Origin of the sequence: Rhizobium sp. RM (assembly GCF_013390595.1) — a bacterium.
Taxonomy (GTDB): domain Bacteria; phylum Pseudomonadota; class Alphaproteobacteria; order Rhizobiales; family Rhizobiaceae; genus Agrobacterium.
On record NZ_JACAWV010000022.1, the window covers coordinates 110916 to 164324 of the forward strand.

The following is a 53409-nucleotide window of genomic DNA, read 5'->3' on the forward strand; positions in this document are numbered from 1 at the left end:
GTCGCCCGCAACTGCTCGTCCCAGGTCACATCGGTACGGAACCGGTCGTTGGCCAGCCGTCCGCGATATTCGGACTTGAAGTTGCCGGGTGAGACCCAGAGTTCATGGCAGCCGATGGCGGCGCTTGCCTCGATCATGCGGGTAAAACCAAGCATGATGTCGCCATCGCCGATGGCACGGAACTCCGGGGCCTCGGCGCTGCAATAAGGATTGATCTTGCCAACCCCGCTCTCGAGGTACAGACCGAGTTCATCGGCCCTGGCGCGGATATCCCTGAGTTCGCCCTTGTCCAGTGTCGGGCTCATGTCGAGAACCGTGCTGAAGAAAATCCCTGAAAGGCCAAGCTCCTTGACATGTTCCAGGCTTTTGATCGGGCCGCGCTTTTTGACCTCGGGCAGTTTCTGTCCGTCAATGCCAAGTCTCATGATGTACTCCTTCTGATGTTTCCTGACCGGATGCGCTGCTATGGCGATCCTGCTTGCTTGGTGTGTGTGGCCCCGTGAGCAGTGGGCGTGCGTCAGCCGCCCTTGCCTTTCTGGGGTTCTGATCCCGCGCCACGGCCTTTCGGAGCGAGGTGTTTTTCGAGAAAATGCTGACCGATCGAAGCAACGGTGGTGATGGCGAGGTACCAGAGCGAGGCAACGCACAGGAGTTCAATCACCAGGAAGTTGCGGGCATAGATGGCCTGCGCCTGCGTCAACAGATCCTGCATGCCGATGACCGAAACGATGGCACTCGCCTTCAACATGCCGATGGCCTGGTTGCCGGTGGGCGGCACGATCAGGCGAATGGCCTGCGGCAGAACCACGGTTCGCAGGGTCTGCAACGGTCTCAACCCCAGCGATGAGGCGGCCTCGCGCTGGCCGCGATCAACAGCCGTCAGACCGCTGCGGATGATTTCGCTCATATTGGCCGCCTCATGCAGGCCGAGTGCAAGAAAGCCCGCCAGTGCCGGCGTGACGAGGTCGTTGACCGATATCGAATAGGCGCCGATGCCGATTTCAGGCACGAACAGCGCAATGTTGAACCAGAAGAAGATCTGCACGATCAGCGGCACCCCGCGAAACCACCAGACGAAACCGACCGCCATCGCCTTCAGCACGATGTTCTGGCTGGTTGCCATGATGGCGACGATGCAGCCGACGACGATGCCGGCGACCATCGCGCCAGCCGTCAGCTCCAGCGTCAGCACGACGCCATCGAGAATGACCGGGTCGACCATGTAGCGTGGAATTTCGCTCCACTGTACGCTCTGGTTCCTGCCGATGACGACGAGGACGAGGGCCAGCGCGAGGATCGCGCTGGCTGCGGATGCGACTTGCCCCCACCGTATCGGCTTGCCGACCGGAGGTGCGATGGCCATGCTGACGGGTTGAGCAAAAAGGGCCATGGCTCAGTTCACCGGCATGCTGGCTGCATCGTTGAACTTCACGGTCTTCACCGCCAGCGGGCCGAGGCCCCATTTCTCCATGATCGCGAGGTAGGCGCCGCTATCGACCATGTGCTGCAGCGAGGCGATGACCGTGTCGCGCAGTTGCGGGTTGTCCTTGGAGGTCAGCATGCCGAGGTAACCGACGGCGAGCCGAACATCGGGCAACGCTTGCAGACCAACGCCCTTTCCGGTCTGGTTTTCTGTGGTGTAGACGCTGGTGGCGTAACCGTTCACCGTCGCATCGGCACGGCCGGTGCGCACGGCCTGCAGCACGTCCGGCATCTTGGGAATGGACATGATGTTCATCGGCGTCGTGCATTTGGCCGAGGCTGCTTCCACCAGACGCGCCTGGAACGTGCCGACCGGCACGGCGACCTTCTTGCCGCACAGGTCTTCCATGCTCTTGATGCCGAGCGGGTTGCCCTTGATGGTCATGATGGTGGTCGCATCATACATGTAGTCGATGACATCGACCTGCTTTTCCAGCTCCACATCGTCGTTGATGCCGGAGATCGTCATGTCGAAACGCTTGGACAGAACGGCCGGAACGATTGCCGCACCGGCGCCGACATTGGTCATCTGCACATCGACACCGAGAATGACACCCAGCGCCGCAGCGATATCGGCATCGATCCCGATCAGCTTGCCGTCTTCGGCCTGAAAGCTGATCGGCGGCGTCAGATCGGTCGCAACCTTAATGGCCTTCCTGTCCTTGATCGCGGCCGGCAGGCTGTCGGCCAGCGTCTGGTTGAACGTGACGCCGGGAAGTTTGGCGACATCGGCATCCGGCACCATTTTCATCGCCGTTCCCTCGGCCGCCTGTGCAGAGGTGGCAAGCAGTACGAAGGCAAGGCCGGTCAGGCTGTCTTTGAGACGTTTGTTGAAGCTGCGCATGTTGATCCCCTTTTTATGGCGTGTGGTACGAAAACTGTAATGCAATCACCGTGCCAAGTTGGGGTGTGGAGAGATAATGGGTTGTTCTGTAATGATTATTTTTGCCACGCATTGCGCAAAATTAATTTCGAACAAAGTTTCGCACAAACATTCGAAACATCAATGATTAAAAAATGACCTGATGCATCTCGTTGGTATGGCGACCTCAAGGATAATCTGGCTAAGGCGCTGAAATAAAACAGGATTGTCGATATTGGCTCGCTTGCTGACAAACCCGTTTATGGCGGGAAAACCGTAAAAATCAGCCATTTGAGGCGTAAATTATTGCTTAACGAATAGGCGCAGGCACTGAGAAAGTGCCTATATTGTAAGTTCGGATGTTATTTCTGACAAACATAATTATATTCATGCGAAAGTATAAAAAGCAAAAATAACAACGCAAAATCATTGCGTTGATTGAAATACGGTCGATCTGAATCGCAAGTTGGCACACCGCTTGCAACGTCTTCGCCATGACCCAGACAAAACTCAAAATCGCCGATCGACCGCTCCAGCGCCTGATGCCAGGCCGCGGGAGCCTTGCGTCACATCAGGTGCAACCCGAGGGAAAGTTCATGGCAGAGGCCAGGAAGACAGCGGAAGGAAAACAGCTCAGCGTCAAAGGCTTGACCCATAGCTATGGCGGGCAGAACGCCATCAGCGACATCAGCTTCGATATCGATGCGGGCGAGATTGTCGCCCTGCTTGGACCGAGCGGCTGCGGCAAATCCACGGTGTTGCGTGCGATTGCCGGCCTGATCCAGCCCAGAAGCGGCAGCCTGCGGCTGGGAGATCAGGATCTCGCCAATGTCTCGGCGCGGTCGCGTGGCATCGGCATGGTGTTTCAGAACTACGCCCTGTTCCCGCATCTGACCGTGGCGGAGAACATCGCCTATCCCCTCGCCTGCCAGCAGATGCCACGCGCCGAGCGCAGGGCGCGTGTCGAGGAAATGCTCTCGCTGGTGCGCCTGAATGGGTATGGCAACCGCCTGCCGCGTGAACTGTCGGGCGGCCAGCAGCAGCGTGTCGCCGTTGCCCGCGCCATTGCCGGTCGCCCGTCGCTTCTCCTGCTCGATGAGCCCTTCGGTGCACTCGACCGGGCGCTGCGGTTCGATCTTCAGGTCGAACTTCTGCATCTGCAAAAGACACTCGGCATCACCACCCTCATCGTCACGCACGACCAGGAAGAGGCGCAAAGCCTCGCGGGCCGTCTTGTCCTGATGAACAAGGGGCATGTCGAGCAGATCGATACACCGATGGCGGTTTATGACCGGCCAAAAACGCTGTTCGTCAACACCTTCATCGGCCAGGCCAATATGCTGCATGGAACCGTGGAGCGGCTGGATGGCGAGGCAACCACGGTTGCACTCGCCAATGGCCGGGCGCTGGTGCTGCCGCGCCGGCTCAATTTCACCACCGGCTCCAAGGTCACGATCACCTTCCGCCCGGAGGATGTCCGCCTGCAGCAGAGCCCGAGCGGAACCGCGCTGCCGGCGGCTTTGACCGTCTCCGTGCCGCTTGGGCCGACGCTGGTTCACGATCTTGCCCTGGAGGATGGAACGGGGCTGCGCGCCTCGCAGGTCCGTGGCCCCGCCACATTCATTCCCGCGCCGGGAGCCCAGCTCTTTGCCGAGATCGACACCGCAAGGTGTCACGCCTTTCCGAGCGAACCGGAAGTATCCCCGTAAAGAAACAACAACGAAGAGGTGAACGCATGAACGACTTTAACATGACCCGCCGTCATTTCGGCTTTCTCGCCGCTGGTGCCGCCTTTGCAACGGCCCTGCCGTTTGCCGCCGCCCGTGCGGCCGGTGCTGCCGCCGTTGCGGCAACCTTCCCCGGCAACTGGGAAGACGGTTACCGCACCGTCCTGACCCCGCTGGTCAAGGAAGCCGGTTTCGATCTGACGGTTGCCCCGGCCATGGCGCAGGACCAGCTTGCCAAGGTCATGGCGAGCCCCGGCAATCCGCCTTACGACACGCTGCTGATGTCGCCCGGCCAGATGGCTGTCGCCATCGAAAAGGATCTGATCCAGAAGATCGATCCGTCGAAACTGAAGAACTGGAGCATGCTCGATCCGGCCTTCCAGGGCGAGTACGGTCCGACCGTCACGATCGAAGTCAACGGCATTGCCTATAATCCCGATCTCGTTCCGCGCCCGAAGGGCTACCGCGATCTCTTCGAAAACCCGGCCTTCAAGGGCAAGGTGTCCTGGACCGGTTTCGGCTCCAACACCGCCGTCATGGCCTATACCGAAATCGCCAGGATTTTCGGTTCCGGCCCCACGGACATGGACGCCGTCTTCAAGCTCTTCAAGGACAATCCGGAGCATCTGAAGGGTGTCGTCGACAGCACCAATCATCAGATGACGCTGTTCCAGCAGGGCGAAATCGCCGTCTTCATGTGCTCGACCGGCAATGTCGCCCGTCTGAAGTCAATGGGCCTCAAGGCAGAGTTCGTGCAGCCGGAGACCGGCTCGCCGGCAGCGCCCGTCAACATTCATCTGACCAAGGGCGCAAAGAACGTCGATGCGGCCTACGCCTATATGGACGCCGCCATTTCCAAGGCTGCACAGGATCAGTTGAAGCTGCCGCCGCGCGAAATGTTCCCGACCAACAAGGACGTGGCGCTGACGCCCGGCATCGAGGCTTATGTAACGCGTGAGCAGCTCGCCAGCCTCGTCTACCCGGACTGGGCCGCCATCAACAAGAACCGCGCCGACTGGATTCGCCAGTTCGACGCCCTCGTCGCGGGTTGAGGTAACACCATGAAGGCGAGCGGCTTTCCATACGTTGTCCCGATGCTGTTGCTGTCGGTGGCGTTTTTTGCAACGCCGCTCGCTGTTCTCGTCGGCTTCAGTTTCGTGGGTGCTGAGGGATTTTCCCTTGAGCACTACGGACGTTTTCTGGGGGACGCGTTCAATTTCCGCGTTCTCGTCAATACCGCCCGGCTGGGTCTGGAAACGGTTATCGGCACGACGCTGCTTGGCGTGCCGATAGCGCTGCTTTACTGGCACAGCGGCAAGACCGCACGCCAGATCATCATCTTCCTGACGCTGATCCCGATGCTGACGAGCAACGTCGTCAGAACCTTCGCCTGGATCGTCATTCTCGGGCGGCAAGGTCCGATCAGCGAGGCGCTGATGGCGCTTGGCCTGACCGGCAGCCCCATCAGCCTGATGTTCACCGAACTGGGTCTGGTCATGGCCATGTGCCAGATCGATCTTCCGCTGATCATTCTGCCGCTGGTCGCCATCCTGTCGCGTACGCCGGTGCAGTTTACCGAGGCGGCCGAGGTTTCCGGGGCTGGCCCCTGGCGCATCTTCCTGACCGTTCTGCTTCCGCTGATGCTGCCGGGTCTGCTGGCCGGCTGGATACTGGTTTTTGCCAGCACCAGCAGTTCCTTTGTCACCCAGGCCGTCATCGGCGGCGCGCGCAATGTCTATGTTCCGCAGCTCATCTATCGTGAGGTCGGCACGCTTTTCGACTGGCCCATGGCATCGGCAATCGCCGTGGTTCTTCTGCTTTCCACCGGCTGCCTGCTGGTCGCTCTCACCATGATTTCCCGTCACAGGAGGCTCGTCGGCCATGCGTAACCAACGCGAAAATCCTCTTCCGGCCTTTCTCTACAAATCGTTCGTTTTCGGCTTCGGCGGCCTGTGCGTGATCTATCTGATCGCCCCCATCGTCATTGCGCTGACCATGTCTTTCACGTCGGGGCAGACACTGAAATATCCGCCCGAGGGCTTTTCGCTGCGCTGGTACGAGGCCCTGCTTGATCCCGTGCGTTCGGCGACGGAGCATATCGCCGCTGCCAATTCGCTGAAGATTGCCGGTCTTGCCGTTTTAGGGTCGCTTCTGTTTGCCGTGCCCGCCACCATCGGCATGACACGGATGAAGCGAAGCGCTGTCGGCACGATCGAGCCGCTGCTTCTTGCCCCGCTCGTGCTGCCAAGCCTCGTTTATGGTCTGGCCGCACTGATCGTTGCGAATTTCGTCGGTTTCCAGCCGTCGCTCTGGCTCACCGTCGTCGGTCACGTCGTCGTCTTCGGCCCGCTGATGTACCGCGCCGCCTCGGTTGTTGCCCAGGGCATCAACCCATCACTGGCGGAAGCATCGACGGTGATGGGCGCCGGCTGGTTCACGACCCTGCGGCGGGTGACGCTGCCGCTGCTGATGCCGGGCATTCTGGCCGGCGCATTCCTTGTTTTCATCCAGTCGCTCGACAACGTCTCCGTCTCGCTTTTCCTCGCGGATGCACAGACGACGGTTCTGCCACTGCGCATGTTTGCTCTCATCGAAGAGTCGCTCGATGTCCGCGTCGCGGCGATCTCGGGACTTCTGATCGGCCTCACGCTCGTGGTGATGCTCGTTGCAAGACGGGTGCTGGCGCCACCGAGGCAGGCCTGACCCAATCTCATGACATTCTGGAAGGAACACCCATGAACATACGTGCCACAAAGTCTGGTTCTTACCGTGTCGGCTCGCTGCTGGCCGATTTCCAGCCGAATTTCGAATTCTCGGCGCCGCTGCCCCTGCCCGTAGAAGAGTTCGAGGATCGCCTGCGCCGCATCCGCCGGCAGGCGGTGGAAGCCGGTCACGACGCGCTTCTGGTTCACACCGGCGGCGTTGGCTGGTTCCACACCTCCAACCACTATCTGCGCTACATCTGCGACTGGATGCGCGAGGGTGTGCTGATTATCCCGACGGATGCCGACAAGCCGATGGTGCTCCTGTCCTTTTTCACCCAGTCGGTGCTGTTGCCGCCGGGCGGTGAACCGGTGCTGGTGGAAGACATCTGGCAGATCGGCCCTATCGGCCGTGAATATGCCGACCGGCCGGGTGACAGCGTTATCAAGACGGCGGAAAAATGCGCCGAACTGCTGACCGGAATGGGGCTGTCGAAAGCCCAGATCGGCCGCATCGGCGACCGCACCTCGCTGACCTTCTGGGCGGCGCTGGACGAGCTGATGCCGAAGAGCAGGTTCGTTGCCGACAATGCCATTCTCGACCGGATGCAGAAGGTGCGTTCGCCACGCGAGATCGAGATGTTCCGCGCCGCCGCGCAACTGGTCAGCGTCGCCACCCAGGCCGCCTACCATGTGGCGAAACCCGGCGTGACCGACCATGAAATCTACGCGGCCTTCACCCAGGCGCAGCTTTCCTTCGGCGGAGAGACCGGCGACGGATACCAGATCGGCATCAACGAATTCGGCACGCATTGCGGCAAGCCATACGGCCATGTCGTGCGTCCCGGCGATCTCATCAACCTCTATGTCTCCAATGTCACCTATCGCGGCTACACGGCCCAGACTGCCCGCATGATCGCCATTGGCGACGTCACCAAACGGCAGGAAGAGGTGCTGGCCGCCTGCACCGAAGGCGTGAAGCGCGCCGAGAAGCTGATCCGCCCGGGTGCCTTGATGCGCGACGTCAACAATGCGGCCTTCGAGCCGATGATCGAGCGCGGCATGCTGGCATCACCCGAGGCGCGCACCATGCCCTACAACTGGGCGCCGATGGACGATGGCAGCGCGCGTCTTATCCCGCGCCAATATGTCAAAAACATCGATTGGGAAGCACAGGGCCGTACCCTCATGCACGTCTATCCGGCGACGCACGGCCCGCATAACCCCAATCTCGGCCACTCCGTCGGCATGGCCGGTGGCCAGAACAGTTTTAACATCTCCTCGCACAATTACGACCGGATGGAGGAAGGCATGGTGTTCGTGCTGCACACGCAATGGCTGGAGCCACTCTCGGCCGGCTGCAATGTCGGCGACATGTATGTCGTGACCAAAGACGGCTTCGAAAACCTGAGCCGCCACACACCGCTTGAAACCCACCGCATCGCTACCGAGGCTTGATATGACCAGCACCCCCGGACACACCCATTTCGATTTCACCAGACTGAACGAGCGCGAGCGCTACAAGATCCTGATCGGTACTGTCATCCCGCGCCCGATCGCGCTGGTCACCACCGTCAACAAGGACGGCCAGCCGAATGCCGGTCCGTTCAGCTTCTTCAACGTGCTGACCCATGACCCGGCGATTGTCGCCATCGGCGTCGAGAATTACGCCGACATGCGCTTCAAGGATACGGCCCGCAACATCCGTGAAACCGGCGAATTCACGGTGCATATCTGCGACAACGCGCTCGTCGAGCAGATGGAGGTCTGCGCCATCAAGTTCGGTCCCGAGGTGGATGAAATGGAAGAGGCCGGCCTTGCCACGGTGCCCGGCCAGATGGTGTGCAGCCCCCGCATTCTCGCGGCCCCCGCAGCGCTGGAATGCCGCCGCCACACCACGCTGCAGGTTGGCCCTGCCCGCGAAATCATCCTTGGCGAAGTCGTCGGCGTCTTCGTGCGCAGCGATGCGGTCAATGCCGCAAACCTGCACATCGACCAGCAGCTGATGGACGCGGTCGGCCGTATGGGCGGCCACACCTATACCCGCACCCGCGACCAGTTCGACATCAAGACCATGTCACCGGACGAATGGGCGACGCGGAAGAAAATGGCGGCCGAGTAAGCCCTATCCGTCGCATCGCTCTCCCCGCAACATCAGGCCCGCATCCTCGGCGTCTTCGCAAAGACGCTCAGGCCCAGCCAGTCCTGCATGTTGCGGGCAAGGCCTCTGTCGCCTTCCAGTTTGAGGGTTGATGCGTCGATTTCCTGACGGATGGTGGAGATGCCCATCCAGATGGCGGTCATGGAGCGCAGGGCCCCTTCGACGAGGAGGTCGACGTCGTAGCCGGGGTCGAAATTGCAGAGGTCGACCTGGCCGTTTTCCACCACCAGCCACCAGCATCGCTGCGAGGCGGAAAGTTCGGGGTACAGAAACTGAATCGTGCAGCGGCGCGGCGGCAGCCTTCCGGCATCGAGGTTGCGGCGCATGTCCCACATCAAAAGAGACGGGTCGAGGTTCTTGAGCGACAGGCGTGACTCCATCCAGCGCTGCGACCAGTTGCCCAGCCCGACGATCAGCGGGCGCAGCTCCTCGCCAGCGGCGGTGAGCTGGTAATCGTTGATGCCGCCGGCATTGCGCGTGACCGTGATGATGCCGGAGTGTTCGAGTTCCTTCAGCCGCTTGGACAGCAGCGCCGGAGACATTTTGGGCAGGCCGCGGCGCAGCTCGTTAAAGCGTGTCGAGCCGCACAGGAGTTCGCGCACGACCAATGGCGTCCAGCGCGAACAGAGGACTTCCGCTGCCATAGAGACGGGGCAGAACTGCCCATAGCCGTGACGCTCTACCATGGGGACCTCCAGAGGTCTAATGGCCCCAAGAATATTGCAAAGCGGCCGTTCCGCCAATGCCCCATCCGGGTGTGCCCTGCCCTCAGCGACAAGGCGGTTCGACCGAGGTTTTGAGCAGTACAGTTCCTGAACTAGCGGCAGGTCTGAAACGGGCGCAAAATTTCAGTCCTGATCTCGAGGAGGAGGAGGACTTGAAATGCTCGGGCTTGTAGAACCAATGGAAAGACCGGTCGGCGGTCCCTCGATTGCCGAACGAACCCGTTCCGTGTTGCAGACGCTTGCGGAACGCGCCGCATCGATCGATGAAAACGATGACTTCGTGGGCCAGAATTACGGCCTGTTGAAAGAGGCCGGTCTGGTGCATGCGGGTGTGCCCGAAGAGCTGGGCGGGCTGGGTGCAGAGGTGCCGGAACTGGCAGAGATGCTGAAATCGCTGGCGCATGTCTGCGGCTCCACCGCGCTTGCCTTTTCCATGCATACCCATCAGGTCGCCATTCCCGCCTGGCGCTGGCGCCACCAGAAGGTGGCGGCGGTGGAACCGCTGCTGAAACGGGTGGCGGCCGACAGGATCATTCTGCTGTCAAGTGGAGGGTCGGACTGGATCGGCGGATCGGGCAAGGCAACGAAGGTGGATGGCGGCTACCGCATCGCGGCACGCAAACGCTTTACCTCCGGTGCGGCCGCAGGCAATGTTCTGATGACCGGCGCGATTTATGAAGGCGACGACGGCAGCCGCAGCGTCATTCACTTTGGCGCACCGATGGCCGCGCCCGAGGTTTCCATAGAAGAAACCTGGCGCACGATGGGCATGCGGGGCACCGGCTCCAACGATGTCATCATCGATGACCTGTTCATACCGGATGCGAACGTCGCCTTTTCCAGAACAGCAGGACAATGGCATCCGGTGTTCCAGGTGATCGCCACGGTGGCCTTCCCGCTGATCTATGCCGTCTATCTCGGTATCGCCGAAAACGCCCGCGACATTGCCATCAACATGGTGCGCGGCAAGACCAGCAGCGAGCACACGATTGGCCTGATCGGGCGCATGGACACGGCACTGAGAGCCGCACAGCTTGCCCACCGCTGGATGCTGGAGGTGGTGGCGAGAAACGCGCCTTCGGCCGAGACGGTCAACGAGGTGATGATCGGTCGCTCACTGGTGGCACGCCACGCCATCGAGGTCGCGGAACTGGCCATGGAAGTTGCCGGTGGCGCAGCCTTCTATCGCGACAACGGGCTGGAACGCTGCTTCCGCGATATTCAGGGCGCGCGTTACCACCCAATGCAGCCGGGCGCCCAGGCACATTATGCCGGGGCATGCGCACTGGGATTACCGACGGACACGATCTACTGACGAAAACGCTGGCCGGTCCTGTCCGGCCAGCCCCAACCGGTGCCCTAGCAAGCGGGCCGCAGATAGGTTCTGAAATAGTCACCCGATGTCCAGATGCCAGCCCTGAGCTTCGCATCCACCGCTTCGGGTGTGGCGGGAACCAGCAGCAGCATACGCTCGGCGATGGCATCACCGGGCCGCATGATATCGGCGATGCAGGCCAGTTCTTCATCGAGATCGATATCCTCCGGCAGCGCCGCCATGCGTCGCTCCGCCAGAATGGCGACCTCGTGCAAGGCGTTGCGCAGCCCCATAAGCTCAAGATCGTCAGGGCTGAGAGCTGCGGTATCAAGCGAAATGCCCGCTGCATCCCAGCCTGCGACATCAAGGATTTCGATCTGCTCCCGCACGAATTGTAAAATGGATTTTTCCAGCTTGTTGATAGAGTTAAACAGGTTTTCTCGATCATTGCATGAGAGTGCGGACGGAATGAATGTCGGGTCCAGGGTCAGCTTGAACATCAGGCCCCACCCCTGACTCTGGCAAGGCCGTCTAAGACGGCGATGTCGCTCCAAGAAAACATTCTGCAACTCTCTCCTGTAGATTATGCCGGGATGATAAGCGCGTCCGGGGCATGTGGGCAAGCGAAATATGAATTAATTCCTATATCGTTTACCTGTCGATACAGATGCCGTTCTAATTCATATGGTTAGGTGGCTAGGAAAAATTTCAACCGGAAATATGCTGTTGGGATCGGGGTGAAACACCGGCGATCGGTCTCGATCGATGCGATCAGCGGCCTATCCGTCTTGCCCTGAAACAGATTTGGGCACTTGCCGGACTGTCATTTAGAAAGCCGGGATTTTGTGTCTCGATGCTAAAACAACGCTTCTTTCTAGTGCGCAACAAACGCCAGCAATACATTGATATAAAACGAATTTACTCGCCATGTCAGGACGTTTTTCGAGGTGTTTATGTTTGACGTTTACGTCAAATCTGGTGGCGAGTGCGATGATAGCCGGAGACCGGAAAATGACGTGGTTTAACAAGGCCGTCACCTTCATCCGCCGCTTGGGCTGCTGCACATTTACATGGCCCATACACCCACCGCGATACCGCTGATGCCGGACGTCAATGCCGGCTCACTGCCCACCCCGTTTATGCGCATCGCCCGTCTGGAGGGGTGAGAACCAGCTCGCCAGCGATGTGCAGCACGGCCCGCCAAAACGCTGGTTGTGAAGCCAGAGCATCTATCGGTACAGCAGGCGCGGCGGTATCGAACCGGCCCGGAGATTTCACCGCCTTCGTTTCAGGCCACCTCGTTTCAGGCTACCTCGCTTCAGGCCACCTCCTTGTGCAGCGCCACCGCATCGGCCCACTCGGCGGCGGCATAGCGGCCGACACGCGTTCTGTCGTTCTGGATGATCAGGGCAATGCGCCTGAACAGTTCCGCCTCGAAGGGTGTCTCCAGCTCTGCCGCTTCCGACAGGCAGGTGCCGTCTTCCAGATAAAGTTCCGTCACGAGGAAACCCTCGTCATCGCCTTCCAGTTCGGCACGGCCGGAAATCATCACACCGCTGTCAAAACGACCATGCACGGCGATGCTGAGTTCATCGAATTCGAATGTGGCGCTGATGGGTGCCAAGGCGTCTCTCCTGATTGCTGCGGCTTCCGGGCAGAACAGGTCAGACTTGGTTGTCGTGTAAATCAGGCTGCAGACAGCGAGGCGAAGCGAGTGCCACTGACCATTTCCGGTGGCTTCCGGATGCTGCGGGAAAGCGCCTTTTTTTTCTCTATGCGTTTGAAAATGAATAAGTGATGCAGGTGTTTTCAAAAACCGCCATAGGGCTTGAAGAACAATGCTTCCAGCCTTCGGCCCGCCCGCTGTTTTTTGCATGATGTCTGCGGAGCTGTTTGAGGCCGATACGCGTCACTTAAACATTTTCAATGTCTTGCTGACGTTTTCTCACACAACCATTGAGCTGTTAGAGGATTTCGGAAACGGAGGCATGACGCGCTATGACATCACTGACGCCAAAACAGGCCCGCTTTGTGGATGAATATCTGCTGGATCTGAACGCCACGCAGGCCGCCATCCGGGCCGGTTACCGCAAACATGCGGCTGGTAGAATGGGCTCGCACCTGCTGAGAGACCCCCTCATTGCCGCAGAGATCGAGACGGCAAAAAAGGAGCGCGCCGCACGCACGCAGATCGATGCCGACTGGGTGCTGAAACGCATTGGCGAAGAGCTCTCGGCCGACATGGCCGATCTCTATGACGACCACGGCGATCTCTTGCCGATCGAAGACTGGCCGCTGATCTGGCGTCAGGGTCTGGTCTCGGGCGTGGATATTCTGGCGCTTTATGAAGGCGAAGGTGACGACCGCAGGCTGGTTGGGCAAGTGAAGAAACTGAAGCTGGTGGACCGCACGCGACGGCTGGAACTGGTTGGCAAACACATCAGGGTCAATGCCTTCCAGGAGGTGTTTGAGCACAAGGGGCTGAACGCGCTGGCCGACCGGCTGGAGCGGGCCGGCAAACGTCTGGAAAGCGATGCAGGACCCCTCGCCGCACCTTTGAGCGATGGCGCGGCCCACGCTGGGATCGACACCGGAATACAAGAACAGGACGCCGCAGACGATGCCACCAACCCCTGACAGCGACGACAACAGGCTGATCGAGCTTGCCGCCTCCTGCCGCTTCAGCCCGAGGCGCTGGAGCCGGCTGGCATGGGACTGGGGGGTAGGCGAACTGGCCGGTCACGATGGCCCGCGCGGCTGGCAGGATGACATCAACGACATCATCGGCCGGCATCTCGAAAACCCGGCAACGCGGTATCAGCCGCTGCAGATCTCGGTGGCATCCGGCCACGGCATCGGCAAGTCGGCGGAAATGGGCATGTTGTCCAACTGGGCCATGTCCTGTTTTGCCGATTGCCGCATCGTCACCACCGCCAACACCGAGGGCCAGCTTCGCACCAAGACCGCGCCGGAAATCGGCAAGTGGTTTCGCATGTCGATCACCGCCCACTGGTTCGACATTCAGACCATGTCGATCAAGAGCAGAGACCCCAGGCGCGGCGAAAGCTGGCGGCAGGATTTCATTCCCTGGAGCGAACACAACACCGAGGCCTTTGCCGGGCTGCACAACAAGGGCAAGATCATTCTGCTTCTGTTCGACGAGGCCTCGAAAATCCACGACAGGGTGTGGGAGGTTGCCGAAGGTGCGCTGACGGATGAAGACACCGTCATCATCTGGGTGGTGTTTGGCAACCCGACGCGCAACAGCGGCCGCTTTCGCGAATGTTTCCGCCGCTTCCGCCACCGCTGGATTGGCCGGCAGATCGACAGCCGCACCATTCCCGGCACCAACAAGCAGTTCCTGCAGCGCATGGTCTATGACCACGGCGAAGACAGCGATTATGTGAAGGTGCGAGTCCGGGGGCAGTTCCCGTCGCAATCCGCCATGCAGTTCATTTCCGCCGACGACGTGGACAAGGCGCGCGCCGTGCACCTGCGCAACGCGCAATATGGCTTCGCCCCCGTCATCATCGGCGTTGACCCCTCATGGACCGGCGACGACCCGACCGTGATCATGCTGCGGCAGGGGCTGTTTTCCAGACGCCTCGCCTCCATTCCCCGCAACGACAACGACATCGAGGTGGCAAACCTGATTGCCCGCTTTGAAGACGACTATCAGGCCGACGCCGTGTTCGTGGATGCGGGGTATGGCACCGGCATCGTCAGCGCCGGCACCACCATGGGCCGCTCCTGGCAACTGGTATGGTTCGGCTCCACCAGAACGCTCGACCCCGGCTTCTACAACATGCGCTCCTACATCTGGGGGCAGATGAAACGCTGGATCAAGGCAGGCGGCGCCATCGACCCACGGAACGAAACGCTCTATCAGGACCTCGTCGGCCCCGAAACCGTGGCCCGCATCGACGGCAAGATCCAGCTTGAAAGCAAGCAGGACATGAAAGAACGCGGCATCCCCTCCCCAAACGAAGGCGACGCCCTAGCCCTCACCTTCACCCAACCCGTCACCAGAAAACTGCGCACCCGCAAGGCCGTAACCCTGCCGGATGGCACCACGGTTTATGAACCGGGCGTGATGCGTGCGGATACGGAGTATGATCCGTTGGGTGGGTGAGTGTGTCGGGGTGGGCTAATCGCTGTTGTTTGCCAGCAGCAGGATGACCGGGTCAGAGCCATACTGGCCAGGGGGCGACAACCACCCGTGCAGCCATCATCCTATCGGCTTTGTCATCAGCGGGCTGTCTGGCGATGGGTCGATTACATGCCAGCCCAGTTTCTCGTAAAATGGCACGGCGTTTCGCGCAGCGTGGACATCCAGCCTCTGTACCCCTTTTGTGGCGGCGAAGGATTGCAGTCTTTGCATCATCGCCGAACCGACGCCACGCCTCTGGTACTCGGGCAGGACCGCGACCAGCCGAACAATGCCGACGCCAGCCTGCGCGTCTGCCATATCCAGACGAACGGTTCCGACCGGCGTGCCATCAAGGCTGAAAAGCAGGGGAAAGTGCCCTTCCCGGTGCTCGTCCGGATGGGTTGGATCATAATTCTCCTGACCGCGCAGTTCGAAGAGAACATGGCGGCGAATGGCGTGGTATGCCTTCCAGCCGTCGACGTCGTCAGCTTTCAACAGCCGCAATTCCATCCCGTCGCTCCCATCCCGTAAAGCAACAGACTGGAACGTTACGCCGGATAGGTCCAGAGCTCATCATCCGCCTTGATCGCGGCGACCGTTGCTCTCGAGCGAATTTCCGTATCGGGCTGCTGGTCCAGCGCCATATGATCCGTCTCTATCGTGACCAGAAACGCCACCACTTCCTCGTCAGGAGCACCCCGTCGCAGCATGCCGGCGGCCTGAACCAGATAGGCGTCATATTCATCGGCAAACGAAAGTGCCTCGCCCTCGTCCCACCGCTGGCCGGGACCGAGCAGTCCGATCGGGTCCCACAAAGACCAGCCGATGTCTCTCAATCGGGAGAGCCTGATTTTGGGCGGCGGCGTCAGAGGGGGCATTGGTTCTTCCGGATTGCTGTCTGGTGGTCGTGTCACACCACGATGACGCTGGCGTGTCTACCGCGCTGCGCAGAATTTGCAGCACGGCGTCTGACACCCACTACTCCGCCCAGCGCAGGTCGCTGGTGAAGGTAATGGTGATCCAGCGGTCCGGGCCTTTGCCGCCGATGGCGTCGCCGAGTTCGTCTCTCAGTGTGTCCCATTCCAGCAGCGAGCGGGTGGCGCGGTCTTCGGGTACGATGATGTAGACGCTGATTTCGCGTGAGCGGCCGGTTTTTGCGACATAGGCGCGGAAATCGCTGAAGCCGTGGCGTTCGACGAACTCTGTCGTGACGGAGCGGACGTGGCGCCGCAGATCGGCAGGCGTAATCATCAGAATATCCGCCAGCGCATCCCGCACTGTTCTGATGGGCAGCGGAATGATGACGAGGCAGACGAGCACCAGCGCGACAGGGTCGACATAGGGAATGAGCCAGGCAAAGCTGGTCCCTTCCAGCAGCAAGGCCGTGCCGAATGCCACCAGCAGGGCGCCGGAAATGCCGCCGCCGACCAGCCAGCCCTTCACATCGAGCCCGATCAGCGCCGAGCCGATCTTGCGGTTGGCGACGCTGGCGATGCGCGCCATGACGAGGCTGATGACGAGGGTAACTGCGGCGTAGGCCACGGCCGCATCCATGCTGAGTTCCGTGCCGCCATTGAGAATGGTGCCGAGCGCATTGACCAGCGCGTAAGCTGCCACGGTGAAAAGCAGCGTGCCGTTGAGGCCGAGGACGATGGGTTCCAGATGCCAGAAGCCCATGGAAAAGCGCTTGCGAAACCGCTCCGAAAGATTGCCGACGATCTGCGTGTCGGCCAGGATCAGCTTTGCCACCCACAGCGACAGAAGGCTCATGATCGTATCTAGGAACGAGTAGATACCGTCGAAGATGATCGAGGCCGAACCGGACAGGATACCGGTGACGATGCCGAACGTCGCAACGAGGATGGTCATGGAAATGGACAGGCGAAAGACGCCCTGCTCATCTCGAAGATGATAAAAATCTCTAAGGGGGGTGGAAAACATTCTTCTTACTCAAACAGTTTTGTCGGTCCGGCGAAAGCGCATCATGCCACAGAGGCGTTGCCTTCGCATGTCTGCGGCAGATCAGCGCCGCGCGGCTTCGATACCTGCGCGCAACATGTCGACCGCGCGGTCGAAAACCTCTGTTGCATGCAGGTGGCGGTAACGGGGTTGCAGCCGCCTTGTGAGCGGGTATTCCGCAGGCGGCAGTGTGTTCAGTTCCAGATCGTCCTCCGCCGATGTGGGGCGGATCAGCCCGGAGATTTCCCCCATGCACAGGCCGATGATGCCGGCATACCAGGCAAGGCTGACGGCGGGCATGTCCTCATCCCGCAAACCGGCCTCCACCAGCGCGCCATGCACCATTTCGATATGGGCAAAATCCGCCCTGCCCGTGCTGAGATAACGCTGAAACAGTGCAAAGGTGGCCGGGTAGGAAAGCGCAATCTGTCGGTACTGCCCGGCCAGTTGCCGCAGCCTGTCGGCCCACGGCTGGTCGCCTGAAACAAGCGCGAGCCTCGCGGTCAGCCCGTCTGCCATGGCGCGCAGGAGCCCGTCCTTGTTCCTGAAATGATAAAGCACGGCCATCGGATCGCAGCCGAGCCGCTCCGCCAGCTTTCTCACGCTGAATTTGTCCGCGCCGATCTCTTCCATCAGCGCGATGGCGGTGGCTGTCATCAGGGATTTGTCGAGCCCACGGGCGGACATCTGGGTTTCGGTTCTGGTCATCATCAACTCCGTGGCATCAGCCAATAGCATGCTTGCAAAGTTATTTCTACAGTGTAGAGATTGCCGCCGTTTGATGAGACGTATCGGGAAATCGTGATGTCCTGGAATAATCGCTGGTTGGTGCTCGCCGTGGTGTCGAGCGCATTGCTGCTCATCGTCATCGACATGACGGTGCTCTACACGGCCTTGCCGCGCCTGACGCAGGAGCTGCAGGCAAGCCCCTCTGAAAAACTCTGGATCGTCAATGCCTATGCGCTGACGGTGGCCGGACTGCTGCCCGCGTCCGGTGCGCTGGGTGATCGTTACGGCGCAAAGCCGCTGTTTCTCGGCGGGCTTCTGGTGTTTGGTCTCGCCTCCCTGCTTGCCGCCTTCGCACCCTCGCCCGACGTGCTGATTGGCGGGCGTGTCGCGCTGGCGATCGGGGCGGCCATGATGATGCCGGCCACGCTATCCATCATTCGCCACACCTTTGAGGATGAGCGCGAGCGCAGCCTTGCCATCGGCATATGGGCTGCCATTGCCTCCGGCGGTGCGGCCTTCGGGCCGATCCTCGGCGGTTTTCTGCTGGAGTTCTTCTGGTGGGGGTCGGTGTTCCTGATCAACGTGCCGATCGTGGCGCTGGCGCTGGTGCTGGGCAGCCTGTTCGTGCCGGATAAGAAAGGCAGCGCGCATCACCCCTTCAGCCTCATGGCCTCGGTGCAGATCATGGTCGGTCTGGTTGCCTCCACGCTCGCCATCAAGGAATTCGGCAAGCCGGAACCGTCACTTGCCATCGCCGCGATTGCCGGTGTGACCGGCATTGTTTTCGTCTCTGCCTTCATTCGCGGCCAGCGCCGTGCGGCCCGGCCGATGCTCGATCTGCGGCTGTTTGCCAATGCCAGTTTCAGCGGCGGTGTCATCGCCGCGCTCATTGCCGCATCTGCCCTGATCGGCCTGGAACTGGCAATGACGCAGCGTTTCCAGCTTGTGCTGGGGCTTTCGCCGCTGGAAGCGGGTATCAGGCTCCTGCCCCTGCCGCTCGCGGCATTTCTGGCCGGTCCGATTGCCGGCCGGCTTCTGCCACGCTTCGGCATGCGCATGTTGCCGGTGTCGATGGCGCTGATGGCCGTCGGCGGGCTCATTCACCTCTTCGGCATGCAATCGCTCGTCGTTGAAATCGTCTCGATGGTGGTGATCGGCATTGGCGTCGGCGCGACGATGACCTCCGCCTCCGCCTCGATCCTGCACAATGCGCCGGCGGAAAGCGCCGGCACGGCTGCCTCCGTGGAAGAAGTCTCGTTCGAACTCGGCGGCGCCATGGGTGTGACCATCTTCGGCAGTGCGCTTGCGGCAATCTACAGCCATGCATTCGAGGGTGACGGCGTGGCCGCCGAAGGCATTGATCAGGCCATGCGGCAGGCACAAAGCCTGACGGGACCGGCCAGCGATGCGCTGCAGCGCGCCGCCGCGGCCGCATTCAACCTGTCCTTCATGTCAGTTCTGGCGGCGGCAACCGCCGTCGTGCTGGCGGGTGCCGCGCTGGTGGCATGGATGGCAACCCGGACTGAAGGAGCAAACTCATGAACACGCTGGCTGGAAAGATCGCCGTCATCACCGGGGCCGGCCGTGGCCTGGGCGCCGCCTTTGCCCTGTCGCTTGCCGATGCGGGCTGCGAACTGGTGCTGTGCGGCCGCAGGACCGAGGATCTGCAGAACATCGCAACGCTTGTTGCGGAACGCAGCGGCAAGAAGCCCGAGATCATTGCGCTGGACCTTGCCGGAGCCCAGAGTATCAACGACGCCGTCAACCGGATCGCCGCGAGAAAAGACCGTGTCGATATCCTCATCAACAACGGCGCCATGTGGCTGGAAGCCAGCGACGAGCCCTATCGGCAGGAAGACGTGCTTGCCGTTATCAACGCCGCCATCACCGGCACATTCCTCTTCGTGCAAGGGCTTCGCCCGCTGATGCTGGCATCCGAAACACCCGATGTGGTGACAATCGGCTCGATCAGCGGTCTGCCGAATGCCGCCCTGCAATCCGTTTCCGTGCCGTTTTACGCCGCCAAACGCGGACAGGTCGCCCTTGCCGAAGGGCTCAGACAGGCGTTTTCAGGCAGCAGGTTCCGTTCGATCCTGGTCAACCCGCCCTATCTCGACGACGCCCGCCCCGACCAGCAGGACTGGATGGACGCTGCAACACGACAGAAGGGCGAACGCGGCACCAGCCGCGACGTGGTGGAAGCCGCCCTCTACGCCCTGACACGCCCCCGCCATATCTCGCTGACCATCGACATCGACGCCGACGACGGCGGGCTTTATCCTTCGGTATGATGCTGGCGAAAGAGGGCTGAATGACATAACCGGGCAACACGCTGGCGTCGCCCGGTCATATCGTTGACAGGCGTCTAAGCTCCCGCAACAAACCGGTAAATCCAGACGTCATCAAGCTCGATCCGCTCGATTGCCTTCACATCCGCCGTTGCGATGGTCTGGCGCCAGAACTTTTCTGCGGCGTGGTTGTCCTTGAGAACGCTGAGTTCCCATATGCCGGGGTGGCGTTCCAGGAGACTGGTGAAGGCACCCTTGCCGACGCCGGCGCTGCGAAATTCCGGTTTGATATAAAACTCGGCGACCGCGAAATCCGTGCCCTTCAGCGATGTCGACCAGGTGTTGATGAGGGAAAAACCGGCCACAGCGCCGCCATGGTCGAGGAAATACGGCCAGCGGTCCTGATCGGTCCAATAGCTGTCAAAATAAACATAATCGGCATCGACAGCACCATACTGGCTGAGTTCCTGCAGATACGTCGAAAGCATGCCCCGAAGCTGCCCCTTCTCCGCCTCGCCCACCGTTCGCAATCTGACCGACATGATTGAACCTCTGCGCCACTTTCGAGCGCACTATAATGTCCTGCTCTGCTTTTAGTCGAACGAAATGCCGCCGTGCAGCGACGACGACGATGTGAAGGAAGGCCGGCTTGAGATTGTCCTGCCGGAATTGTCCAGGGCAAACATTCCGATTTCGCTGATCTATCCTACCCGCAAACACATCGCGCCGAAGGTCCGGCTGTTCATCCAGCATCTGGAGCGCAGTGTGAACAAGACGTCTCTTTGATGTGATTTTCTGGCCAGTTCAGTGGAGAAACATGAAAAGAATATCGGGCCTGCTGAGAAAACCACCGATAATCAGGCCGGCTATACCAAGGCCGATAGCACCGCCGATGCCGTGATTTTCCAGACCGATCAGGACACCGACCGTGGTGCATAGGAGTATCACCGATGCGGTCCAGACGATCTTGAAGATCGTGACCATGCGTTGCCACCGGGTCGGTGCTTGACCTGTCATGACACATTCTGTGCGCGCGACTGCTTTTCTCATGCTGATGTAATGGCGATTTTTCGGTTCGCCAAAGGCTGGTTTCAGGCACCTCGCGACCTTGCAAGGCGCGACCGTTCCGCCTGCAATTCAGGCTGACAACCATTCATCGCGCACCTTCGCTGCAGATGGCCGGGTGGCCGTGTGGAGCAGCTTATGGATGACACCTTCGACATGGATCTGCGCGTCTTCGCCACCGGCCTGCCGGTGATGCGTGCGGGCGTGGTTCTGCGCCGCGTGCCAGCCACCGCTGTTTTCCCTGTTCCTGATAACCTCGGATGATTGCCATGTGCATGTTTTCTTCTCCCAAGACCACCGCCGCGGCCCCCGTTGCCCCGCCTGAATATGCGCAGCAGAAAACGCCTGACTATGCGGCCGCACAGGCCACCACGGCGCGGCGTGCCACCGACCGGATCAAGGGTGCGAGCAGCACCATCCTGACCTCGGCCACCGGCGTCGGCTCGCTGGCACAGACCTCCTCGCCCACGCTGACCGGCACGGACGGCAAGAAAACCCTGCTGGGAGCCTGAGCCATGGCCGATTTTCCCCGTTCGCACGAAACGCAGATCACCTATCACCGCCGCCGTCTGGAAGAGCTGAAACAGGTCCGCCAGCCCTGGGAAGCGGAATGGCGGGCGCTGGCCGATTACATCGAGCCAACCCGGCTTCGCCTGTCCGGCAACCGCGAAGGTCCGCGCTCACGCGCCAGGATCATCGACAGCACCGGCACCCATGCCTATGACACCCTGAAATCCGGCATGCATTCCGGCCTCACCTCGCCCGCCCGGCCGTGGTTTCGCCTGACGACCTTCGATCCCGGCCTGAAGAAGGCGGATTCCGTCAAGGCCTATCTGGCCGCCGTGCAGGACAAGATGCGCGAAGTCTTTGCCGCATCGAACCTCTACCGCGCCTTTCATGTGGGCTATGGCGATCTTGGCCAGTTCGGCCAGTCGGTCGCCATTCTGGTGGAGGATGAGGACACCGTCATCCGCGTGCAGCAGCTTGTGCACGGCCGCTTCTGGCTTGCGCGCAACCACAAGGGCCGCGCCACCACGCTTTACCGGGTGTTTCGCTGGAGCGTGCAGCGCATTGTCGAGCGCTTCGGTTACACGCAGGTGCCGCAGCGCATTCGCGACCTCTACGACACGGCCAGATATGCCGAATGTTTCGATGTCTACCACGCCATAGAGCCGCGTTACGACCACGATCCGGCCATGCGCGACAAGCGCAACAAGCCGTTTCTCTCCAACTATTGGGTGGATGACATCGGCACGGAGCTGCTGGAAGAAAGCGGTTTCGACAGCAACCCCATCATCGCGCCCGCCTGGGAGCTGTCCGACGACGACCATTATTCGCTGTCGCCGGGACAGAAGGCTCTGGGCGATATCAGGATGCTGCAGCTTGAACAGACCCGCAAGCTGGAGGGCATAGACAAGAAGGTGCGCCCGCCCATGAACGCGCCGACCTCCATGCAGAACAGCCCGACCTCGCTTCTGCCGGGTGCGGTGAACTATGTGGACGATCCGGCCGGCAAGGGCTTTCGCCCGGCCATGGAGGTCAATCTCAGCCTTTCGGAGCTGCGCGAAGACATCCAGGAAACCCAGCGCCGCATCGACCGCACGTTTTTCGCCGATCTGTTCTTCGCCATCACCAACATGGAAGGCGTGCAGCCGCGCAATCAGTTCGAACTGACGCAGCGCAAGGAAGAGCAGCTGCTGCAACTGGGCCCGGTGCTGGAAAATGTCTTCGGAGACCAGCTCGGACCGACCATCGACCGCACCTTCGACATTCTGGCCGCCCGCGATGAGCTGCCGCCGCCGCCGCGCGAATTGCAGGGCGAGCAGCTCAAGGTGGAATATACCTCCACGCTGGCGCAGGCGCAGATGGCGGTTTCCACCGGGCCGATCGAGCGCGGTGTCGCCTTCATCGGCCAGCTTGCCGGGGCAAGACCGGATGCGCTGGACAAGCTCGATACCGACGAGGCGATCGACCTCTATGTCGAAGCGATCGGCGCGCCGCCCTCGCTGATCCTGGCGGACGACAAGGTACAGGCCATCCGCGACCGGCGAGCCGAGGAAGCACAGGCAAGACGGTCTGCCGAAATGGCCTCCACCATGGCACCGGCGCTGAACCAGGGCGCCAAGGCCGCCGAACTGCTGGCCAGCGCCAATGAGAACCCGAATGGCAGCGCGCTGCTGCGCCAGCTGGGGCTCGGCGCATGACGGATTTCACCCATTTGAGCCAACAACCTTCTGCCCTTCACACCTTGGAGCGTGACGAAATCACGATGGCGTTTCGTGATGTCTTTGCTCTCGATGCCGGCAAGCGCGTGCTGTTCTGGATGCTGGAACAATGCGCCATCTACCAGGATGCCTATTCGGGGGAACTGACCAACGCAACGAACTACACGCTTGGCAGGCAGGGTGCCGGTCGCAAGCTTATCGCACAGCTCGATAGCATCGACCCAACCTTCTACCCGAAGCTGTTGCTGGCCATCGCGGATTTCAGGGCCATGGATGAGGCGGCGGCAAAACGCCGTGCCTCAAGCGAGGAAGGTGAAGACCATGACGTTGATGCCTAACAGGTGGCTTGGCCTGACGGCGTTCCTGTTTGCTGCCGAAGGCAGCGGTTCCGGCAGCCCCGGAGGCGATGGCGTATCGCCCTCTCCCGAGGCTGTGCTGTTTCCCGATGACAGGGCGCAGACCGGCGATGAGGCTGAAAACGGCCAAACCCTGACCATTGCCGATGCAAAAGCCGACGATGACGCGGTTGATGACCCCGCCAGTGACGAGGCTGGCGAACTGGCTGACACGGTGCCCGAAGACGGCAGATACAGCCTGACCATGCCGGAAGGCGTGGAGGTCGATCAGGAGCTTCTCGATGCGCTGGGCACCGATTTCAGGGACATGGGCCTGACCAGCCGGCAGGCACAGAAACTGGCCGATACCTTCATCGAGACACAGACGAAACGCGGTGCTGCCGCAGCCGAAGGCTGGGCCAACCGTGTGCAGGGCTGGGCCGATGACGCCCGCAGGGACCGGGATATCGGCGGCCACAAATGGCAGGGCACGGTGTCCAATGCGCAGCGCGCCCTTTCCACCCTCGGGACACCTGCCCTGAAGGAATATCTGAACGCCAGCGGCGGAGGCAACCACCCAGAACTCATCCGGATATTTGCGAAAGTCGGATCGATGATCCGCGAGGACAACCCACCAACCGGAGGCGCAGACGGCGACGGCAGGAAGGCCGAAACCGCTCACCTTCTTTTTCCTAACGACGCACCGAAGGGCAAATAAGCTATGGCTATCATTGGTAGCACCGTTCCCACCCTCGTCGACGCCCACAAGGCATCCGGTGAGGGCATCGTTCTTGAACTGCTGGCGCAGAACAACCCCATTCTGAAGGATGCGATTGCCACCCAGTGCAATCTCAAAGGCATTCACCGCCACTCCATCCGCACCGGCCTGCCATCGGCCGGCTGGGGCAAACTTTACAAGGGTGTGCAGAAGTCGAAGAGCACGCTGCAGCAGGTGGACGACACGACAGGTTTTCTCGAAGCGCGCTCGGAAATCGATACGCGCCTGCTGAAACTGGCGCCAGACCCGGCCAAGCAGCGTCTGGTCGACAGCGCACCGTTTCTGGAAGCCATGAACCAGGAAATGGCAACCGGCCTTTTCTACCACGACACGGACAAGACCCCGGAAAAGTTCAAGGGTTTTGCGCCGCGTTTCAGCGCCTATAACAGCAACATTCCCGACCCGACGCGGCCAAACGCCGCCAACCAGGTGATCAATGCCGGTGGCACCGGCGGCGACAACACCTCCATCTGGTTCGTGACCTGGGCCGACCATGCCGCATCCCTGCTCTACCCCGAAGGCACCAAGGCCGGCGTGGAAGTGATGGACAAGGGCGAAGAGCCGGTGAAGGACGACGACGGCAACACCTATTACGCCAAGGTCACCGCCTTCGAGTGGCACATGGGCGCTTTCGTCAAGGATTACCGCTACATGGCGCGTATCGCCAATATCGATGTGTCGGAGATGATGGCCGGCAATGTCGACCTCTGGAAGCTTCTGCGCCAGGCTTATTACCGCCTCTACATGACCTACGGCATCAACGCCAAGGGCGGCCGCACGGTGTGCTACATGAACCGCCAGGTCATGGAAATTCTTGACGAACAGTCCACCGACCGTGGCCTGACGACGGGACGCGCCAACTCCGTGCCGCTGAAATCCGCCAACCTCGAAGGCGAGGAAGTGACGACTTATCGCAACATCCCGATCCGCATCGCGGACTCGCTTCTAAGCACCGAGGCGCCGGTTCCGCCCGTCGCACTCTGACAATTGCCCAAAGCGTCTGCCGCCAGTTTCAGGGCGGCAGGCCCTCTCCCCGCTTGTCTCGTTGCCGCAGCGGATACCCCCGAAACCGCATTCGGTCGACGTTTGAGAAAGGAATACGTCGTGATTTTCGACACTCAAAGCATGCTTTCCAACGCCCAGGCCGTGACAGCCACGGCGCCTTCCGCCAACACGCTCGACCTCGGCCCTGTTGCCTCCGGCATCGCCCGCGATATCGGCAAGGGCAAAGCGGTCCCGTTCCGCCTGCAGGTGGTGGAGGATTTCAACAACCTCACCTCGCTGACGCTCGACCTGCAGAGCGACGACAACACCGGCTTTTCATCGCCGAAAAGCCTCTGGTCGCAGACGGTTCCGCTGGCGGAGCTGAAAACCGGCAAGGTTCTGCTGCCGGAGTATCTGCCGCGTGGCACGGCCGAACGTTATCTGCGGCTGAACTACACGGTCACCGGCACAGCGCCGACGGCGGGCAGGATCACCGCTGGCGTGACACTCGGAAACCATTCCAATGGTTAAGGTCATCGCCAGTACCCGTGGGTACATCGACGGTGAAATCCGCGAGGCGGGCGACAGCTTCGAGATTGACGATGCGCTGTGGAAGGACGAAACGCGCCGGCCGAAATGGGTGGCGCCCTACACGCCCGAACGCGCCGCAGCCGTGCGGCAGGACAGCACCCGCAAACCGGTGAAAAACGTCGCCAGACCGGCTGCCGGATCAACCGGGCCGAAAGGCGATGGCGTGCAGCGGGAACCGGGCGGCCCGCCGCCCGACTGGTTGCCGCAACAGCAGCCGGACCCGGACAGCCCGGCCGACTGAGCCACAGCGCCAGCGGCTGCGGACCGGCAAACGCGCAAACATCGGGGCGGCTTCAGGCCGCCCTCTCCTCCGCTCTATCCTCTTTTCCAGACGGTGACCCATGGCAGAACTTTACAACGAGCAGCGCGTTCTCGGCGTGCGCTTTGTCGATGACAGCACGAAGATGTTCAACGACCAGCGCGTTCTGGGTGTGGTGCCGCTGACCCGCGCCACGAAATCCACCAATCTGGTGGCGCTCTATGGCGACAGCCTGGTGGCGCAGACCTTCATGGACCCCGGCACGCGGGTACGCCGCACCGTCTATAACAGCATCAACATTGCCAATGCGCTGAGCGGCCAGAGAATGCAGTTCGTGGTCAAGCGCGCTGCATCCGGCGAGCGCAGCGACCAGATCCTGCAGCGTTTTCTGGCCGATCTCGGCAATGGCTCGCTGGTTGCCAGCGGTGCGGGCACGCTGATCTTCACCATGGGCACCAATGACATCGCCCAGAGCAGCTACACCGACCTTTTGAGCGGCGCGGCGGTTACGCTGACCAATGTGGCCGACAACATCGTCGCCAATGCCGCACGGCTTCTGAACGCCTGCAGCGCACTTGGCATTCAGTGCATTTTCCGCACCCTGCATGGCGCATCCAACTACAATGCGACGATGATTGCCGCGACCGCCGATGCCAACCGCAAGATCCAGGCGCTCTGCAAGGGACGGCGCGACGTGCACCTTCTGGAAGTGCGCGATGCGCTGCGGAACCCGCTGACCACCACCAGCAGCGCAATTACCTTCCGCACCGGCGCGATGATGAACGATTCCGGTGTTCTCGTGCATGAGGCGGTTCCCGGCGCCTATGCGGTGGGCAAGAAGCTTGCCGACATCATAAGGGAAGCTATTCCACCCCTTCCCGTTTCCTATTCTGATGCCTCGGAACGCTATTCCGCGAACTACCCGACCCAGCTTCTGACCAACCCGGAATTTTCAGGCACCAGCGGCACCCTGAACGCCGGCGGAACGCTTGGCACCAATGCCACAGGCGGCGCACTGGCCGGTGTGCCGACAAGCTGGATTGCGCGGCGCCGCGCCAACGACACCACCACGGCCTTTACCGTGAATGTGGGAGAAGACGCGGCCGGGCGTTACGTGGAATTCGTCATCACCGCAACGGCAGCCAATGGTGGCATTCTGTTCCAGAACGAAGTGACCAGCCCCGCCACCAAGGTCACCGCCGGCGAGGTTCTGCAGGGCTTCTCCACCGTCGAGGTCATGTCGGGCGCAACAAATCTGGGTGCCGCCTCGCCCTCCATGGATTTCAACTACACCCGAGATGGCGTCAACACCTCGATCTATGCCCACGGCTGCAACCAGCCAGGCACCGGCGTCGGCAATTACGGCGTCTTCCCTTCGACCGAAGGTTTCACCTTCGAAGACGCCACCGAACCGGCAACCCTGCCCGCCTTCGACAGCGTCCAATGGATCGTCAGCCGCGCCCTCGACATCATCTTCATGGCCCCCGGCTCCGCCACAATCCGCGTGCGCCGACCGAGGCTGGAGAAGCTGGCGGTGGTTTGAGCGTGCCGTCGCTTGTACCGATGATCCGTCATCAGGATGCATAGATTGAACGGCATTGTCCCCATCGAAGGAGGGCCGAGTGCCGTTCCCGGAGAGACGCGCGGACCGCGAAAAGACGTTGAACGCTGCGTGAGCCGGACGCAGACGGAGGGAATTTGTCGATGTAAAGCAGCGGTTGGAAAGCGCCAAATGCGGCCGTCCTCCGGCCGAGGCAGAGATTGAAAAGAGATCTATTCTGGCTCGGTCGGAGAGGGCCGATCGCGTAGACTCCTACATCCGCAGCTATATGCTGCTCCTCGGAGAAACCTGCCTGAAACGCCGGAAAACAGTTTGTTTCCGCTCCGTCAGGGGGACCGACAGTGCAGCTTCTCACCCGTTTAAATCTACCAGCGATAAGCGATCCTTGTTGGGTGTGTATACCGCCCGCTAAAGACTCTTTGGTTTATGGGAGGCGTGTCTTTCTATTTCGTCGGAAGCTAACCCGTACCGATAAATCGCTATAAAGTTAAAGTATGCAAGAACAGAAAGCATGATTGACACGAGAAAGATTGGCATCCCTAGGTGTACAACATTATAAAGGTCCACGAAGCTCCACAGTAAATCAACCAATATGAAACCAATTAAAACAAAACAGGTCTTCTTTTTGCTCAGAAAGCCCCTCCAACGCACATCAAATGCATAACAATATACTAGAAAGAACGCAAAAGAAGCGCAAACAGTCCGCGCCGCAGCTATGGGTCCGAAATCCTCCGGGGGCCAGAGCAAAAGCCCCACCGCCAATACGAGATTCGATACTGAATAAATTTTCCAGATCAATTTGGTCATAATTGCTTTTTCTCGCGTCGTGCATGGAGCATATTCTTGAATATACGGTGGATTCTGTCCCGCTACAGGTTACGTAAATCCTAAGCCGTCACGACAAGCGCACATTATGCAGCACCGTTCACATTCTTTGTGCAAAAGTAGCGCGTTCGGCGCCGGCGAGATCAGAAATGAAGAGCGCAAGATGCCGCAACGTCGAGACGTCTTTGTCAAGAAAGTTGCCGCGAAATCGCCGGTGTCGGGCAGCTTGATTAAGCGGAATCAATTCCCTTGGAACCGCACAGTTTATTACCAGCCAGGATCACTGGAATCTTCCGGATTGGCTGGGATGCGCCAAGACCGGTCATTGCGGCCGCCGCGAAACTCCTTATTGTGTGGCATCGAGCTCTCTGTTTTCGGCGACTATAGCGCGATTTAAATAATACAAACAACTTTAAGTTATATCAGGAGCGTGCAAATAAATCGGCTGCTTTTCTTGCTACGATGTCGTGGATAGCAGTTCTTGAAAGTCCTTTCGGATCAGCGAAAAGTTCTGGGGCAGCGGTCCGCCCGGTTTCAGAACCTTCGGGCAAGAACGTGTAGTGGCCAACGCCGCCGCTCAGAACCTCGGACCTGCAAAGCGGTATGTGCTCGGACAGCCATTGGCAGCATTGCATGGGTGGAGCGATCGCGTCGTCGTCCCCACCTATTAAGTAAACCGGTATCCTGATGTGCTGAAGACTGTCTTGTGAGAAGCCTAAGACAGAGCGTCCCGGTGCAATGCCGAGCGCCGAACGGACTCGAGCCTCCGAGAAATCTGCGCGGCGTCGATCCCAGGAAGCCCGGAAAACCGGATTTTCATAAAGGTTTGGGAGTTCATCGGCGAGATTCGGAAACTCTCGTGGCCCTCTGACAGGGCTTCTTAGTGGGTTGTCCGGTTCGAACTGTGAGAATGCAACGCGCGCACCGGCCAACAATAGAGCGGTGTAGGCTCCGGCGGAAAAGCCTGCCGCAAATATCTGACTATTGATCTCAACTCCTAATTCGCTCCGCCAGCTAGACTGGTCAAGAATGGCCTTGAAGTCAGCGGCTCGCTCCCACATGCAGAGAAACCCTTCGGCGCGGTACGGTTCTGACCCTGTGTTGCCGTGGTGATTAATCGCCAATGCGATATAGCCCTGCTGAGCTAGGCGGAAGCCAAGCCACTCTAGAGCGGCCGCTGTGGCTCCTGTCCCGTGCGAAAGGAGGACGAGCGGAAAAGAAACATAGGCGCGGGATGCTGGCGCATTGACGATGACGGCTTCTCTCCTGAACCACGACGTTTCCAAAGGGCCATCCGCGACTGATCCGACATCAACGGGATACCACGCAGTCCATACCAAAGGACGAGCAGCTATCCCGTCCCAACTTCGACGTAGAGGATCGACTGCAAAGCCTGACTTTAAACCAACCAGCATGCGATCCTCCGGAGTTCCCGTTGCCCTAGCCATAGTATTAGCTCGATGCGGTCCGACTAACTAGAGACCTACGTCAGATGTCTCCTTTGGGCCGACTGCGGACTTCCCCTGCGCACCAGAAGCGGACAGCAGGCGACCACCAGAGGCGGCGCAATCGTAAAAATTGCGCCAAGGTATCAGTTCTGCCGGAAGCTTCTGACGTCACGCGCTGGAGGAATTCGAACATCCTGTTGCATTTGAGCGTGTGGCCACGTGGTGGCTGATGCCGTGGCGCTCAATGCCCCACCACGCATTCGCGGTCGGAAACGGACAGGGAATTCAAAATTTAGCGGGTCTTTTTACACCAGCGAAAGCGGCAGATGCTCTACTCACGCAAAAGGGGATGGCATGAGCTGGCAAGCAAGGGTTGCGGAGCGTCTCAAGAAGACAGAGGCACGGACGGAGCGGCAACGAAACGCAATTGACGAGAAAATGGCTCGGGAAAGACCTGTGCGCGTGCTGAGGCGCGTGTGGCGGGACTTTCGCGAGTGTTATCATATCATAACAAACAGCCGACGTTACCAGGCACGCATACGCCAACTTTATATCGCTTTCGGCGCAATGACTGGCTTGTTAATTTCGGCACCAACCCACACACCGCCGCTATTATGGGCAGCCGGCGGCGGTCTGCTCGGCTTCCTGATCTACCGCATAAGGCGTCGCGCGAAACTTGAACGCGACAGGCAAAATCGCCGGTATTAAGTGCGCGAGCACGGTTAAAGGCTGCAACCGGGATGCTTGTAAAGATCGGCCTGGGACAGATCAGGAGGGCATTCGGAGGTTTTTCCACCGGATTGGCCGCAGGCCGATGCCTTGATTTGCGATATGGCCGAATAGCGCCCCTGCGATACATGCACCCGGACGCAGACCTTTGTATCGGCATTCCACCAGGTATTGTTGCCGCCGACATCCACATAACCGCGCGATTGCATCTCGCTTTCCGCCCCCGGTGCCCGCGCTCCAACAAGATCGGCAACATCATCAGGAGATTTCGCATGAACTGCAGAGGCTGAAAACAGCGACGCGGCGAGAAGCAAAATTGGATTCAAACGCATGAATTGTGTCCCTCCCGGTAACGGCCCACGTGAATCTAGCCGTATCTACGAACTGTGACGAGCAGATATTTGACGAAGAACGATGGCCTCAAGCATCCCGCCAGTCGATGGGTGCGTGCTGTCTGTATCCTTCTCTCAGTCGACCGCCAAAATCTCGCAGAACGTCGTCGATGAGGTCATTGACCTGCCGGATTTCCGGTCCCGCAAACAGCGCCTGGAATGATCTTTCAAATTGCAGGGCAAGACCGTCTGACATGGTCGCAAGAGCCCGAGGCAATGCCTTGCCCGCTGCACTCCATTGCCCATTGGCCCGCAATGCAAAATCCGCCAGCTCGATATAGAGCGTCGCGCCTGTTGCAAGACGCTCGTGTTCTGATGTGGTGGCATCGAGCGCCAAAGCCAGATCCGAAATAACATGGCGGCGGCGATCGATCTCAGGGTTGGTCAGCGGCAGAGGTCCTGCGTCAATCACCTGCTTTGCGATGACACGCGCACGCTCCAGCGTCGGCGTGGGCGGCAAGACGGAGATTCCTTCCGTCACCAGCGCAGGCAGAACCGGTTTTCCTGATGGGCGGTCAATCTCCCGGCAGAAATAGGAGAACGTGTTGAGGTCGTGACAAAAGACTTCAAGCACCTGCCCTTCGAACGCCACAACCTCGCGCCATGCGCCCGTGGGCAGCGAAGGGAAAAACAGAACGACGTCGTAATCCGAGTTCGCCCGTGCTGTGCCCCTTGAGCGCGAGCCCGCCAGCAACGCCGCCTCGGCGTTCGCGTGAGATTGTTGCGCGAACCGCCTGATGCGTTCAATCGCGTTCACCACCTCCGCGCAATATTTGCTCTGGCCCTCGCCCATCGCACTATCCCCAGGACATATCGCTGTTGGAGAGTGACTAAGATCACAATACGCTCGGGAATCAAGCCACACGTCCAGATCGCACCTGAACGCGCCCTGCCACATGGCCGACATGCCCGCCTCGGGCTGGACTATATGAGACTGGCCGCTTAAACCGGGAGCTTGATGGCAGGGGGTGAAACGATGGCGTTGCAGTTTTCAGGTGTGTTGCTCGACCTTGATGGGCTTCTGCTCGATACCGAACGGCTACAGTTCGAGGTCGGGCCAGCGGTGCTCCGCAGTCTCGGATATGCGGTTTCGCAGGATTTCTTTCACACGCTGGTCGGTGTCGACCGGGTGGAAAGCGCGCGGCTGATCAACCTCGAAATCGGCGCCTCCATCGACAGCCAGGAGCTGAACCGTGCCTGGAACGAGGCGATGGACGCGAAAATGCGCGACGCCATTCCCCTGCGTCCCGGTGTGCATGATTTTCTGGACGCGCTGGATGAGCGCAAACTGCCCCGCGCCATCGCCACCAACAGCGTCACCGCCAGAGCCGAATGGAAGCTCGAACATGCCGGTCTTCTCGAGCGCGTCAACGCAGTCGTCGGCGTCGACAAGGTCAAGCGCGGCAAGCCTGCGCCGGATGTGTATATCGCCGCCGCAGCAGCGCTCGGTCTCGACCCATCGGAGTGCATCGCGCTTGACGACAGCGACCTTGGCGTGCGCGCTGCCGTGGAGGCCGGACTGGCGAAGGTCATCCAGATACCCGACATGGTGATGAGCCGAGATCTGCGCGCCCACCACCAGGCAGGTTCGCTCGCCGAAGCGCGGTCCATTCTCGGCATCTGAGCCAGACCGCGCCACTGCCCTGCCAGCCGATCCCACATTGCGGCCTTACCCCAATAGAAACAGCCTGTTGACTCATCGTTAGGCGCCATACTATATGCCGCCACATGACATTACTGGAACAAAAACACCTTGCCTTGCTCGACGAGGCCGAACGCCGGGGTCAGACTGACATTGGCAATATGCGCTTGTGTTTCGAGGTGCTGTCGCTGGCGGCCTCCATCGATCATGCCTGCGCCGGGCGGCTTGCGCCACACAACCTGTCGGAAGGCAAATTCGTTCTGCTGTTTCTGCTGCGCGATCTGCCCGAGGGGCTGGCGCCGCACGAACTGGCCGAACGCGCCGGTGTGACGCGTGCAACGGTAACAGGTCTTCTGGACGGGCTGGAACGCGATGGTTTTCTGGCCCGGCACAACGACAGGCAGGATCGCCGCAAGGTCTCCGTTCGCCTGACGGAAAAGGGACAGGCGACGGCCGCAGAGCTTTTCCATGAACACAGCCGCTGGATCGGCTCATTATTTACGGGCTTCGACGCCGCCGAGCGCGTGGTGCTGAGCAACATGCTGCAGCGTGTATGGCGCAACGTGACCCTGCCGCATGATGACCCCGCCGCGACAGAGGCCCCTCGCCCGTGAGCGGTCGTGCATCCGGAAAACGCATTGCGGATATCGCACCGTCACGTCTGGCGCTGCTGAATGCAGGCACTGTGGAGGCGACCACGCTGACGGAATGCCTGGCCGTCGATTTCGCTGCCCTTATGGCCGCCGCCCTGCCTGAAATTGGCGAAGAGGCAATCGGAACCATGCGGCAGACCTCGACAGATGGCATTTCCCGGCGCATGGCGCTGGCGGCGCACCTGATCCGGCAGGCGCTGGTGGACGAGCATCAGGGCGCGTCGATGCTGGACAGGCTGCGCCAGCACCCTTCCGATACGGTGCGCGGCTGGGCATGTTTTCTGGTGGGAGCGACGCCCGACCACACGCTTCATCAGCGCCTTCAGCTCATCAGGCCGCTGGCTGACGACATGCATTTCGGCGTGCGCGAATGGGCATGGATGGCGGTGCGCCCGCATATTGCCAGGGATCTAGAAAGCGCCATCCGCGAGCTTGCCGCCTGGACCCATGCGCCTTCGGAACGGCTGCGACGTTTCGCGTGCGAGGCGACCCGGCCGCGCGGCGTGTGGTGCGCGCATATCGCAACGCTGCGCCAGTGCCCTGAGCAGGCCTTGCCGATCCTCGAGCCCCTGCGTGCCGACCCTGCCCCCTACGTTCAGGATTCCCTCGGCAACTGGCTGAACGATGCCAGCAAGGACCGGCCAGACTGGGTGCAGGACCTTTGCGACCGCTGGTCCAGCCAGAGCCCGACGCCGCAAACACAGCGGATCTGCCGCCGCGCGCTGCGCTCACTCACCCGCAAGGCTTCATGAAACGAAAGGCCCATACCGATGACACACTATCTTGCCGAACTTTATTCCCCCAGGCAGCAATGGCTGTCTCTGGATGAAGCCGGCCGCGCCGGCTTTTTCGAAACCATCGGCGCCGGCATGGGCGCCTTGTCCGCCCTTGGCATCGAGGCAATCGCGCTGGGACGAACCGAGGCGACAACACTGAACGCCCCTACCCAGCAGTTCTTCGCAATCTGGCGCGCCCCTGACGCCACCGCCATGCAGGCCCTCATCAACGGCATCGCCGCCTCCGGCTGGCACGACTACTTCGACACGATCAACGCCACAGGCGCCGGTGGCGACCTGAACGCGCATCTTGCGGAACTGGCAGCGCTGTAAGGGGAGCCTTGAAGCCCTGCTTATCCACACATGAGATTGCCGGGCGGCAGATCATCCACCGCCCGGCAGACATCATAGGACCTGGCGGCGGTTTCGACGCAGCAGGTAAAGCGCAAACAGCACCAGCACCGCCATGACCGTGACATAGGCCACCAGCGGCCAGGCAGTGTCGCCATCAAATGTGAGGACCATCAGCGTTCCCACGATGCCGACGAACAGGCTCTGGATGCAGAAATAGAGCGCCACTGCCGAGCCGGCCCTGTCGTCGAATTCGGCCAGCGCACCATTGGCCGTGACGGACACCGCAAACACGATGCCTGTCGCCATCAGCCACATCGGCATGACGAAGCTGAAGAAGGATGGCTGCGCGAATGTCTGCCCGAGACTGAGCAGGATGGCACCGGCCAGGAGCATGACCATGCCCCTGACGAGGCTGCCGGGAATGCCCCAGGCCGCGACAAATCCTCTGGCAAAGCGGCTGGTGAGGATCATCACCACCGCCACTGTCGCAAACATCAGGCTGAAGTGCAGTTCGGAGTACCCCGCTTTGTCGATCAGCACCCGCGGCGCGGTGGAGAAGAACACGAAAAACGTGCCCATCGCCGCACTGAAACCCAGCGTATAGCTCCAGAATGCAAGGCTGCGGAACATCGGCCGGAAGGACCGGCGCGATGGCGTGGCCGTGACCGGTCGTGTTTCGTGCCATTGCCCCAGCGCATTGAGGACCGCCAGCAAGGCAAGCCCGCCGAGCAGGAGGAAGATTGCCCGCCATCCATAGGCATCGGCAATCAGGGCCCCGGCAATCGGCCCGAGCGCGGGCACGAAAGCCAGCATCGATCCGAACAGGCTGTAGATGGTCGCACCTTCCGGGCGTTCCGCGTAAACATCGCGAACCGTTGCAAACAGGGCAACCAGCGCCGCCGAGGCGCCAAGCCCCTGCAGCAACCGCAGCAGCAGGAACGGTACGGCTGCGGAAGATGCGGCAAGCGCGAAGGACGCGATGGCAAACACGGCACCCCCGAAAATCAGCACCGGGCGACGGCCGATGCGATCGGAAACCGGCCCGAAGACGAGCTGACCTGCGCCAAGTGTCACCATGTAGAGACTGAGCGTTAACTGGACGATGCCGGGGCTGGTGCCGAGAATACCGGGCATGGCCGGAACGACCGGCAGATAGATATCCATCGCCAGCGACGCGAGGATATCGAAAGGCGCCATCAGCAGCAGTGCCGCAGGCAGGCGGTGGCTCCAGAGAGGAGTAGGATGAGACATGAGAAAACGTCCGCACAAATGAGAGCATCTGGCAACGTCTGTCTGCAGCAATGGCTGGATCTGGGTTCGACAGGACGCCGCAACAACGAAAAAGCTGTTGCGGCTTATCTGTCTGCTTGTTTGGCCGAACCCATAATGCACTCCACGGGCGAAATCTCGATGCCCGGGAGGTTAGGCGATTGTTGGTCGCGGTTCAAGCTGCGGGCACTCATGCACTCCCCGCCGCTTTGCTCATCCCGCGCCAAGCACATGCCAGATGATGCCGAGCGTGGCTGACACAAGCAGGGTTGTTATCACCGAAAGCTTCAGTGCGAATATTGCCCCGACCGCGAGAAGCGTAAGCAGCAGGGACGGAAGGCTGAGCGTGGTCAGCACCGGTAGCTCAAGGGAAATTCCGGCAAATTCCACGGCCGTCACCTCGGCAAACAGCACATGCAGCCCGAACCAGATCGCGAGGTTCAGGATGACTCCGACGACCGCCGCAGTGATTGCCGACATCGCGGCGCCGAGAGCGGCGTTGCCGCGCATGGATTCGATAAAAGGCGCGCCGGCGAAGATCCAGAGGAAGCTTGGCAGGAATGTCACCCAGGTCGTCAGGATCGCTGCAAGCGTTGCCGCAAAAAGCGGATCGAGCGATCCCGGATCGCGATAAGCGGCGAGAAAGCCGACGAACTGCGTGACCATGATCAATGGCCCCGGTGTCGTTTCAGCCATGCCCAGACCATCCAGCATTTCGCCTGGCTGCAACCAGCCAAAGTTCTCGACGGCCTGCTGCGCCACATAGGCAAGCACCGCATAAGCGCCGCCGAACGTGACGACCGCCATCTGGCTGAAGAACACGCCGATCCTGGAAAACACGCTGTCCTGGCCAAGCGTCAGCAACAGCACAGCCACCGGCACCAGCCACAGCACCGTGAGAACGCCGCAGGTCTTTATAGACCATCCGAGATTGGGCCGTGCGTGATAGGGGATCTCCTCGCCAAGAATGGAATCCCGATCCTCGAGAATTGTCCTTGATCCCGACTTGTGTCCGCCCGAGCCCCGGAAAGCCGCTAGACCAGCGCGGCCACCGATATAACCAATGACACCTGATGTGATGATGATCAGCGGAAAAGGCACCTTGAACACAAAGATCGCCGCAAAGGCCGAGGCGGCGAGAGCCATCATCGTGCCATTGCCGAGCGCCCTGCCGCCAATCCTGAACACGGCCTGCATCACCACGGCAAGTACGGCACATTTAAGCCCGAAGAACATGCCCTCGATAAAGGTCACATCGCCAAACAGCACGTAAATGTAGCTCAACGCCAGAATGGCGAGAAAACCGGGCAGGACAAACAGCAGACCGGCGATCATGCCGCCTTTGGTTCTGTTGAGAAGCCAGCCGATATAGATTGCAAGCTGGTGCGCTTCGGGTCCGGGCAAAAGCATGCAGTAGTTCAGGGCATGCAGGAAACGGTGTTCGCCAACCCAGCGTTTTTCATCGACAACGATACGATGGATAAGGGCAATCTGTCCGGCCGGGCCGCCAAAACTCAAAGCGGCCACCCGCGCCCAGACACGTACCGCATCCGACAGGGGAACGAGGTCACGACTGGACGCACCGCGCGCGTCTTCGGTGTCTTTTGCAAAATCGCTCATGGCCTCAGCCCTTCCTCGGGTTCGGCCAGTTGTGCGTTTCATCGGTGGCATCGCGACACCAGCGATAGAAGGCGTCGTAGACTGTCAGACCTGCCGCCAGTTGCTCGAGATCGTCATTGAACATGCGCGACAGACCAAGCGACGCCGCAAGCAGGCCCGGCACCTCAGGTGCCAGTTCCGGACGCGCCGTATCGGCGCCGCGCACAATGGTGGCAAGACGCAGAAGCGGCTCGTTTTTCAGGCCGAATTCCTCGACCATCACATCGAAGGTGCAGAGATTGCCGCGATGGCTCCAGAACACCTCTTCGATGTCGAACGGCGTCGCACTGAAACGCTCTGCAACGGCCTCCACCTCCGCAGCCGGAACGAACAGAAAGACGGCGAAGGGATCAACGAAGCGGCGGATCAGCCAGGGACAGGCGATCCGGTCGATCTTCGGCCGTGCGCGTGTGACCCACACCGTCCGCCCGAGCGGGTCACGCGGCGGCATCCTGTTTTCAGGGATCAGGACGCCACCACTCTCCCGCCAGGCCTCAAAGCCGCCTTCCAGCACCTCGGCCTGCCTGCCGAGCGCCCGAAGATGGGCGGCAACACCGTGAACAAGCTTTTTTCCTTTCTGGCAGAACACGATGGCAGGTGTCGTCAACGTATCAGCCCAGGCCGCCACCATCCTGTAGTCGCGTCGGATGGAACAGGGAATAAAACGCGGATCGGCGGCGAAGTCGTTATCGTCGCGAACATCGATAAGGGCCGGCAAGCCAGGCGTGCCAAGAATACGGTTCAGCTTGTCCGGGGTGATTTCCAGAAATGACGGCATGGCGCGTCCTCCGTTGATGCGGGTGAATGGACGCGCTTCTTCAGCCGTAGCCTCGTGGGGTGATCGCTGCCCCATGCCAAATTCTCACACCGATCGAGGCCGCCTGTCAAGCCGGATCGCCCGCAGGCAAAGGCGTCATGCCAGTGTCAGAATGGCCCCATAGAAAACGGCACACAGCCATAGCCCGGAATTCGAACATGACACCAGAAACCGAAATTCTGCGCGAGCTTTGCAACCGGATAGCGGAACCCGGGGGGCGAAGGATCATCGCGATCGATGGCGTGGATGGTGCCGGAAAGACGGTTTTTGCCGGGCGACTGTCGGCAATGCTCGTTGACGCGGGACATTCCGTCATTCAGGCCAGCGTGGATGGCTTTCACAACAGCCGGGTGCTCCGCTACCGCCGTGGCAAATCCGACCCGCAAGGCTTCTTCGAGGATTCCTATAACTACCCGATGTTTCGCGAGACACTGATAGATCCGTTTCGCGCTGGTGCAAGCTCCGTCTCCACCGCCCGCTTCGACCATGTGCGGGATGCAGAGATAACGCGCACGGCCAAAGTCGAAACCGCCAGCCTGCTGGTGATCGACGGCATATTCCTGCACCGGGATGAACTGGCGGGAATCTGGGATTTCAGCATCTTCCTGTCGGTGCCATTTGCCGTTTCCTACGCCAGAATGGCAAAACGAGACGGCTCGAATCCCGACCCGCTCGCCACTGAGAACCGGCGTTACTACGAGGGGCAGCAGATCTATATTCGCACCTGCCAGCCGGAAAAGCGCGCCACCGTGGTAATCGACAACAGCGATATTGACGCGACACATCTCGTAAGCGGTCATTCCGGCCTGTGAACTCTAGGGGGCTGGTATCTCGTTCATCGTCCGGCCGAGCCAAAATCGGCACGAAGATTTCAGCCTGGAGCGTATGAAGCGAGGCCCCGCCTCCCGATATCCAGTTACCTGCCAATTCCCTGCCCCTGAGCACAACGTCACTGCAGGCGGACGATGGTTGTTGTCCCCAATCCCTGACGTCAGATCAATAAAGCAATGTGCCCTCGGCACATGTCACGCACATGCCGCCAACAGTGACACCGCCTTTGCCATCGGCGATGACCGATATGCGGCCGTCGCGGTCGACCCGGCGCCCCTGTGACGCCGTGTAGTGGATGCCACCTGCTGCAGATGCTTCGCGTGCTGCGCGGAAATAGCCGACACTGCCGTTGCCGGAGCCGCAGACGGGGTCCTCTTCCACACCGCAGGACGGCGCGAAGGAGCGGACTTCAATGTCCGCCTCGCCACCCTGGTAGGCGCCGAACACGGTTACGCCGGTGGCGCCAAGTTGACGCTCGAACGCTGCCGAACGTGCGAAATCAGGTGTCAATCCGAGAACAGCCTCGCCATCCTGAAGACGCGCCACGACCCAGACCGCGCCGACGTCAACGATGGCAGGGGCGTTCTCCCTTTGAACAGCACGGCCGAGGATGGCTTCAAGTTCATCCACCTCCGCACCTGTCAGCGTGCGGATTTTCGCCGGTGGCATCGACAACGTCAGTCTTCGCTCAGTACCCTCTCCCGCCACGGAAATCCTGATGAGCCCTGCTCCACACTCCTGAACGAGCAGGCCCGAACTCGGGCTGGCAAGGCCCGCCTCCAGCACGGCATGGGCACTACCCAGGGTCGGATGCCCCGCAAACGGCAACTCGCTTCGCGGCGTGAAAATACGAAGGCGGTAGTCCGCATCCGGTGTGGTCGCGGGCAGAACGAAGGTGGTTTCGGAAAGGTTTGTCCACCGCGCAATGGTCTGCATCTCGTCATCGGTCAGCCCCTCCGCCTCGAGAACGACAGCAACGGGATTGCCCATGAACGGCCTGTTCGAAAAGGCATCGACAACTTTATATGTTCGCACTCTGTGGCTCCCTGCGTGGTCTGGGTTCCTCTGCAACTATTCCCATCCTCGCGCCGTGACAAATCTAATCGGCTGATGGATGCCATCAGATTTGGTGTAGGCCCCGGTCCGGGTCGGATGCCTTGCAGCGTTGAGGAAACACGCGGGCGCAATGCCGTGAGAACAATCGCCCCCTTGCCGGGAATCATGCAACTCGCTAGCTTTCAGGCACAGGCTGCCCCAGGCCTCCCCCCTCCTTTCGGGAAAGCATGACACATGCAGGGTAACGCCCGTTTGTCGAACCATCTGTTCGAGCATCGCATGAGGAGGGATTGCGTTTCAGCTCGCAATGGAGGTTTTGATGAAGCTTTCTGCCCCTATCTTCCAGTTGAAAAGACGCGCCAGATTGATGGCCCGCAACAAGGCTTTGCCGCTGAACGAAGCGCTCGATCACATTGCCCGCGAGGAAGGCTTTGCCCGCTGGAGCCTGCTGTCCGCCAGCCTGTCTTCCACGCCGCTTTCCGAGACTATTCTGGACCGGCTGGACAATGGCGATCTGCTTTTGCTGGCCGGGCGCCCCGGCCAGGGCAAGACGCGGCTTGGTCTAAAACTGCTGCTGGATGCCGCCCGAAATGGCCGCAAGGCGCTGTTCTTCACGCTGGAATTCACCGAACCGCAGGCGCGCAGGCATCTGACCTCCCTGCAGGGTGATGCCTGCGTTGCCGCGGATGCCGTTCAGGTGTTCACCTCCGACGATATCAGCGCCGACTATATCATCAGGCAGATGTCCGGACTGGAACCGGGAACGGTCGGCGTCATCGATTATCTGCAGTTGCTCGACCAGCAGCGGAGCAAGCCCGACCTTTCCGAGCAGCTTCAGTCGCTTGGGCATTTTGCAAGGGAGACAGGCATTATCCTCGCCTTCATTTCCCAGATAGACCGGGCCTTTGAAACAACCGGCAAACGGCTTCCCGATATCGGCGATATCCGCCTGCCCAACTTTGTCGACAGGGCGCTGTTCAGCAAGGCCTGCTTTCTGCATGGCGGCGAAGCGCAGATGAAGGCGGTGGCCTGAAAACCTGCCGCGACGGCACCAGGTCGCGGCATTTTTCATGCGTTCCCGTGCAATCGGTGATATCAGCGGCGTCGAGATACAACATATCAAGGTGAAGCCGTGCCCGCAGAGATCAGACTTGCCCAGATGACCGACATTCCGGCCATATTCCATGTGCGGACCTCGGTGCAGGAGAACCATCTGTCGCGGGAGCAGCTGACCGCGATGGGCATCACCGAAGATGCCATTGCCGACATGATTGCCGCCTCGCCCTCAGCATGGGTTGCCGTGCGCGATGGCGAGGTGGTGGGCTTTTCCATGATCGATGCCGAAGAAGCCTCGCTGTTTGCGGCCTTTGTGCTGCCTGCGCATGAGGGACAAGGGCTGGGCAAACCCCTCGTCCTCGCTGCCGAGGCCGAACTCTTCCGCCACCACGCCGCAATCTGGCTGGAAACGGAACCCGACAGCCGCGCTGCCGGCTTTTACCGCCACCTTGGCTGGCGCGACGACGGCGTGGCCGACGACAACCAGATCCGGCTGATCAAGACCCGCACCTGATCTCTGGCGGGATGCTTTGATAATCCGTAACCGATGTTCTGCCCCTACATTGGCAGCGGCCGCCTGATCTGTGATTGAGGTTTCCATGGATGAAGAACGGGAGTTTCTCCATGGAGACTAAATTGGAATTTCTCACAACCGGGAAGACTGGACGTGAGGTTCAACGGCGTTGGCCAGACGATGTCAAGGCGCAGATCGTGTCGGAGAGCTTGCGGCCCGGCGTGACGGTGAATGAAGTTGCGCAGCGCTATGGATTGCGAGCCAACAGTCTTTCCACCTGGAGGACGATGGCTCGGCAGGGCAAGTTGATCCTGCCAGCACCGGAGGATGCGGTGGAGTTTGCGGCGATGATCGTCGACCCGGCAGTTTCGGAGCCGCCGCCCAAAACGGTTGGTCGCGCCGAGATCGTGGTGGGTCCCGTTACGATCCGTCTTGAGGAAGGTGCGTCTGTGGCTAGGATTTTCGCTATCGCGCGCGCGTTGGCAGCCACGGCATGATCTTTCCATCGAACCGTGTCCGGATCACGGTGGCAACCAAGCCCGTGGACTTCCGCAAGGGGCATGATGGCTTGGCGGCGCTGGTGAAGAACGAGCTGCACAAGGACCCGTTCACCGGAACGATTTTTGTATTCCGGTCGCGCAAGGCCGATCGGCTGAAGCTGATCTACTGGGATGGCGCCGCATCGTCATGGCCTACAAGAGGCTGGAGGATCACATATTCACCTGGCCTGGTGTCAAGGATGGACTGATGACACTCACGCATGCCCAGTTCGAAGCGCTGTTTGCGGGCCTTGATTGGCGGCGGGTTCGTGCCGTGGAGACGAGAATACCGGAGAGCATCGAATAGCTGCGAAACGCCTATTGCCGAGGACGGCATGAAGCGGATTGGTGAACTGGACCGAATAGAAGCCGAATTACGCGGCCTTGATCCTCAGGTTCGGCTCGCTGGAAGGCGCGAGCGATCCGCGCCGCTCGTCGCCGACATGCAGACCTGGCTCATCCATCACCGCGCCCGTGTCGCAACGAAGTCCCCGTTGGGCGAAGCCTTGGCTTACATCGCCAAATACTGGGACGGGCTCCAACTCTTCCTGACCGACGGCCGCATCGAGATCGACAACAACAGCGTTGAGCGGACCATTCGACCTATAGCCTTGGGGCGCAAGAACAGCCTGTTCGCAGGCCACGAAGTAGGAGCCCAGAACTGGGCTATCCTTGCCTCTCTCATCGAGACCTGTAAACTGAACGGGATTGAACCACATGGCTACCTGACCCAAACCCTGACTGCCATAGTCAATGGGCACAAGCAGAGTCGGATAGAAGAACTGTTGCCTTGGGGGGCGGGATTTATCGATGAAGGCTGAGATTAAACGCTTCTGCATTTGGGATGATCATTCCCAACAATTTTATCCTGAAGACCCAGAGTACTTTTTTGCCATGGTCGATATGGATATTGGCCCAGCTGACAGCGAAGGCGGCGACATCTTTACCCTAATGGTGTGCACGCCACGCTGGTTCGAAGAAAACATCATGACAAGCCGTCCAGATGAACCAACCCACGAAACAGTTCGAAAAAACATCTTCGGAAGACACTATTTATTCGTTCACACGTACGACGAAGACGAAATCGAAAAAGAAGTTCAGTGGATTGTTGACCGCGTCAAAGGCAAAGATTGGGGCGAAATTGCACCGCGTCTATCCCGCTACTTTGGTTGGGAGTATGAAGACTACAACCAATATGGCGGATTACCCGCATCATTTTGAAAATGCCGCTACCCAGCCCCAAAGCAGTGTGATCGAGGCACCGCTTACGATAATCCCGTCCTGTTCCACGTCTTTGCCATCCCTGATTAGCGGGTCTCTTGTCGCGACCCGCTACATGGCTGCTCTACAAACGCTGGAAAGAGGTTTCCTCGCAGTCCTGAATACCCAAACCTGCAAAAATCACCACGACCGCATTTCTGAAACACGGTCGGGGGATAGGTTTCAGGCGTCGAGCAGGGATGTGCCGTAGGAATTGTCGATTGCGCAAAGCCAGTTGCCAGTGGCGTCCTTGCGGAAAACGTAGGTGGCGCGGCGGGAGATTGCGGTTTTCGCCCCTGCCCCGTCAACCGTTTCAAGCACTGTCTCCATGATCACCAGTGCGGTATCGCCGCCTTCGATGACCTCCATCCTGCCCTGGTGCACGGTCAGTTGCCCCTGAAAATAGGCGGAAATGGCTTCGAATGCCCTGCGGATCTGGTCCTTGCCTTTGGCGACAAGGCCGGGTTTCACCACCAGCGAGGCATCGTCAGTGTAAAACCGCATCAGCCCGTCGAAGTCTTTGGCGGTGATGGCGCGGTCGGCTGATACGATCAGGGATTTCAAGGGATGCTCGGTCATTTCGGACTCCAAAATGGCCGCGAGCGGAAACAGAAAACCCGCCTCGCGGCGGGTTGCTTTGTCTGGAACGAAGACGTGCCTAACCCACCACTCGAAGAATGGAGGGAATAATCGATGCGGCGGCGCGTTCAAATTCCATGCGGATTGACTAGCATGGGCAGCGGCACGGCGTAAACCACTCCGTCGATCAGGCTCGCTTTCTCCGACTGGTGACATCGAGTGCCATCAGCCGTTCGTCGACATAGCTATCGCCAAGCTTCAGGGCGCGTTTTTCAAGGCCGTATTGTTCGAAACCGGCGCGGCAATACATGGCGAAAGCAGGCGCATTGTCCGCCCCGACCACCAGCATCACCTCCTCCACCAGCGTCGCCGCATGGTCGAGGACATGGGAAAGAAGTGCCGCGCCAACGCCAAGACCGCGCGCCTCAGGCCGAACATAAACGCCCCACAACAACGCCTTGTGCCGAAGCTTTTCCGCCGTGGGAATGCGGATCGCCATGGTGCCGATCAGGCTCAGGTCGACGCTCGAGCGGGCACCGAAGATAAGGGCATCTTCAACACGCACGGCAAACTGCTCGACACTCAGAACGGCCTCATCGTCATGGGATGCGCCGAACGCCTGCGGATGACGCATGAGACCTTCAAGACGCAGCGCACGATAGGCCTCCGCATCATCCCGGCCCAGCCTATCGATCGAAAACGCCACCATTTCAAACCCTCTCCTGCCAGTTCAGTCGATCTCTAAGCCAGCTCAATAAAGCCTGAATGACGATTTGAGGAGCCATCAATCGGTGCGCCGCCACAGATAGGACCAGCCATCCAGTCTTTCGCCGCGAGGCTTCATCAGCAACGCGCCGGGCAAAAACGCATCGCGCACAAGGCCGATCTTTTCCAGCACGCGGCAGCTTGCTCCGTGGGTTGCGGCACATGTGGTGCGGATGGTGGAAAGGTGCGATTGCCCGGTGACCCAAAACATCACCGCCTTTCCGGCTTCTGTCGCCAGCCCCTGCCCCCAGAAACCACGCCCCAGCCCGTAATGGATCTCAGCGCCGTCGCCCTGCATCAGCAGCAGAAAAAGGCCGATTGGCCTGTCGCTTTCCCGATCGATGATGCTCCAGGCAAAGCGGTCGTTTGAGGTCCAGCGGTCAGCCCCCCAGGCATCGATGACGGCGAGGGTTTGCGCCTGCGACCGATGGGGACCGCGCGGCAGAAAGCGTGAAGCCTCGAGATCGCCGGTATAATCCGCAAAAAGGCCTGGCGCATGGTCGGCCCGCGCAGCGTGCAGCCAAAGACGCCCGGTCTGGAACGCCGTTGGCGGCAGATTTCCCTCTCGCACCATGACCTCGCTTTCCGTTGCCATTCCCGTATCCGGCAACGCTACAGCGATCGGCAAGCAGGCACAAATTTGTGAAGCCGCCCTCTCAGAGCGTGCCGGTGAGAAACTGTACCTTTCAAGATGCGACAAGCTGTGTCATAAAACCGTCACAAGCGTTGAGGAGTTGGCATCCAAATGACTGTCATGGCTTTCGCCGGCGGGGAGACGCTGGCGGCAAAGGCGTCTGTCATTGGCGACGTCCACACGCTGACTGCAGCACGTTGCTGTGAGCATACCGTTTATGTAGTCCGGCTTGATAATGCCGGACACAGCATGAGACATCTCGTTTTACCTGAGGTCGATTTCAGAACGGAGCACGTCGATGGATACAGGTCGAACGTCCGGGAACATCACCATGAGGCATGAGGCAGCGCGGGCACGTCTGTGGCCTGCGCAACCGCGCAGACGCCTGATCGAACGGCTGCTGCCGGTCACACAGGTCATGGTGGCCTGCGTCCAGTTTCAGGATGATAATCTCTCCGTTGTCATGGTCAGCGCAAAATCCGGGTCCGGCTGGACCTTTCCCAAGGGCACGATTGAAGCTGGCGAAACGGTGGCGGAAGCGGCATTGCGGGAGGCTTACGAGGAAGCTGGCGTCAAAGGCCGTATCCTCAACCCCTTCATCGGCGATTTTACCTATCGCAAGGGCTCGGAATTCTGGCCACGCCGCGCCGCCCTCATTCTGGTCGAGGTGGACGAGCTGGTAGCCGACTACCCCGAAGTCCAGATAAGAAAGCGGCGGACCTTCAAGGACGTGTCGGCCGCTCCCAAGCTCTCCTCGGCGGTGCATGCCGCACGCGAGGCCGGCCTGCTCGATCTTGTCCAGCAGGCCCTGTCACAGACGCTTTCCCTGAAAGCCTGAGCCCGGCGTCACGCCACGCTCCCAGCAAAAGAGGTCAAGGCAATTACGCCTCGACAGCCATCTCGACTTCGGCGCCGCGACCAAGCGAGGCCATCCAGTCCCTGAACTGCGGCTGGGCCTTGAGCTGGCGTCCATAATGGCGTTTCAACTGCTCGCTCAATTCACCCTTGCGGCCAAGCTGCTCGTCGGCAAAGGCGATCATGCGGGAGTTCGGCCATGCCTGCGGGCGGATTTCCACCAGTTTCAGGAACAGCGCCTGCGCAGTTTCATCCGGATTGGCCTGCGCCATCAGCGTCAGCATCGCCGCCGTGGAGCGCGAAACGCCCATGTGGCAATGCACGAGAATATGCGCGGCGGTCTCATCATCCCGACTGTCCAGGAACGACTGGCCGAATGCCAGGATTTCTTCCACATGCTGTTGCGTCGGCAGGATGTGGCCGTTCTGCTCGGCAATGATGTCATGGAAGCGCAGCGTCGTGCGGCTGTGATCGCCATAGCCGGAGAATTCGGTCAGGGCCGGACGGTCCGGATCGATGATGGACAGCACATGGGTAACGTTTCTGGCGCTGTGCGATGTCAGCTCATCAATGCCACAGACGGTCAGTTCGGGGGAGAAATGGATCTTCATGGAATTACACCTGGTCATGCGAAGTAAAAGCGATGCGGAGCTTACAGCAAGCTCCGCCACGGTCCAGCCTGATAGTCCAGTTCGACGACCGGGATATGAAAGCTGGCTGACGGCTAGCGAAGAAATCCGTCGACGTCGAATTCGGCCCAGCCGCGAAGCTCCGCAGCCGGATTGTCGGGATCATTTTTCGGCTTTTTCGCGGTCTTCTCAGCCTTTTTCAGAGACCGTGTCAGTTTCGCCTGATAGGCGGCACGGCGTCTTTTTTCGGCCTTGGCTTCGGCATCTTCGACGCGCCATTCATCAACCGCACCCCGGTCGAGAAGGTCTTCCACCACCTTGGGGTCGAAAACGTGGAAGGTGATGCGACGGGCGCGACCGTTCAGCCGGACGGTGCGCGTTCCGGCACTCGGCAGGCGCCCATCTGCAAGCCACCTGTGGCGTTCGCTGGTCTTGATGGTCAGAATATCCTGGATCTCGCGCGGAATGACCGGCAGGGTTTCAACCTCATCCATCGCCCTTGAGATAACGGCGACAGCGGCATTGAAGACGGCCTTGTCATTGGCGGACATCGCAAGCGTCAGCTCGCGCCCTTCGAGAACCAGCAGCTTCTTGATGGCGGCGGGCAGTCTTGCCTGCATTTCCTGCAGAATGCCCTTGGCCCGCACCGACGAACCAAGCGTCGCCGCCGTCGACAGCGTCCACGTTCTGATCAGCTCGATATCGTTCTTTGCGTTCTTTGGCATGGCCTTTAGATGGGATTTGCAGCCCGACAGGTCAATGATTTTGTGATGCCATGAAGGCCCGCGTGGATTTAACCCGCGACCTTTCTCAGTGATTTTTCGATCTGTCCGCCACAATAGGAATCCCCGTAATCCTCGAAGCTCTTGCGGTTCAGCGACGAGAGCGCCGGTGTCGCCTGCATGCGCTCGGCAAGCCCCCAGATCACCGGAGACGTCCTGACAATCACCCCCTTGATGGCGGGGAAACGATCCGCCATCGTCGTGAAGAGAATGGAGGTGACGATATCGGCAATGCCGGGCTTCTCCGTGCCGAGCATGAACCCGGACCCGGCCTTTAGCCCGTTTCGCACGCCGGTCGCCTCGAAAATCCTGATCCACGCTTCAAGTCGCGGCACAAACGCGTCCCACTTGTCCGACGTCCACATCTCGCGGCCACCGTCGAGGGTCAGCTCATCGATCACGTCGTTGGCGTCGTTGACGATCTTCGCGCTCAACGCCCTACCCTCGGCCGTATCAGGCAAAAGCCCGAGCCGTTCTCCGAGATAAAGAGCAATCGCCGGCATCTGCGAGATGGCAAAATCACGCTTTCGATCGATCAGCACCGGCGGGCCCATGAAGGCGACCGGTTGCTGTGCGGCATCGAGAGCCATGATCTCTTCGATATCATCGGCGTCGTGCTCGTCCCAGCTCTGGCCGCCATAGGCCAGAATGGCCCGGATGAACTGGCCGCGAAACGGAACGGGCCAATAATAAAGCTCGAAATCGCTCAAATCCTTCTCCTCTCATCCCGCATCGCTATCTGTGTCGTTGGCAGCATCGCCGGCGCTGCGCGCATGATACCAGTCGGCATAGGGCGTGGATGTCACCAGATGCCGGTTGAAATCCGGCGCGCCGTCCGACCACCAAACCGGCCCGCGTTCACCAAGTGCAATCTTGGCCGCATTGACCGCGTCTCGCGCATGGCGAAGCCTGCCTTCATCCGCCCCGGCCTGCCTGACCGCCCTGCGCGCCGACATCAGGTCCGATACCAGCGACATCAGGCGCTCCGGCGGCAGGCGCGGGTTGGATTTGCGCCACAGCCTGCCCCGCACGACGATGTAGCGTCCATCGGGCGTCTCGATCGGCGGGCTGGTCTGCAAACGGTCGTCTCCATTCGGGAGGGGCGCCACATGCTTCAGAACAGCGCGTGCTCGATCCTTTCAAGATATTTGACGGGCGCCGCCTCGTCGGCCTCTTCAGCAGCGGCGATTTCGGCAACAGTCAGACCGGTGGCAATGGCAAGGTCTTCATAACTGTAGCCTTTTGCCAGACGGGCCTGGCGACGACGTTGGGCGGAGTGGGGTTTCAAGGTAATCTGATCCATCTTGTGGCTCCAAAAATCAGGCGACAAGAAACAGATCAGACGGCGTTGCAGTTCCCTGGAGATGGCAGGGTTCAGCGAAATATTTGCAGCGGGCAACCGAGGCAACACGCGCTACGCGATGGCGCGGCTATTTGTCAAAGCCGGTTGCAACGTAAGCGGGGAAGATCCTTTGGCACTGCCGAGACAATCAGTCCGGAGCAAACCCATATCGATAAATAGCTGTGAGGTCCAAGTAAGAAAAAAGCAAAAATCCTGCCACGGCGAGGATAGTTGCCAAGCCTTGAAATTCTAAGCGGTACAGTACGACAAGAGTCCACAAACTATCTGCCACCGTAAAGGTCAGTAGCGCAGTGCAGGTAGTTCTTTTGCTAAACGGAAATTTCCACTGAACATCGAAAGCGTAAAAACAGACACACAAAAAAACGAAAAACGCGGCAACAGTGCGCATCGTACGCACGACGTCATAATCATCCCAAGACACCCCAAAGATCAACAATGCGAGGCTTGAGGCTGAATAGATTTTCCAATAAATTTTGGTCATGGAAATTTATCCTCGCGGACATGCCGGATGGGCAAATCAAACACACGATGAATATGCCCAACTATCAGTTGCAATCTCGTTAGCACGATGAATTGAGCCGACAGATGATGGTAACGCTGGCATATGGACAGCAGACGGTCCTCATTCTCACCAGCAACGGTTTCGGCGGCGCTGCCGATACAATTCAGCAGGTATCTTCTGGCGCAGCACGGACGAGCGAACGCCGTCGCACGGCTTTAACCCACGCAGATCTCTTTCCGACGCGTTCGTATTGAGCAGAGTCTCTGGCCGCTCCAGTTACGTTGAGACGCGACCATGCGACGCGCGAGTACCCCTTTCACCGACGACAGGCCCTTGTACTCGGAATAAGAAAACCTGCCGTGGCCATTCCTGCCCGTGTGTCAGTCCCGCGCGGCTGACCTGACGGCAGCGGCAAGCCCCGCGATGGGGCTGGTGAGTGGCGTTCTGCCTTTGCCTGCGAGCCGCGATGCGCCAGCCATGGAGGCCTGGGCAAGAGCGACGATATCGGCACCCTCGTCATAGGCGCGATCGGCAGCCGCCGCGATGGCAGTGAGATAACCCTCGTTATCGCCGGCCTTGAAACGCGCCCATGCGCCGGAAACGATCCTGACGTCAGCGGGGATAAGGCGCGTCCCGGCCGCCTTTTCAAACAATCGTGCCGTTGGCTGAAGCGTCGTTTCCACCGCGCAGAGCACCACGACCTTGCCGCCACGCTCCATCGCCTGACTGGCAAGCGCGGCATCGACGCGCAGAACCGGAACCCCTGTCGTATCGGTCAGCTCGTCCGCAACCGGTCCCAATGTCGAGCAGGTGAGAAGAACGGCATCCGCGCTCTGGCAGAGCTGGCGCAGCACCGAAGCCGTGTCACGCCCAATGTCGGCGTTAAGCCCACCGGCCGTTTCAGCCGCAGCCAGAAGATCCGCACGCACCTCATGCAGAAGAGCGCCTGCCGGAAGGTCAAGCTCCCTTGCGGCACTTTCAAAAACGGCGACATTGCTTTCGGCAGTATGCAGGCAGGCAATTTTCACGACGAACTCCGGCTGGAGGAAATGGTTCTGTCCTCATCAGGACGCCATGTCTTCCGAAATTTTGGCCCGCCCGGCAAGGCCAAACACGGGCCATTCTACGCGGCCCTTCTAGGCCGCCATCCGTGCATAACGCGCCGGGGGCACACCGGCATGGCGGGCGAAAGCCACGCTGAAGGTGCTGGCAGAGCCATACCCTACCCGTTCGGCCACGTCCTCGATCCCCAACCTGCCAGTGCGCAGCAACTGCTTTGCCAGCGCCATGCGCCAGACCAGAAGATATTCCATCGGCGGAACGCCGACAACGCGGCTGAACCGTGCAAAGAAGGCCGAACGCGACAGCGCCGCCTCATGGGCGAGATCAACCACCGTCCAGGCCTGTTCTGGCCGGGCATGCATGGCACGCAGCGCACCTGCCAGACGCTCATCCCCCAGCCCTCGGCTCAACCCCGGCGCAGCAGCGGTTTCCGTGCCGGAGCGCAGCGCCTCGATTAGCAGCACCTCGATCAACCGTTCCAGAACAAGCTCGCGGGCCGCGCGCCGCTCGCGCGTTTCCTCATCGATCAGTTGCATCAGCGTGGCAAGCCGGGGTTTGTCGCGCACCACGACCACCTCCGGCAAAAGCGAGACGAGCAGCGCCGTGTCAGGCGCACCGAAGCTGCAATGGCCGATGCGCATGCGCAGACTGGCCGGACCGTGCTGCGAGCCGACGCGAAAATGCCCGTCATCGATCCTGACCGGCAGCATGTCCGGCAGATCGGGCGCAGCATCGATGCTCTCGTTGACAAGGTCACGCATGGCGGGTGCAAGAACGAAGTCTCCGGCCTGCAGCGTCAGCACCTGATGCCCGTCAAAGGTCACCCGGCAGCTTCCTTCAAGGATCGCGCAATAAAAGGGTTCGCCGGTCGCCTCCCGGTGGATGCGCCACGCGCCGCCACACTCCACCAGTTTCGACAGCCGCGCGGCGGGCTGCAGAAGCGTGACGATTTCAGCAAGGGGATCTACGGTCATAACAAGGACTATCGCTAAAGAAATGAGGACTTCAGCCTATACAAAGTCTCGCTTCCCGTCACTACCCTTGGAAACAGTCACCCAAGGAGAAACTTATGCCCACGATCTTGATTACCGGTTGTTCCTCAGGCTTCGGCCTCGAAACCGCAAAACTGTTCCTCGAAAGAGGCTGGGATGTGGTTGCGACAATGCGGACACCCAACCCCGATGTGCTGCCGCAATCCGAGCGCCTGCGCATACTGGCCCTAGATATCACCGATCAGAACAGCATTTCAAAAGCGGTCGCGGCGGCAGGCGAGATTGACGTTCTCGTCAACAATGCCGGGTTTGGCGCACCCTCCCCGGTGGAATTGACCGCGCCGGAAACCGTGCAGGCACTGTTCCAGACCAACACCATCGGAACCCTGGCGATGATCCAGGCCGTTGCCCCGCAAATGCGGGCACGCCGGGCCGGCGTCATCATCAACGTCACCTCCACGGTCACGGTAAAACCGATGCCGGTGGTCGGGGTTTACCGCGCCAGCAAGGCGGCGGTGAATGCGTTCAGCGAGTCGCTGGCAATCGAAATGCAGCCACTTGGCGTTCGCGTGCATATCGTGCTGCCCGGCCGCTCACCCGAAACAGGCTTCGGCAGCAGCGCCCGCCCGCACCTGCGCGGCATGGATGATACCGACTACGCGCCGCTTCTGCAGCAGTTCATCAAAAACGTTCAGGATGACAAGGGGCCCGTCACCCACGCACCCGATGTTGCCGAAGCGATCTGGCACGCAGCCACCAACCCCTCCGCCCCGCTGCGCATTGCCGCAGGCGCGGACGCCGAGCTGTGGATGGCCGAGGCTGGTCTGTAACCAGCCCACTCCCAGATGACCTACTGCCAGATAACGCAAGGGGAACGCACTGCCGTAGCGTAAGGTGCGTTCTCACCTCGCTCCCTTGCGGCGCTGGCGCGGGCTTATCCAGCCCCTTGCACGGCGGGCGCTCGCGTCACCGACGACAGAACAGGCTTTGCACTGGCCCATCCGTCAATCTCGGCCTCGATGTCGGCCGCAATCTCGACCTCGACCTCGATGCGGTTGCGGCCATTCATTTTTGCCCGATAGAGACAGACATCGGCTTTTTCCAGCAGGTGCGGAAACGTTGTCGCATCCACCGCGCCGCGACAGGCTGCGATACCGAAGCTGGCGGTCAGCGCAATATCCTCGCCTTTGAACACAAGCGGCCTCGCCTCCATTTTCCGGCGAAGTTTTTCCGCCAGCCGGGAGGCCTCATCGACGGTTTTTCCCGGCAGCAGAACAACGAATTCCTCGCCGCCGATGCGGGCGATGAAATCCTGCTCGTGAAATGTCTCGCGCAGCAGATCCGCGCAGCGCCTGATTGCCTCGTCGCCCGCCGCGTGGCCATGGGTATCGTTGACGCTTTTGAAGTGATCGATGTCGAGCAGCACCAGCGCCGTCTCGTCCTGCGTCTGGCGCTGCCTGACGATTTCAGGCAGGGCCTCGATGCTCAGGCGATTGTAGAGACCGGTCAGGGGATCGCGAAGCGCCGT

General features: G+C 60.3%; 65 protein-coding genes and 1 pseudogene (2 of these 66 running past the window's edge). 35 read left to right on the plus strand and 31 right to left on the minus strand.

Going from position 1 to position 53409, the window contains the following annotated elements; all coding sequences use genetic code 11:
* The 3 genes from HWX89_RS16995 to HWX89_RS17005 all read right to left on the minus strand — a co-directional run.
* Positions 1–425, minus strand: partial view of a sugar phosphate isomerase/epimerase family protein gene (locus HWX89_RS16995; protein WP_138792333.1) — the start only. 706 nt of this gene lie to the left of the window's left edge; only the first 425 of its 1131 coding nucleotides appear in the window; it begins with the start codon at positions 423–425; its stop codon lies off the left edge, out of view.
* A 92-nt stretch (positions 426–517) separates the two neighbouring features.
* Positions 518–1390, minus strand: a complete 873-nt coding sequence (locus HWX89_RS17000; RefSeq protein WP_138792334.1) for an amino acid ABC transporter permease — start codon at positions 1388–1390, stop codon at positions 518–520.
* Positions 1391–1393: 3 nt separating this feature from the next.
* The gene (locus tag HWX89_RS17005; protein ID WP_138792335.1) at positions 1394–2326 is read right to left on the minus strand and encodes an ABC transporter substrate-binding protein; all 933 of its coding nucleotides are present in this window, start codon (positions 2324–2326) and stop codon (positions 1394–1396) included.
* A 614-nt stretch (positions 2327–2940) separates the two neighbouring features.
* Here HWX89_RS17005 and HWX89_RS17010 point away from each other — a divergent pair.
* Genes HWX89_RS17010 through HWX89_RS17035 form a run of 6 tightly spaced genes read left to right on the plus strand, consistent with a single transcriptional unit; the run spans position 2941 to position 8895 of the window.
* The gene (locus tag HWX89_RS17010; RefSeq protein ID WP_138792336.1) at positions 2941–4053 is read left to right on the plus strand and encodes an ABC transporter ATP-binding protein; all 1113 of its coding nucleotides are present in this window, start codon (positions 2941–2943) and stop codon (positions 4051–4053) included.
* A gap of 26 nt (positions 4054–4079) precedes the next feature.
* A complete protein-coding gene (locus HWX89_RS17015; RefSeq protein WP_138792337.1) occupies positions 4080–5123 on the plus strand; it encodes an extracellular solute-binding protein in 1044 nt (347 codons plus the stop codon).
* Between the two features lie 9 nt (positions 5124–5132).
* Complete coding sequence (locus HWX89_RS17020; protein ID WP_138792338.1) at positions 5133–5960, plus strand: ABC transporter permease; 828 nt, start codon at positions 5133–5135, stop codon at positions 5958–5960.
* The gene (locus HWX89_RS17025) at positions 5953–6774 is read left to right on the plus strand and encodes an ABC transporter permease (protein WP_138792339.1); all 822 of its coding nucleotides are present in this window, start codon (positions 5953–5955) and stop codon (positions 6772–6774) included. Before HWX89_RS17020 ends, HWX89_RS17025 begins: the two co-directional genes overlap by 8 nt.
* A 32-nt stretch (positions 6775–6806) precedes the next feature.
* Positions 6807–8231 carry a M24 family metallopeptidase gene (locus HWX89_RS17030; RefSeq protein WP_138792340.1) on the plus strand — a complete coding sequence of 475 codons (1425 nt, stop codon included), beginning with the start codon at positions 6807–6809 and terminating at the stop codon, positions 8229–8231.
* Between the two features lies 1 nt (position 8232).
* Positions 8233–8895: a flavin reductase family protein gene (locus tag HWX89_RS17035; RefSeq protein ID WP_178340814.1), complete on the plus strand. Its 663-nt coding sequence runs from the start codon at positions 8233–8235 to the stop codon at positions 8893–8895.
* A gap of 32 nt (positions 8896–8927) precedes the next feature.
* Here the strand turns inward: HWX89_RS17035 and HWX89_RS17040 are convergent, their stop codons facing one another.
* Positions 8928–9620 (minus strand): winged helix-turn-helix transcriptional regulator, encoded by a 693-nt coding sequence (locus HWX89_RS17040; RefSeq protein ID WP_138792342.1) that lies wholly within the window; start codon positions 9618–9620, stop codon positions 8928–8930.
* Positions 9621–9816: 196 nt separating this feature from the next.
* On the opposite strand from HWX89_RS17040, the gene HWX89_RS17045 reads away from it, so the two are divergent.
* The gene (locus HWX89_RS17045) at positions 9817–10974 is read left to right on the plus strand and encodes an acyl-CoA dehydrogenase family protein (protein WP_138792343.1); all 1158 of its coding nucleotides are present in this window, start codon (positions 9817–9819) and stop codon (positions 10972–10974) included.
* Between the two features lie 44 nt (positions 10975–11018).
* Here the strand turns inward: HWX89_RS17045 and HWX89_RS17050 are convergent, their stop codons facing one another.
* Together HWX89_RS17050 and HWX89_RS17055 are read right to left on the minus strand one after the other, a co-directional pair.
* Entirely contained in the window at positions 11019–11474 is a 456-nt protein-coding gene (locus tag HWX89_RS17050) for a hypothetical protein (RefSeq protein WP_138792344.1), read from the minus strand.
* Positions 11475–12292: 818 nt separating this feature from the next.
* Positions 12293–12598, minus strand: coding sequence for a hypothetical protein (locus HWX89_RS17055; RefSeq protein WP_138792345.1), 306 nt, complete (start codon positions 12596–12598; stop codon positions 12293–12295).
* A 374-nt stretch (positions 12599–12972) separates the two neighbouring features.
* On the opposite strand from HWX89_RS17055, the gene HWX89_RS17060 reads away from it, so the two are divergent.
* Both HWX89_RS17060 and HWX89_RS17065 read left to right on the plus strand, forming a co-directional pair.
* Positions 12973–13611 (plus strand): terminase small subunit, encoded by a 639-nt coding sequence (locus HWX89_RS17060; RefSeq protein ID WP_138792346.1) that lies wholly within the window; start codon positions 12973–12975, stop codon positions 13609–13611.
* Positions 13595–15106 (plus strand): terminase, encoded by a 1512-nt coding sequence (locus HWX89_RS17065; protein ID WP_246705204.1) that lies wholly within the window; start codon positions 13595–13597, stop codon positions 15104–15106. The genes HWX89_RS17060 and HWX89_RS17065 overlap by 17 nt, the downstream gene beginning before the upstream one ends.
* Before the next feature lie 96 nt (positions 15107–15202).
* On the opposite strand, the gene HWX89_RS17070 is transcribed toward HWX89_RS17065, so the two are convergent.
* The 4 genes from HWX89_RS17070 to HWX89_RS17085 all read right to left on the minus strand — a co-directional run bounded on the left by HWX89_RS17070 (position 15203) and on the right by HWX89_RS17085 (position 17791).
* The gene (locus HWX89_RS17070; protein ID WP_138792347.1) at positions 15203–15634 is read right to left on the minus strand and encodes a GNAT family N-acetyltransferase; all 432 of its coding nucleotides are present in this window, start codon (positions 15632–15634) and stop codon (positions 15203–15205) included.
* Between the two features lie 38 nt (positions 15635–15672).
* Entirely contained in the window at positions 15673–16002 is a 330-nt protein-coding gene (locus tag HWX89_RS17075; RefSeq protein ID WP_138792348.1) for a hypothetical protein, read from the minus strand.
* A gap of 100 nt (positions 16003–16102) precedes the next feature.
* On the minus strand, positions 16103–17065 hold the full coding sequence (locus HWX89_RS17080) for a cation diffusion facilitator family transporter (protein ID WP_138792349.1): 963 nt from the start codon (positions 17063–17065) through the stop codon (positions 16103–16105).
* Between the two features lie 81 nt (positions 17066–17146).
* Positions 17147–17791 carry a TetR family transcriptional regulator gene (locus HWX89_RS17085; protein ID WP_210271439.1) on the minus strand — a complete coding sequence of 215 codons (645 nt, stop codon included), beginning with the start codon at positions 17789–17791 and terminating at the stop codon, positions 17147–17149.
* A gap of 96 nt (positions 17792–17887) precedes the next feature.
* On the opposite strand from HWX89_RS17085, the gene HWX89_RS17090 reads away from it, so the two are divergent.
* Both HWX89_RS17090 and HWX89_RS17095 read left to right on the plus strand, forming a co-directional pair.
* Positions 17888–19354, plus strand: coding sequence for an MFS transporter (locus tag HWX89_RS17090; protein ID WP_138792350.1), 1467 nt, complete (start codon positions 17888–17890; stop codon positions 19352–19354).
* The gene (locus HWX89_RS17095; protein ID WP_138792351.1) at positions 19351–20103 is read left to right on the plus strand and encodes an SDR family oxidoreductase; all 753 of its coding nucleotides are present in this window, start codon (positions 19351–19353) and stop codon (positions 20101–20103) included. The genes HWX89_RS17090 and HWX89_RS17095 overlap by 4 nt, the downstream gene beginning before the upstream one ends.
* A gap of 74 nt (positions 20104–20177) precedes the next feature.
* Here HWX89_RS17095 and HWX89_RS17100 read toward each other — a convergent pair whose 3' ends face one another.
* A complete protein-coding gene (locus tag HWX89_RS17100; RefSeq protein WP_138792352.1) occupies positions 20178–20642 on the minus strand; it encodes a GNAT family N-acetyltransferase in 465 nt (154 codons plus the stop codon).
* Between the two features lie 64 nt (positions 20643–20706).
* On the opposite strand from HWX89_RS17100, the gene HWX89_RS17105 reads away from it, so the two are divergent.
* Positions 20707–20886, plus strand: a complete 180-nt coding sequence (locus tag HWX89_RS17105; protein ID WP_138792353.1) for a type 2 periplasmic-binding domain-containing protein — start codon at positions 20707–20709, stop codon at positions 20884–20886.
* Positions 20887–20904: 18 nt separating this feature from the next.
* Here HWX89_RS17105 and HWX89_RS17110 read toward each other — a convergent pair whose 3' ends face one another.
* Positions 20905–21117, minus strand: a complete 213-nt coding sequence (locus HWX89_RS17110; protein ID WP_138792354.1) for a hypothetical protein — start codon at positions 21115–21117, stop codon at positions 20905–20907.
* A 186-nt stretch (positions 21118–21303) separates the two neighbouring features.
* On the opposite strand from HWX89_RS17110, the gene HWX89_RS26465 reads away from it, so the two are divergent.
* The 9 genes from HWX89_RS26465 to HWX89_RS17150 all read left to right on the plus strand — a co-directional run bounded on the left by HWX89_RS26465 (position 21304) and on the right by HWX89_RS17150 (position 27880).
* The gene (locus HWX89_RS26465) at positions 21304–21429 is read left to right on the plus strand and encodes a hypothetical protein (protein ID WP_286086213.1); all 126 of its coding nucleotides are present in this window, start codon (positions 21304–21306) and stop codon (positions 21427–21429) included.
* 5 nt (positions 21430–21434) lie between these two features.
* On the plus strand, positions 21435–21677 hold the full coding sequence (locus tag HWX89_RS17115) for a hypothetical protein (RefSeq protein WP_138792355.1): 243 nt from the start codon (positions 21435–21437) through the stop codon (positions 21675–21677).
* A gap of 3 nt (positions 21678–21680) precedes the next feature.
* On the plus strand, positions 21681–23369 hold the full coding sequence (locus tag HWX89_RS17120; protein WP_138792356.1) for a portal protein: 1689 nt from the start codon (positions 21681–21683) through the stop codon (positions 23367–23369).
* Positions 23366–23728: a hypothetical protein gene (locus HWX89_RS17125; RefSeq protein WP_138792357.1), complete on the plus strand. Its 363-nt coding sequence runs from the start codon at positions 23366–23368 to the stop codon at positions 23726–23728. Before HWX89_RS17120 ends, HWX89_RS17125 begins: the two co-directional genes overlap by 4 nt.
* A complete protein-coding gene (locus tag HWX89_RS17130) occupies positions 23712–24443 on the plus strand; it encodes a hypothetical protein (RefSeq protein WP_246705205.1) in 732 nt (243 codons plus the stop codon). Before HWX89_RS17125 ends, HWX89_RS17130 begins: the two co-directional genes overlap by 17 nt.
* Before the next feature lie 3 nt (positions 24444–24446).
* The gene (locus HWX89_RS17135) at positions 24447–25487 is read left to right on the plus strand and encodes a major capsid protein (protein WP_138792358.1); all 1041 of its coding nucleotides are present in this window, start codon (positions 24447–24449) and stop codon (positions 25485–25487) included.
* Positions 25488–25607: 120 nt separating this feature from the next.
* Positions 25608–26018, plus strand: a complete 411-nt coding sequence (locus tag HWX89_RS17140; protein WP_138792359.1) for a Bbp16 family capsid cement protein — start codon at positions 25608–25610, stop codon at positions 26016–26018.
* Entirely contained in the window at positions 26011–26319 is a 309-nt protein-coding gene (locus tag HWX89_RS17145; RefSeq protein ID WP_138792360.1) for a hypothetical protein, read from the plus strand. The genes HWX89_RS17140 and HWX89_RS17145 overlap by 8 nt, the downstream gene beginning before the upstream one ends.
* Positions 26320–26419: 100 nt before the next feature.
* A complete protein-coding gene (locus tag HWX89_RS17150) occupies positions 26420–27880 on the plus strand; it encodes a hypothetical protein (RefSeq protein WP_138792361.1) in 1461 nt (486 codons plus the stop codon).
* A gap of 1265 nt (positions 27881–29145) precedes the next feature.
* Here HWX89_RS17150 and HWX89_RS17155 read toward each other — a convergent pair.
* From HWX89_RS17155 to HWX89_RS17165, 3 genes are all read right to left on the minus strand, one after another.
* Positions 29146–30138: an alpha/beta hydrolase family protein gene (locus HWX89_RS17155; RefSeq protein ID WP_138792362.1), complete on the minus strand. Its 993-nt coding sequence runs from the start codon at positions 30136–30138 to the stop codon at positions 29146–29148.
* 755 nt (positions 30139–30893) lie between these two features.
* Positions 30894–31232, minus strand: a complete 339-nt coding sequence (locus HWX89_RS17160) for a hypothetical protein (RefSeq protein WP_138792363.1) — start codon at positions 31230–31232, stop codon at positions 30894–30896.
* Between the two features lie 88 nt (positions 31233–31320).
* Positions 31321–32085 (minus strand): nucleotidyltransferase domain-containing protein, encoded by a 765-nt coding sequence (locus HWX89_RS17165; protein WP_138792364.1) that lies wholly within the window; start codon positions 32083–32085, stop codon positions 31321–31323.
* A 165-nt stretch (positions 32086–32250) separates the two neighbouring features.
* Between HWX89_RS17165 and HWX89_RS17170 the strand changes: the two genes are divergently transcribed.
* The 4 genes from HWX89_RS17170 to HWX89_RS17185 all read left to right on the plus strand — a co-directional run bounded on the left by HWX89_RS17170 (position 32251) and on the right by HWX89_RS17185 (position 34696).
* Positions 32251–32916: an HAD family hydrolase gene (locus HWX89_RS17170; protein WP_138792365.1), complete on the plus strand. Its 666-nt coding sequence runs from the start codon at positions 32251–32253 to the stop codon at positions 32914–32916.
* Between the two features lie 104 nt (positions 32917–33020).
* Complete coding sequence (locus tag HWX89_RS17175) at positions 33021–33548, plus strand: MarR family winged helix-turn-helix transcriptional regulator (RefSeq protein WP_138792366.1); 528 nt, start codon at positions 33021–33023, stop codon at positions 33546–33548.
* Positions 33545–34339: a DNA alkylation repair protein gene (locus tag HWX89_RS17180; RefSeq protein ID WP_138792367.1), complete on the plus strand. Its 795-nt coding sequence runs from the start codon at positions 33545–33547 to the stop codon at positions 34337–34339. Before HWX89_RS17175 ends, HWX89_RS17180 begins: the two co-directional genes overlap by 4 nt.
* 18 nt (positions 34340–34357) lie before the next feature.
* Positions 34358–34696: a DUF6616 family protein gene (locus tag HWX89_RS17185; protein WP_138792368.1), complete on the plus strand. Its 339-nt coding sequence runs from the start codon at positions 34358–34360 to the stop codon at positions 34694–34696.
* A gap of 72 nt (positions 34697–34768) precedes the next feature.
* On the opposite strand, the gene cml is transcribed toward HWX89_RS17185, so the two are convergent.
* The 3 genes from cml to HWX89_RS17200 form a co-directional block, all read right to left on the minus strand.
* On the minus strand, positions 34769–35968 hold the full coding sequence (gene cml, locus HWX89_RS17190) for a CmlA/FloR family chloramphenicol efflux MFS transporter (protein WP_138792369.1): 1200 nt from the start codon (positions 35966–35968) through the stop codon (positions 34769–34771).
* 231 nt (positions 35969–36199) lie between these two features.
* On the minus strand, positions 36200–37606 hold the full coding sequence (gene chrA, locus HWX89_RS17195; protein WP_138792370.1) for a chromate efflux transporter: 1407 nt from the start codon (positions 37604–37606) through the stop codon (positions 36200–36202).
* 4 nt (positions 37607–37610) lie between these two features.
* Positions 37611–38423, minus strand: a complete 813-nt coding sequence (locus tag HWX89_RS17200) for a chromate resistance protein ChrB domain-containing protein (RefSeq protein ID WP_138792560.1) — start codon at positions 38421–38423, stop codon at positions 37611–37613.
* A gap of 197 nt (positions 38424–38620) precedes the next feature.
* On the opposite strand from HWX89_RS17200, the gene HWX89_RS17205 reads away from it, so the two are divergent.
* Positions 38621–39274, plus strand: a complete 654-nt coding sequence (locus tag HWX89_RS17205) for a nucleoside/nucleotide kinase family protein (RefSeq protein ID WP_138792371.1) — start codon at positions 38621–38623, stop codon at positions 39272–39274.
* A 184-nt stretch (positions 39275–39458) separates the two neighbouring features.
* Here the strand turns inward: HWX89_RS17205 and HWX89_RS17210 are convergent, their stop codons facing one another.
* Positions 39459–40328, minus strand: a complete 870-nt coding sequence (locus HWX89_RS17210) for a PhzF family phenazine biosynthesis protein (protein ID WP_138792372.1) — start codon at positions 40326–40328, stop codon at positions 39459–39461.
* A 340-nt stretch (positions 40329–40668) separates the two neighbouring features.
* Between HWX89_RS17210 and HWX89_RS17215 the strand changes: the two genes are divergently transcribed.
* The 7 genes and pseudogenes from HWX89_RS17215 to HWX89_RS17245 all read left to right on the plus strand — a co-directional run bounded on the left by HWX89_RS17215 (position 40669) and on the right by HWX89_RS17245 (position 43679).
* A complete protein-coding gene (locus tag HWX89_RS17215; RefSeq protein ID WP_138792373.1) occupies positions 40669–41382 on the plus strand; it encodes a DNA helicase in 714 nt (237 codons plus the stop codon).
* 99 nt (positions 41383–41481) lie between these two features.
* Positions 41482–41919: a GNAT family N-acetyltransferase gene (locus tag HWX89_RS17220; RefSeq protein WP_138792374.1), complete on the plus strand. Its 438-nt coding sequence runs from the start codon at positions 41482–41484 to the stop codon at positions 41917–41919.
* Positions 41920–42029: 110 nt separating this feature from the next.
* Entirely contained in the window at positions 42030–42416 is a 387-nt protein-coding gene (gene tnpA / locus HWX89_RS17225; RefSeq protein WP_210271440.1) for an IS66-like element accessory protein TnpA, read from the plus strand.
* The gene (gene tnpB, locus HWX89_RS17230) at positions 42413–42667 is read left to right on the plus strand and encodes an IS66 family insertion sequence element accessory protein TnpB (protein ID WP_138792376.1); all 255 of its coding nucleotides are present in this window, start codon (positions 42413–42415) and stop codon (positions 42665–42667) included. Before tnpA ends, tnpB (HWX89_RS17230) begins: the two co-directional genes overlap by 4 nt.
* Entirely contained in the window at positions 42607–42765 is a 159-nt protein-coding gene (gene tnpB, locus HWX89_RS26470) for an IS66 family insertion sequence element accessory protein TnpB (RefSeq protein ID WP_138792377.1), read from the plus strand. The genes tnpB (HWX89_RS17230) and tnpB (HWX89_RS26470) overlap by 61 nt, the downstream gene beginning before the upstream one ends.
* A 7-nt stretch (positions 42766–42772) precedes the next feature.
* Positions 42773–43279: pseudogene (locus tag HWX89_RS17240) on the plus strand (IS66 family transposase); the annotation flags it as partial.
* Positions 43269–43679, plus strand: a complete 411-nt coding sequence (locus HWX89_RS17245) for an Imm8 family immunity protein (protein ID WP_138792378.1) — start codon at positions 43269–43271, stop codon at positions 43677–43679. The pseudogene HWX89_RS17240 and the gene HWX89_RS17245, both read left to right, overlap by 11 nt.
* Before the next feature lie 222 nt (positions 43680–43901).
* Here HWX89_RS17245 and HWX89_RS17250 read toward each other — a convergent pair whose 3' ends face one another.
* The 3 genes from HWX89_RS17250 to HWX89_RS17260 all read right to left on the minus strand — a co-directional run bounded on the left by HWX89_RS17250 (position 43902) and on the right by HWX89_RS17260 (position 45657).
* Positions 43902–44297 (minus strand): YybH family protein, encoded by a 396-nt coding sequence (locus HWX89_RS17250; protein WP_138792379.1) that lies wholly within the window; start codon positions 44295–44297, stop codon positions 43902–43904.
* A gap of 187 nt (positions 44298–44484) precedes the next feature.
* Positions 44485–45006 (minus strand): GNAT family N-acetyltransferase, encoded by a 522-nt coding sequence (locus HWX89_RS17255; protein ID WP_138792380.1) that lies wholly within the window; start codon positions 45004–45006, stop codon positions 44485–44487.
* 75 nt (positions 45007–45081) lie between these two features.
* Entirely contained in the window at positions 45082–45657 is a 576-nt protein-coding gene (locus HWX89_RS17260) for a GNAT family N-acetyltransferase (RefSeq protein ID WP_246705206.1), read from the minus strand.
* Positions 45658–45994: 337 nt separating this feature from the next.
* Here HWX89_RS17260 and HWX89_RS17265 point away from each other — a divergent pair, with 337 nt between their 5' ends.
* Positions 45995–46534, plus strand: a complete 540-nt coding sequence (locus HWX89_RS17265; protein ID WP_138792381.1) for an NUDIX hydrolase — start codon at positions 45995–45997, stop codon at positions 46532–46534.
* A gap of 43 nt (positions 46535–46577) precedes the next feature.
* Here HWX89_RS17265 and HWX89_RS17270 read toward each other — a convergent pair whose 3' ends face one another.
* The 8 genes from HWX89_RS17270 to HWX89_RS17305 form a co-directional block, all read right to left on the minus strand.
* Complete coding sequence (locus HWX89_RS17270; protein WP_138792382.1) at positions 46578–47162, minus strand: tyrosine phosphatase family protein; 585 nt, start codon at positions 47160–47162, stop codon at positions 46578–46580.
* A 113-nt stretch (positions 47163–47275) separates the two neighbouring features.
* Positions 47276–47905 (minus strand): hypothetical protein, encoded by a 630-nt coding sequence (locus HWX89_RS17275; protein WP_138792383.1) that lies wholly within the window; start codon positions 47903–47905, stop codon positions 47276–47278.
* A gap of 68 nt (positions 47906–47973) precedes the next feature.
* Positions 47974–48672 (minus strand): glutathione transferase, Atu5508 family, encoded by a 699-nt coding sequence (gene gst, locus HWX89_RS17280; RefSeq protein WP_138792384.1) that lies wholly within the window; start codon positions 48670–48672, stop codon positions 47974–47976.
* 12 nt (positions 48673–48684) lie between these two features.
* Positions 48685–49041 (minus strand): hypothetical protein, encoded by a 357-nt coding sequence (locus HWX89_RS17285; RefSeq protein WP_138792385.1) that lies wholly within the window; start codon positions 49039–49041, stop codon positions 48685–48687.
* A 35-nt stretch (positions 49042–49076) separates the two neighbouring features.
* Positions 49077–49265: an XRE family transcriptional regulator gene (locus tag HWX89_RS17290; RefSeq protein WP_138792386.1), complete on the minus strand. Its 189-nt coding sequence runs from the start codon at positions 49263–49265 to the stop codon at positions 49077–49079.
* A 187-nt stretch (positions 49266–49452) separates the two neighbouring features.
* On the minus strand, positions 49453–49806 hold the full coding sequence (locus tag HWX89_RS17295; protein WP_138792387.1) for a hypothetical protein: 354 nt from the start codon (positions 49804–49806) through the stop codon (positions 49453–49455).
* A gap of 401 nt (positions 49807–50207) precedes the next feature.
* The gene (locus HWX89_RS17300) at positions 50208–50855 is read right to left on the minus strand and encodes an aspartate/glutamate racemase family protein (RefSeq protein ID WP_138792388.1); all 648 of its coding nucleotides are present in this window, start codon (positions 50853–50855) and stop codon (positions 50208–50210) included.
* 108 nt (positions 50856–50963) lie between these two features.
* The gene (locus HWX89_RS17305; protein WP_138792389.1) at positions 50964–51863 is read right to left on the minus strand and encodes an AraC family transcriptional regulator; all 900 of its coding nucleotides are present in this window, start codon (positions 51861–51863) and stop codon (positions 50964–50966) included.
* Positions 51864–51958: 95 nt separating this feature from the next.
* On the opposite strand from HWX89_RS17305, the gene HWX89_RS17310 reads away from it, so the two are divergent.
* Positions 51959–52711 carry an SDR family oxidoreductase gene (locus HWX89_RS17310; RefSeq protein ID WP_138792390.1) on the plus strand — a complete coding sequence of 251 codons (753 nt, stop codon included), beginning with the start codon at positions 51959–51961 and terminating at the stop codon, positions 52709–52711.
* 104 nt (positions 52712–52815) lie between these two features.
* Here the strand turns inward: HWX89_RS17310 and HWX89_RS17315 are convergent, their stop codons facing one another.
* Positions 52816–53409, minus strand: partial view of a GGDEF domain-containing protein gene (locus HWX89_RS17315; protein ID WP_138792391.1) — the end only. 660 nt of this gene lie beyond the right edge of the window; 594 of the gene's 1254 nt are visible here — the last part of the coding sequence; the start codon falls outside the window, past its right edge; it ends in the stop codon at positions 52816–52818.

What these genes read in the sequence shown, in the direction of transcription:
- HWX89_RS17000 (WP_138792334.1), bottom strand. Translation starts at nt 1,390, where the DNA reads ATGGCCCTTTTTGCTCAACCCGTCAGCATGGCCATCGCACCTCCGGTC.
- HWX89_RS17005 (WP_138792335.1), bottom strand. Translation starts at nt 2,326, where the DNA reads ATGCGCAGCTTCAACAAACGTCTCAAAGACAGCCTGACCGGCCTTGCC.
- HWX89_RS17010 (WP_138792336.1), top strand. Translation starts at nt 2,941, where the DNA reads ATGGCAGAGGCCAGGAAGACAGCGGAAGGAAAACAGCTCAGCGTCAAA.
- HWX89_RS17015 (WP_138792337.1), top strand. Translation starts at nt 4,080, where the DNA reads ATGAACGACTTTAACATGACCCGCCGTCATTTCGGCTTTCTCGCCGCT.
- HWX89_RS17020 (WP_138792338.1), top strand. Translation starts at nt 5,133, where the DNA reads ATGAAGGCGAGCGGCTTTCCATACGTTGTCCCGATGCTGTTGCTGTCG.
- HWX89_RS17025 (WP_138792339.1), top strand. Translation starts at nt 5,953, where the DNA reads ATGCGTAACCAACGCGAAAATCCTCTTCCGGCCTTTCTCTACAAATCG.
- HWX89_RS17030 (WP_138792340.1), top strand. Translation starts at nt 6,807, where the DNA reads ATGAACATACGTGCCACAAAGTCTGGTTCTTACCGTGTCGGCTCGCTG.
- HWX89_RS17035 (WP_178340814.1), top strand. Translation starts at nt 8,233, where the DNA reads ATGACCAGCACCCCCGGACACACCCATTTCGATTTCACCAGACTGAAC.
- HWX89_RS17040 (WP_138792342.1), bottom strand. Translation starts at nt 9,620, where the DNA reads ATGGTAGAGCGTCACGGCTATGGGCAGTTCTGCCCCGTCTCTATGGCA.
- HWX89_RS17045 (WP_138792343.1), top strand. Translation starts at nt 9,817, where the DNA reads ATGCTCGGGCTTGTAGAACCAATGGAAAGACCGGTCGGCGGTCCCTCG.
- HWX89_RS17050 (WP_138792344.1), bottom strand. Translation starts at nt 11,474, where the DNA reads ATGTTCAAGCTGACCCTGGACCCGACATTCATTCCGTCCGCACTCTCA.
- HWX89_RS17060 (WP_138792346.1), top strand. Translation starts at nt 12,973, where the DNA reads ATGACATCACTGACGCCAAAACAGGCCCGCTTTGTGGATGAATATCTG.
- HWX89_RS17065 (WP_246705204.1), top strand. Translation starts at nt 13,595, where the DNA reads ATGCCACCAACCCCTGACAGCGACGACAACAGGCTGATCGAGCTTGCC.
- HWX89_RS17070 (WP_138792347.1), bottom strand. Translation starts at nt 15,634, where the DNA reads ATGGAATTGCGGCTGTTGAAAGCTGACGACGTCGACGGCTGGAAGGCA.
- HWX89_RS17075 (WP_138792348.1), bottom strand. Translation starts at nt 16,002, where the DNA reads ATGCCCCCTCTGACGCCGCCGCCCAAAATCAGGCTCTCCCGATTGAGA.
- HWX89_RS17080 (WP_138792349.1), bottom strand. Translation starts at nt 17,065, where the DNA reads ATGTTTTCCACCCCCCTTAGAGATTTTTATCATCTTCGAGATGAGCAG.
- HWX89_RS17085 (WP_210271439.1), bottom strand. Translation starts at nt 17,791, where the DNA reads ATGACCAGAACCGAAACCCAGATGTCCGCCCGTGGGCTCGACAAATCC.
- HWX89_RS17090 (WP_138792350.1), top strand. Translation starts at nt 17,888, where the DNA reads ATGTCCTGGAATAATCGCTGGTTGGTGCTCGCCGTGGTGTCGAGCGCA.
- HWX89_RS17095 (WP_138792351.1), top strand. Translation starts at nt 19,351, where the DNA reads ATGAACACGCTGGCTGGAAAGATCGCCGTCATCACCGGGGCCGGCCGT.
- HWX89_RS17100 (WP_138792352.1), bottom strand. Translation starts at nt 20,642, where the DNA reads ATGTCGGTCAGATTGCGAACGGTGGGCGAGGCGGAGAAGGGGCAGCTT.
- HWX89_RS17105 (WP_138792353.1), top strand. Translation starts at nt 20,707, where the DNA reads ATGCCGCCGTGCAGCGACGACGACGATGTGAAGGAAGGCCGGCTTGAG.
- HWX89_RS17110 (WP_138792354.1), bottom strand. Translation starts at nt 21,117, where the DNA reads ATGACAGGTCAAGCACCGACCCGGTGGCAACGCATGGTCACGATCTTC.
- HWX89_RS26465 (WP_286086213.1), top strand. Translation starts at nt 21,304, where the DNA reads ATGGATGACACCTTCGACATGGATCTGCGCGTCTTCGCCACCGGCCTG.
- HWX89_RS17115 (WP_138792355.1), top strand. Translation starts at nt 21,435, where the DNA reads ATGTGCATGTTTTCTTCTCCCAAGACCACCGCCGCGGCCCCCGTTGCC.
- HWX89_RS17120 (WP_138792356.1), top strand. Translation starts at nt 21,681, where the DNA reads ATGGCCGATTTTCCCCGTTCGCACGAAACGCAGATCACCTATCACCGC.
- HWX89_RS17125 (WP_138792357.1), top strand. Translation starts at nt 23,366, where the DNA reads ATGACGGATTTCACCCATTTGAGCCAACAACCTTCTGCCCTTCACACC.
- HWX89_RS17130 (WP_246705205.1), top strand. Translation starts at nt 23,712, where the DNA reads ATGACGTTGATGCCTAACAGGTGGCTTGGCCTGACGGCGTTCCTGTTT.
- HWX89_RS17135 (WP_138792358.1), top strand. Translation starts at nt 24,447, where the DNA reads ATGGCTATCATTGGTAGCACCGTTCCCACCCTCGTCGACGCCCACAAG.
- HWX89_RS17145 (WP_138792360.1), top strand. Translation starts at nt 26,011, where the DNA reads ATGGTTAAGGTCATCGCCAGTACCCGTGGGTACATCGACGGTGAAATC.
- HWX89_RS17150 (WP_138792361.1), top strand. Translation starts at nt 26,420, where the DNA reads ATGGCAGAACTTTACAACGAGCAGCGCGTTCTCGGCGTGCGCTTTGTC.
- HWX89_RS17155 (WP_138792362.1), bottom strand. Translation starts at nt 30,138, where the DNA reads ATGCTGGTTGGTTTAAAGTCAGGCTTTGCAGTCGATCCTCTACGTCGA.
- HWX89_RS17160 (WP_138792363.1), bottom strand. Translation starts at nt 31,232, where the DNA reads ATGCGTTTGAATCCAATTTTGCTTCTCGCCGCGTCGCTGTTTTCAGCC.
- HWX89_RS17165 (WP_138792364.1), bottom strand. Translation starts at nt 32,085, where the DNA reads ATGGGCGAGGGCCAGAGCAAATATTGCGCGGAGGTGGTGAACGCGATT.
- HWX89_RS17170 (WP_138792365.1), top strand. Translation starts at nt 32,251, where the DNA reads ATGGCAGGGGGTGAAACGATGGCGTTGCAGTTTTCAGGTGTGTTGCTC.
- HWX89_RS17175 (WP_138792366.1), top strand. Translation starts at nt 33,021, where the DNA reads ATGACATTACTGGAACAAAAACACCTTGCCTTGCTCGACGAGGCCGAA.
- HWX89_RS17185 (WP_138792368.1), top strand. Translation starts at nt 34,358, where the DNA reads ATGACACACTATCTTGCCGAACTTTATTCCCCCAGGCAGCAATGGCTG.
- cml (WP_138792369.1), bottom strand. Translation starts at nt 35,968, where the DNA reads ATGTCTCATCCTACTCCTCTCTGGAGCCACCGCCTGCCTGCGGCACTG.
- chrA (WP_138792370.1), bottom strand. Translation starts at nt 37,606, where the DNA reads ATGAGCGATTTTGCAAAAGACACCGAAGACGCGCGCGGTGCGTCCAGT.
- HWX89_RS17200 (WP_138792560.1), bottom strand. Translation starts at nt 38,423, where the DNA reads ATGCCGTCATTTCTGGAAATCACCCCGGACAAGCTGAACCGTATTCTT.
- HWX89_RS17205 (WP_138792371.1), top strand. Translation starts at nt 38,621, where the DNA reads ATGACACCAGAAACCGAAATTCTGCGCGAGCTTTGCAACCGGATAGCG.
- HWX89_RS17215 (WP_138792373.1), top strand. Translation starts at nt 40,669, where the DNA reads ATGAAGCTTTCTGCCCCTATCTTCCAGTTGAAAAGACGCGCCAGATTG.
- tnpA (WP_210271440.1), top strand. Translation starts at nt 42,030, where the DNA reads ATGGAGACTAAATTGGAATTTCTCACAACCGGGAAGACTGGACGTGAG.
- tnpB (WP_138792376.1), top strand. Translation starts at nt 42,413, where the DNA reads ATGATCTTTCCATCGAACCGTGTCCGGATCACGGTGGCAACCAAGCCC.
- tnpB (WP_138792377.1), top strand. Translation starts at nt 42,607, where the DNA reads ATGGCCTACAAGAGGCTGGAGGATCACATATTCACCTGGCCTGGTGTC.
- HWX89_RS17245 (WP_138792378.1), top strand. Translation starts at nt 43,269, where the DNA reads ATGAAGGCTGAGATTAAACGCTTCTGCATTTGGGATGATCATTCCCAA.
- HWX89_RS17250 (WP_138792379.1), bottom strand. Translation starts at nt 44,297, where the DNA reads ATGACCGAGCATCCCTTGAAATCCCTGATCGTATCAGCCGACCGCGCC.
- HWX89_RS17255 (WP_138792380.1), bottom strand. Translation starts at nt 45,006, where the DNA reads ATGGTGGCGTTTTCGATCGATAGGCTGGGCCGGGATGATGCGGAGGCC.
- HWX89_RS17260 (WP_246705206.1), bottom strand. Translation starts at nt 45,657, where the DNA reads ATGGCAACGGAAAGCGAGGTCATGGTGCGAGAGGGAAATCTGCCGCCA.
- HWX89_RS17265 (WP_138792381.1), top strand. Translation starts at nt 45,995, where the DNA reads ATGGATACAGGTCGAACGTCCGGGAACATCACCATGAGGCATGAGGCA.
- HWX89_RS17270 (WP_138792382.1), bottom strand. Translation starts at nt 47,162, where the DNA reads ATGAAGATCCATTTCTCCCCCGAACTGACCGTCTGTGGCATTGATGAG.
- HWX89_RS17275 (WP_138792383.1), bottom strand. Translation starts at nt 47,905, where the DNA reads ATGCCAAAGAACGCAAAGAACGATATCGAGCTGATCAGAACGTGGACG.
- HWX89_RS17290 (WP_138792386.1), bottom strand. Translation starts at nt 49,265, where the DNA reads ATGGATCAGATTACCTTGAAACCCCACTCCGCCCAACGTCGTCGCCAG.
- HWX89_RS17295 (WP_138792387.1), bottom strand. Translation starts at nt 49,806, where the DNA reads ATGACCAAAATTTATTGGAAAATCTATTCAGCCTCAAGCCTCGCATTG.
- HWX89_RS17305 (WP_138792389.1), bottom strand. Translation starts at nt 51,863, where the DNA reads ATGACCGTAGATCCCCTTGCTGAAATCGTCACGCTTCTGCAGCCCGCC.
- HWX89_RS17310 (WP_138792390.1), top strand. Translation starts at nt 51,959, where the DNA reads ATGCCCACGATCTTGATTACCGGTTGTTCCTCAGGCTTCGGCCTCGAA.